Raw genomic sequence first — 56,187 nt, forward strand, 5'->3', positions numbered from 1 at the left:
ACAGCATCGTCGACTGGCGTTGGCCCGCCCAGGATTTGGACCGCTTCGTGCGTGCACTCTCCGATCCCTACCCCAACGCCGTCTCGTACTGGCGCGGGCAGCGGATCCGCATCCTCAAGGCCTCGGTGTCACGCTGCCGCTACGGCGGCACGCCCGGTCGGGTGTTCATCGCCGAGGGCGGCGGAATGGTCATCGTGGCGGGCCCGCACGCGCACCGCGGTGACGCGCCGGGGCTCGTCGTGGAGGTCGTCCGCCTCGACGACGACACCGAACTACCCGCGCTGGAGTTCTTCGGCCGCGGCGGTGGTTACCTGACCGATCAGCCCTAGCCCGTCGCGGTGGTGCCGACCGTGCGGCGGCGAGCCGATGCGAAAGCGGGCTCCTTGGCGATCGATTCGACGATCTCGCCGCATCGCACGGCGATGTTGGAGATCAGGGACGAGCTCAGGCCGTGCGTGTGCTCGGTGCCGCCCTGTAGGTAGATCGCGCCAGGCACGTCGCGCGCCGTCCGCAGTCGGTAGTCACGTGCCACCTCGGGACCGTCGGCGGAGAACACGTTCGGGTCGCACAGGTCACCCAGGATGTCCGGCAACGACATCGGCGCGAACCCGGTCGCATAGACCACCGCGTCACAGTCGAGCGTCTCGACCGCCTTGGTCGGGTGATGCTCGACGACCACCCGCACCCCGCCGTCGTCCTCGGTCGCAGACTGAATGCCGGACGCTCCGTGGAAGTACAGTCGTCGATTGCCGGCCACCCGCTCGGCGTACTCCCGCGCATAGAGCGCCTCGATCAGTGGCAGGTCGACGCACGAATAGTTGGTCGCGCGATGGTAGTCGAGCAGGCGCTGACGCACGGTTGGCTCCGCGGTGTAGAAGTCGTCGACCGCGGCGGGATCGAAGACACGGTTCGCGTAGGGACTGTCGTCGGCAGGGCTGTACCCGTACTTCGCGAAGACACCGTGGACCTCGGCATCCGGAAAGGTGGTGTGCAGGTAGTCGGTGACCTCGGCGGCGCTCTGTCCCGCCCCCACCACGACGAAGCGACGATGGTCGACCGACGGCAGCTTCTGCAGCCTGTCGAGCACCTCGTGGTTGTGGAACTGCCGACGCGTCTCGGTGACCCCGCCGGGCAATTGGGGCCGAAGTCCACCGGCCAGCACCACCGCGCGGGCGCGCAACGTCCCACCCGTCGCACCGTCGACGTCGACCGCCAGGCAGTCGCCCTCGTCGCGGACGGCGACTGCCCGCGTGCCGTAGTGCACCGTCGCCGACACCCTGCCGGCCGCCCACTCCAGGTAGTCGTGGAACTCCAGTCGCGTGGGAAAGAACGTCTGGTGGTTGATGAACTCGTTGAGCCGACCGCGTTCGGTCAGGTAGCTGAGGAACGTGTAGCGGCTGCGCACGTTGCGCTGACTCGCCAGATCCTTCAGGAAGGAGATCTGCATCGTCGTGCCGGGTATCAGCATGCCGGTATGCCAGCCGAATTCCGCCTTCGACTCGACGAACTCGGCGGTGATCGCCTGGTCGCCTGCATGCGACTCGTTGTATTCCTCGATGGCGATCGCCAGGCCCAAATTCGACGGGCCGAAGCCGACGCCGACCACGCCGAGGACGTCGTCGTCGGTGCGTGGGGAATGATCACCGTTCACCGTCAGCGTCATCAGCGGCTCGCCAACTGGTCGGCCGAGCCGGGTACCGGCTGAGCCGGGTCGACGCCGAGCGCAACGATCTCGTTGCGATCGTCGACGTGGACGACGCGCGGTGCGTGAGACGTCAGTTCGCGCTCGTCGAGTTGCCGGAAGGACATGATGATGACGAGGTCACCAGGGTTGATCAAATGAGCTGCAGCGCCGTTGATTCCGACGACACCGGAACCGGCCCGGCCCGTGATCGCATAGGTCGTGATCCGCGCCCCGTTGGTGACGTCGACGACGTCGACTTGTTCGCCCTCCAGGATGTCCGCGGCTCGCATGAGGTCCTCGTCAAGAGTGATCGACCCCACGTAGTGCAGGTCCGCCTGGGTGACGGTGGCGCGATGCACCTTGCCCCCCAGCATGGTTCGCAGCATTGCCAGCCCTCCAGCATCGTCGGCTTCCGTGGCGACCGACGCATCGACAGTCGGCCGATAGAGAGGTTACCCTAACCTTAGTAAGTTCACAGGGTCAGGTCGGCTCCGAAGCGATCAACGACGGGTCGGGTCTCGGCGCCTGGCGCGCATCCGGGCCGACGCCCGCGGGACGACGAGCGGCGTGCCCGTCTCGGGGTCATCGATCACCTGGCACCTCAGTCCGTAGACCTCCTCGACCAGTGCGGCGGTGACGACGTCAGCCGGATTACCCTGCGCCACCACCGAACCCGCCTTCATCGCGACGATCTGGTCGGCGAAACGGCAGGCGTGGTTGAGATCGTGCAACACCGCCACGATGGTTCGGCCCTGCTCGGCATTCAGGTCGGCGAAGAGGTCGAGCAAATCGATCTGATGGGCGATGTCGAGGAACGTGGTCGGTTCGTCGAGCAGGATCAGCGGAGTCTGCTGGGCCAAGACCATCGCTATCCACACCCGTTGGCGCTGACCACCGGAGAGCTGGTCGACGGGGCGTCCGGCGATCGCGGTGACTCCCGTCGCGGCCATCGCGTCGGCGACGGCCCGCTGGTCGTCGCGACTGAACTGCCGCAGCATCGTCTGGTGGGGGAACCGTCCCCGGGTGACCAGATCGGCCACCGTGATGCCCTCCGGGGCGATCGACGACTGCGGAAGCAGCCCCAGCTTCCTGGCGACGTCCTTCGTCCGCAACCGGGTGATGTCCGAGCCGTCGAGAATTACCTGTCCCGCAGAAGGATTCATCAAGCGGGCCAACCCGCGCAGCAGCGTCGACTTCCCGCACGCGTTCGGGCCGACGATGGCGGTGACGGCCCCGGCCGCGACGTCGACGGTCAGACCGTCGACGATCGCGGACCCGCCGTAGCCAAGGGTCAGCTCGCGCGCTCCAAGCCGTACGTGATTCGTCATGCCCCGCACCTCCTATCGACGACGAGCCTGGACGACGAGCAGATAGACGAGATACAGCCCACCGAGGGTGACGGTCACCGCGCCCACCGGCAGTTCGGCGGGCGCGACGATCCTCAAGGCGATCAGATCGCTGCCCAGCAGCAGGAACGCACCCATCGCAGCCGCCGACACCAGGCCCACACCCGGCGCGCCGGTGAGCCGCCGCGCCAGCTGCGGGGCGGCCAGCGCCACGAACGAGATGGGACCCGCCGCGGCCGCAGCGACCGCGATCAGCAGCACCCCAATGCCGAAGTACACCAGTCGCACTCGACCCGGACGGACGCCGAGCGCTCCCGCCGCGTCGTCACCCATCTGTAGGATCGGCAGCTGCGGACCGACGACCGCAAGCATCGCGAGGGCGACCGTCAAACCCACGAGGACGGGAAGGACTTGCGCCCACTCCATTCCGTTGAGCGAACCCTGCTGCCAGATCGACGCGGTGATCGCTTGATGCAGCTTGATCTTCAGGATGATCCACTGGCAGAACGAACTCAACACGGCGGCCACCGCGATCCCGACGATGATCAGGCGGAAGCCGGCCAGCCCGTTCTGGTAGGACAGCAGATAGACCACCACGGCAGTCAGCAGGCCACCGACCACCGCACTCGCCGAGATCGTGTAGTAGCCGCCACCGAGCACCGCGATCGCGATGAGCGCACCGGCGTACGCACCGAAGTCGAATCCGATGACGTCCGGACTCCCGAGCGGATTGCGCGTCAACGCCTGAAAGATGGCCCCCGAGACGCCGAGGCCCGCACCGATCAACAGCGCCAACAGGATTCGTGGCATTCGCCACTCGAGCACCAGCACGCTGGCGAAGGAGGTGTTCCTGCCGATCAAGACGTCGACCACCTGACCGGCCGGGACGGGATACTGCCCGACGCCGAGCGCCAGCACCGCCATCACCGTCGAGGCCGCGCCGAGGATCGCCAGCACCGCGACGCTGCGCCACGCGACGCGCAGTGCGACGCCCGGTTCCCGGCGGACGATGAGCTGCCGGCGCCCGAAGTCGACCGAACTCACAGGGCCGCCGCATCTCGACGCCGGACCAGCCAGATCAGGACCGGTGCGCCGACGAATGCCGTCACGATGCCGGCGGGCAATTCGCCGGGTCGGACCACTACGCGGCCGACGACGTCGGCGACGAGCAGCAGCGCGGGTGCGAGGAGCACCGAGTAGGCGCAGATCCACCGCCAGTCCGGACCGGTGAACCACCGCACCGCATGCGGAACCATCAATCCCACGAAACCGATCGGACCCGCGCCCGCGGTGGCGGCGCCGGCGAGCACCGTGACGGCCAGCAGACCGATCACCCGGGTGCGAACCACGTTGCCGCCCATGGCGACGGCCAACTCGTCACCGAGGGCGACGGCATTCAACCCACGACTGACGTACAGACACATCGCCGTTCCCAGAAGAACGAACGGGGTGATCACGCCGACCACGGCGAGCGTATGGCCGTCGAGGGCACCGGCGTCCCAGTACCGCATCGAGTCGAAGGCACGGGGATTGCGCAGCCGGATGCCATAGGAGATGCCCTCCATCACCGCGCCCGCCGCGACGCCGGCGAGCAGCATCCGCACCGGGGTGGCGACGGCGCGTCCCGTCATGCCGATCAAGTACACCAGGGCCATCGCGACGAAGGCTCCGACGAACGCGAACCACACGTAGGACCAGACCGACCGGAGTCCGAGGAAGGCGATCGCCGCCACGACGAAGAGCCCCGCTCCGGAATTGATACCCAGGATCTGCGCGTCGGCCAACGGGTTTCGCGTGACACCCTGGATCAACGCGCCGCTCGTGCCGAGCGCGACGCCCACGACGATGCCCAACAGGGTGCGCGGGATGCGCAAATCGTGCACGATCCACTCGCTGCCGGTGTCGGTGTAGTCGACGAGGGCGTGCCACACCGTGGCGAGGCCGACGTTCTCGGTGCCGATGGCCAGGCTCAGCAGACAGGCGATCCCCAAGACGAGCGCGGCGCCGCTCAGCCCGAGCGCGTGGCCCCGGCGCGGCGCGGCGCGGGTGGACGGGTCGAGCGCGGCGACGGACAACGGTTACAGCCCGACTCTCTCGAGGGCAAGGTCGAACTCCTCGGAGGCGATCTTGTCGCCCTTGCCCTCGGCCAGCGCCTTCTCGTAGACAGCCACCATCTCGTCGCTCACGGCCTCGAACCTTCGGTCCCAGCTCTCGGAGTCGAACCGCCAGTAGCCGACGACGTCGTACTGGTCGGCGGTCCAGCCATGGTCGGCGCGAAGATATTTGCGTACCTCGCGGGTGGCCCCGGCCTCCCCCGCGAACCAGCAGTAGCCGCGGCCGTCGAGATGGGTGTACGTGCGCACCAGATGAGGCAGACGGCTTGCGGCGTAACCGTTTCCGCTACCGATCGTGGTCGTCAGCGAGATGCCCGGTGGCATCTTCAGGTACTCGAGATCGGAGTCGTCGGCGACCTCGACGATCGCCGAGGCGTGGGTGCCGTCCGGCAGTTCCTCGAGGATTCGGGCCAGGGCGGGCAAGCCCGACAGGTCCGCGATCAGCAGCTGCCAGGCGGCATCGGGTTCGGGCCGGTACCAGCTGCGGGCGTGGTCGAGCACCACGCGGTCACCGACCGTCGCGCGGCGCGCCCACTCGGTGGCGACGCCCCGTTCGTGCAGCACCACGTCGCACGTCACCTGAGCCTTGCCCGGTCCACGGCGTCGGATGGTGTAGTTGCGGCCTTCGGGTGAGTCGTGAAAGTAGAGGCCGACGGCCTCGTCGCCGACCCCGGGCAGGCTCAAGTCGGCCAGGAGGGGGACGTCCAGGACCACGCGCCTCATCCGGGGCCCGACGTCGTCCACCATCGCGACGAAGCCCTCCACCACCGCTTGCATGTAGTGCAGGCTAACCTAATCATGTCCGCGGTCGCGAGCGCCGTACCCGGTTTCCGGACCATGACCGCCGGGTAAGCCCGCCCCATGGTCAAAGCATTTGGATACCGCGCCAATGGTGGAGTCGACGTCCAGGAATTCCTCGATCTCGACATGCCGACTCTTGGACCCGCCGAACTGCTGGTCGAGGTCCGGTCGGCTGGCGTCAACCCCGTCGACTGGAAGATCAGGTCGGGCATGCTGGGCGCCGCGAGTGAGGGCGACTTGCCCGCCGTGCTGGGCAGTGAGGTCTCCGGTGTGGTGCGCGGCGTCGGCAAGGATGTCGAGGGCTTTGCCGAGAACGACGAGGTGTTCGGTTCCGTCGCCACCGGTTCCGGCGCCTTCACCGAGTACACGCTGGTGACCGCGGCCGCCGCTGCTCGCAAACCACCGCAGGTGTCGTTCAACGATGCCGCTACTCTGCCCGTCGCTGCGGCGACCGCCTACGACGGGGTGACGCAGTTGGGACTGCAGGAGGGTCAGACGCTGCTGATCAACGGGGTCGGCGGCGGCGTCGGAGTGGCGGCCGCGCAGATCGCCAGGGATTTCGGCCTGAACGTCATTGGCACTGGCAGTGAGGACAAGCGCGCGCTGGTCGAGACGCTCGGTGCCACGCTGGTGGCCTCGGGAGACGGTGTGGCGGAACGGATCCGGCAGATCATGCCCGACGGGGTCGACGCGATACTCGACCTCGCCGGCGGGGAGGCCCTACGCGCAGTGGCCGATCTGGTCTCCGACAAGACGAAACTGATCAGCGCCGGCGACTTCTCGGTCGGTGAGCTCGGTGGTCATCCCATCGAGCGGGACCGCACCAGCCGAGTCTTGGAGATCGTCGCCCAGCTCGTCGCCGACGGCAAGCTCGACCCGCACGTGGAGGACGTCCGGCCGCTCGACGAGGCCGCCGACGCCGTCGCCGCCGTGGAGATCGGGCATGCTCGAGGCAAGGTCGTCATCGAGGTCAGCTGACGAGCTCGACCCGGACCCATCCACACCAGGAGTCTTCATCACCGAGCGCACCGTTCTGATCAGCGGGGCCGGCATCGCAGGACCGGTACTCGCCTACTGGCTCAAGCGATTCGGCTTCACGCCGACCATGGTCGAACGGTCTCCGGAGCTGCGCGACAGCGGACAGAACGTCGACGTCCGCGGCATCGGTCGCGAGGTGCTGCGCCGGATGGGCCTCGAGGACCGGGTGCGAGCCTCGGGTACCGGCGAGGTCGGTCTGCGCTTCGTCGACGACCGCGGCCGGTCGCTGGGCGAATTTCCCGTCGGCGACTCCGCAAGCGGTGACGGTCCGACGGCCGAGCTGGAGATTCTCCGCAGTCAGCTGTCGCGACTGCTCGTCGAGGAGGCCGGCGAGGTCGAATTCCTCTTCGGCGAGCGCATCGTGTCGGTCGAGCAGGACGAGGGCGGGGTGGACGTCACCTTCGCCGCGGCCGGCACCCGCCGCTTCGATCTCCTGATCGTGGCCGAGGGCATCCGGTCGACGACCCGCAACGCCGTCTTCGGCGCCGAACCGGACTACCGCGATCTCGGCTTCTACACCGCTTACTGCACCATCCCGAAGAGCGCCGACGACGATCGGTGGTGGCAGTGGTACACCACCACCGGCGGCCGCTCGGTTCAGCTGCGGCCCGACAACGTCGGCTCCACCCGCGCCTCCCTCAACTTCCGCAGTCCCCCAACGGGTCTGGACTACCAGAGCCGCGAGGACCAAGTCCAGGCCCTACGTGAGGTGTTCGCCGACGTCGGCTACGCGGCGCCGCGGATCCTCGACGCCCTGGCCGAGGATCCGTCGAGCCTGTATCTCGACAGGATCGCCCAGGTTCGGCTGCCGTCGTGGTCGACGGGTCGCGTCGCGGTCGTGGGCGACGCCGCCTACTGCGCAACCCCGGTCAGCGGCATGGGCACCAGCCTGGCCATCGCCGGTGCCTACCTGTTGGCAGGAGCCCTCGGCGCCACCACCGAACACGCCGAGGCCTTCGCGGCCTACGAACGCCATATGCGACCGTTCGTCGACGAGGCGCAGAAGCTCCCGCCGGGAGTGCCGGGGATCGCCAACCCGATGAGCCGACTGGGCGTCCGCGTCTTTCGTACGGCCGTGCGGGTGGTTGCCAGTGCGCCCGCTCGCGCCCTGACGTCGCGGCTGACGGCGTCATCGACGGACCGCGCGCCCACGTTGCCGGACTTCTAGCCGTCCCGACCGATTGAGTTCCCCTGCTTCACACAGTTTTTCGTCCGTTCATATCGGGGTGCATCCCGGGTGATCGCCAGCCGGGCAGGGTGATGAAGTCTTTGGCGACACTGATTCTCGGATCCCGATGTGGCGAGGCGCGGAGCTGAAAAGCAGATTGAAGGCGAGTTCTCGATTCATTGCTAGCCCGTCACGGTAGGGTCGAGCGCAGACCCGATCTCACGATCACTGAGCCGCTCGCCCGCCCTCGCATCTGCACAGATTTAGTAGGGCTGCGGCGACATCAAAACTGCCACTGATGGCCTCAGGCAAGCTCGATCTCTTCGGCAGCACCCTGACGGCGTTCGTGCAGACCATGCAGTGGTAGTCCAGTGCTTGGCAGTTGGCCCGCATCGGGGCAACGTCGCATTCGGCACGGCGGTGCTGCTGTAGCGTCCGGTGGGCCTCTGAGTGAATTGCCTGCGCCGAGCGAAACCTCCTGTGTCACTTCTGATTCAGGTGTCGCAGCGTAGCATTTCTTGTCAGTGGGTCGTACTAGTGTTCGAGTATGAGTTCGGCTCGGGTCATCGCGGCGGTTACCTCGCTGGTGGCCGCCGTCGCCGACCTCGCCGAGCTGGACTGCGACCAGTTCACCCACCGCGAATTGGTCGAACTGCTCGGTGAACTCGAGACCGCGGCCTGGCAGCTGCCGGTGGTGGGGCATCGGGTGATCGCCCGGCTGCAACGCGAAGCGTCCCCGACGGAACTGGGCGCGAAGTCGTTGGGCAGCGTGCTGACCCAACGGTTGCGGATCTCCGGCAAGGAAGCCCGACGCCGGCTCACCGAGGCCGAAGACCTCGGACCCCGCACCACGCTCAACGGTGAGGCGTTGGCCCCGAAGCTGGCACCTACTGCCGACGCCCAAGCCCGCGGAGCCCTCGGCCCCGAGCACGTGACGATCATCCGGTCCTTCCTCGACAAGCTTCCGGGCTGGGTGGATCCGGAGGTCAAGGAACTGTCCGAGAAGACGTTGGCGCACATCGGGTCCGGCACCGGCCCCGAGGAGTTGCGCCGCGCTGCGGACAAGCTCGCCGTCGCCATCGACCAGGACGGCCCCGAGCCCGACGACTCCGACCGCGACCGGAAACGATTCCTGCGATTGGGGCCGCAGCAGGCCGACGGGATGAGCCGGCTCACCGGGCTCCTGGGCCCCGAAGCCCGGGCCGTGATCGAACCGATCCTCGCCAAACTGGCCGCACCCGGAATGTGCAACCCCGCCGATCACGAACCCCGCACCTCCGGCACCCCGTCCCAAGAACAAATCGACGGCGATGACCGCAGCGTCGGGCAACGCCACCACGACGCACTCATCGCCATCGGACGCACTGTCCTGTCATCGGGGGAACTCGGGCAGCACAACGGCTTACCCGTCACCGTCATCGTGTCCACCACCCTGCAAGACCTCGAAGCCGGAGCCGGGTCCGGGGTCACCGGCGGCGGGTCACTGCTGCCCATGGCCGACCTGATCCGCATGGCCGCCCACGCCCACCACTACCTGGCGGTGTTCGACAAACACACCACCGAAGCGCTGTACCTCGGCCGCACCAAACGGTTGGCCTCGGCAGCCCAACGAATCGTGCTGCACGCCAGAGATCGCGGCTGCACCAAACCCGGCTGCACCGTCCCCGGATACGGCACCCAGGTCCACCACATGACCGGCTGGGCCCACAACGGACAGACCGACATCGACGAGGTCACCTTCGCCTGCGGCGGAGACAACCGCCTCGCCGAGAACGGCTGGACCGTCGCACTCGTCGACGGCGTGGTGCAGTGGATCCCACCCCCGCAACTCGACGTCGGCCAAACCCGAATCAACTACCTCCACCACCCCGAGCGACTCCTCGCCGAACCGGGGGACGAGAGCGCGGCGTAACCGCCTGGTGCCCAGCCAATCTCGACTGGCCCTACAGCGAGAAGTGGTCCTCGATGATGCCCAGCCACACCTGGGCCGAGTCGATCGCGACCTTCTCGCTGATGAACGCGTGCTGGGTTCCGGTGTAGACGTCGCGGAACGCGCGCTCGAGCCGACTGCCCTCGCGGATCGAACTGGTGCCCGCCGCTAGGTGGGCCCACTGCGCGCACTCCCGGGCGACATCGGTCGCGTAGACGGCCGCGATCCGCATGTCGACCCGTAGCGTCGGGGTCAGGTCGTCCCCCGCGGCCACCGCCGCCTCGGCGGTACCGAAGGCGTCGAGCACCAGGAGACGTGCAGCGCGCCACGCGGCGACGTGATGCGCGAGGTCCTTCTGAAAGGTGGGTCGGCTTGCGAGCGAGGCCATATCGCTCATCCGGTACTTCGCGGCCGCCAGCTCGGTGACGTCGTCGAGCATGCTCTTGGCGACGCCGAGCGCCCAAGCGGCGTGGCCGGCCGCGGTCACCGGCATCATTCCCATCCGCCCAGCCGGGGACGTCCCGCGCAGCGGCGAGGTGGTGAACAGCCGGAACGTCCGGCGCTCGGGCACGAAGACGTCGGTCACTTCGTAGTCGTAGGAACCGGTTCCCTTCAGCCCCTGCACGTTCCACCCGTCGGTGAAGGTCACCTCGGCGCGCGGCAGCACGGCGATCATCAGTTCCGGGATGCCCTCACTGATCCAGCGCATTTCGCCGGCCTCGATCGGGAGGAAGCCGGCGGCGACGTACTGCGAGTGCCCGGTGCCGGACCCGAAGCTCCACGACCCGCTCAGCCGGTATCCGCCGTCGACCACGATGCCCTGACCGTTGGGCGCGAACTGCCCGCCCATCGTGACGCGATTGCCGTTGGCGGTGAACACCTCCGCGAAGCCGTCCTCGGGAAGGTAGGACGCGGCGGCGAACGACGACGGCAGGTTCGCAATCCCGGTCCACCCAAACGAGCCGTCCTGCCAAGCCATTTCGATCCACGTCTCGATCATCTCGGCGAACGATGGTTCGACGCCCCCGGCCACCACCGGGTTGAACGCCGTCATCAACCCACTGGTCCACATCGCGTCGACGACGGGCTCCGACATCGTGCGCAGGCGTTCGGACTCGGCGGCCTCGCTGCGGACCAGCTCACGCAGCCCGCGGGCCGCCAGCACGAGATCGTCGTCCACCTGCATCTGCATGGTCATGTCCGCACGCTACCGCCGCCAGCCGGACGAGTAGACAGTTTTGGACGACTGTTCACCGCCTAGGTGAGTGCGGCCACCATGCCTCGGTGCAGAACGCGGTCGCCGACGACTCCGTCGTGATCGGCCTTGTGCAGCACGCAGCGGTTGTCCCACATGACGACGTCACCGGGCGACCAGGAATGCCGGTAGACGTTCTCCTCACGCGTGGAGTGCTCGAACAGATAGGCCACGGTCTCCGCCGCGTCTGCCGGCGACATTCCGCTGACCTCGGCGCAGCGCTCGGGCGTCGACATGTACAGGGCCGTCCTGCCCGACACCGGATGCACCTGGAAGATCGGGTGCGACGCCGCGGATTCCTGTTGCCCGTCCGGTGTCACCCCCGTGACGACGTGCTTGATGGTGCGCCCCTCGAGGAGCGTGCGAACGCGTGCCGGCAGCGTCGAGTACGCGGCGTACTGGTTGGTGAACAGCGTCTGGCCGCCGCGCTCGGGAACCGATACCGCACGCAACGCGGTGTACGCCGGCGGGTGTGGGATGTAACTGGTGTCGGTGTGAAAAGTCGACCTGGGTGGGCGGGTCCGACCGACGTTGGTGACGACGTTGAGCTCGGGTCGGCCGGGCACGGGGGTCTCCCCGACGGTGAACACCGTCTCCCCAAACCTGCGCACGAAATGCAGGAACCCCTCGTCGTCGACGTTCTGGCGGGGCATGACCACCACGCCGTGATCGGCCAGCGCCTCCCGCAGATCCTCGATCTGGCGGTCGTCCAGGTCGTCGATCTTGGCGTCGGTGACCCTGACGCCGATCGGCGTCAGCGCAGTGAAGACAGGCACGGGGCCCCCTCCTCGTCGAGTTCGGACAGGGTGGTCGCGAACAACTCCGCGACGCCGACGCCCGCGGCGGCCGCCATCACGGCGATCACACTGGTCGGTGCGAACGAGCAATAGGGTCCGGCCTCGAGGAACCACGGGTTCCCGTCCGGGTCGATGCGGAAGTCGAACAGGCTGTAGTGGCGGCATCCCATCGCGACGTGACAGGCGCGGGCCGCCGCCCACACCCGTTCAGTGATCGGATCGTCCTGCGGCACGATCCAGGCGCGGGTCGGATCCTTTGCGACGAGGTACAGATCGCCGCCAGCGGAGCGGTCGAGCTTGTCGTCGCCGAGACGCACCGGCTTGGCCGCGCTCACCGCATACTCCTCCAGCGGCAGACACACCAGCTCGCCGCCCCGAACCACGATGCCGCACCGCACTTCTCGACCAAGCTCGACATAGGACTCGACCAGCGCGGCGCGGCCGTGCGAGCACGCGAGCTCCACCGCCGCATCCAACTGTGCCATCTCGCGGACCAGCGTCACCCCGGCCGAGTTGTCGGCGTCGACCGGCTTGACCACGACCGGCAGCGCCAGCGACGGCGACATCCCGGCGGTGACGACCTCACCGGCCGGAACCGCGACGCCGGCGGCCGCGACGATCGCCCGCGCCTTCGCCTTGTCGGCGGCGATCGCCATCACCTCGGGTGAGTTGCCGAGGTAGGGGATCTTCAGCACGTCGAACAGCGCGCGATAGGCGGTCATGCCGGGGAGACAAAACATTTGGGGAATCACCACGTCGACCGGCGCGGAGTGCAAGTGCCCAATGGCCTCGGCCAGCGTCATCGGGGCGGCCGAGGCCAACGACTCGGCGGCCAGGTCGTCGGTGAAGCGCCAGGACCCGTCCGGCGACACGTAGGCGACTCGCTGGTCATACCGGTCGTCCTCGGCAAGCGCGTCGAGGCACGCCCCGGCGTACAGGCGGGACAGGTCGGCGTGAAACTCGTCGACCGGGGAGCCGACGAGCTGCAGAACCGTACGCCTCATTCAGTCACCCCCGGGTTCGACGAGCTTGCCGATGTTGAAGTCGATGCGGCTCCAGCCGCGCCGGGCCCATAGGTTGGCCAGCAGCAGGGACGGGATCTGCAGATGGTGAACCAGTAGGTACGGCAACGGATCCCACCACGCGAAGATGGCATCCTTGCCACCCAAGATGGTCGCGAGCCGGGCCGCCCGATTGGGCTGGGTGAGCAGCCGCCACACCTCGTGGTAGATCCAGTACGTGGGCCGGGCTCCGGGCAGCGGCGTGATCACGGGGTGACCCTCGTCGAGATACGCGGCGGCGACCTCGGGATGGTCGTAGAACATCGTGATGGCCGAATGGGTGCGCGGGTTGCACTCGATCGCGTAGGCGTGCCCGTCGGCGGCTTCGATGAAGTCGAAGGAGGCTTGGCCGGTGATGTCGAGCGCCGAGGTGAACCTCTCCACCCACGAACGGATCTCGGGCTTGTCGACGTCGGCATAGTTGATCTGGAACGCCGAGGACTCGCAGCAGCCGTACACCTGCAGACGACCGTTTCGGACGGTGCCGTGAGTGCAGTACTCCTGACCCTCGACGAATTCCTGCAGGATCCACGGGTCGTCGAGGGAGATGGGCAGTGAGCGCGCGAAGGCCGCGTTGCGATCGGGGGTCTGCGCCGAGAGTGGGGTGAGATCCATCCGGCCGACCGGGTTGTACGCGATTCGCTTCAGGATGTAGGTGCGGCCGGGCGGAAAGTCGAAATCCACCACCTGTTGCGGGTCGGTGATGCGATGGAAGTCGGGTACTCGCAGGCCCAACGACCCTGCGGTGAGCGAGAATTCGGTCTTGTCGTCGAGCATCCGAACGGTCGCCGCGTCGACGTGCACGACGTCGCAGAAGTCGCGAATCAACTCGCCGGCCTTGGCGTCGGGCAGGCTGCCCGCCGGGCTCGACACGGGGACGAACACGTCGACGCGTTCGAGCACGGCAACGTCTCGAAGCGCCTCCGCGTAACCCTCGGCCGTCGGCTCGGGCACGCAGTGGAACGCGTCGACGGCTCGGGAGAATCGATGCCCGGTGAAGCGGTACTTCGCTGACTCTACGAGCACCACGCGATGTCCGGCCGAGTGGAACGACCTCGCCAGCTGAAGCGCCTTGGTCATCTTGCCGCCGCTGATCAACACCGTCTTGCGCACGCCGTCGGTGCTTTGCGCCAAGGGATTTCGCCGACCGACCAGGAGTGCGACGGCGGTGAGGGCAAGGTCGACCGGAAGGGTGAGCAGCAACGCACCGAAGGTGACCGCGGTTCGACCGGCGTTGGCAGCCCTCAGGCCCGGGGGCGCGGCCCCGGTGGGAGTAGCGGCGTCGAGCAACTCCGTCACGGAACCCGCCGGATGAGGGTCAGTCCGTCCCGCAGCGGTATCAACACCTGCTCGACCCGCGAATCGTAGGTCAAGGCGGCATTGAAGCTCGCGATCGCCGCCCCGTTTGCGGTCAGTTCGGTGTCGCCGTACGGCTGGCCCTGCATCAGGGTGTTGTCGACGGCGATGACGGCGCGCGGTGCGAGCAGGTCTCCGGCGAGGAGGAACTCGACGTAGTCCAGGTAACCCGCCTTGTCCGCGTCGACGAAGACGAAGTCGAACGGCTCCACCTCGCTCGAGGCCGCCAACCGGCGTAGCGACTCGATGGCGGGCCCCACCTCGACCGAGATCTTCCGTCCGGCCGGTGAGCCGTCGAAGCACTCTTCGGCGAATCTGGCGACGTCCGGGTCGATCTCGCAGGCGACCACTACGCCGTCCTCCGGTAGCGCCTCGGCCATCGCCAGTGCCGAGTACCCGGTGAACATGCCGATCTCCAGCACGCGCCGCGCGTCGGCGAGATGCACCAGGAACTTGAGCACCTGGCCCTCGACGTGACCCGAGAGCATCTCCTGCTCCAGTCTGCCGCCGCCCGCTTCCGGTGCGCCCCAGTCGGTTCCGCGAGTCCTGCGGGCCAGGTCGGTCAGTGCCGGCGACTCCGGGCTGCTGCACTGGTCGAGGTAGGGGTCCAGTCCAGCGGCCAGATCACGGGCACGCTGAAGGCGTTGCAGCACCGCCGCGTCCACCGCACCGCCTCCCGCGAGCTGACGACACACCTCGCTCAGCTCCTGAGCCAAGATGGTCGACGGCGTGACCGGCCGCGCCAACGGCGCGCGGGCGTCGTCGAGCACGGCAGCGTCGTTCACGACTCGTCGCGCGGGTCGGCCAGGGTGAACACGTCGACTCCCTCACCACCCCGCGGGTAGTCGAGGCAGATCTTCTTGTGCAGCGTCAGCGTGTCGGCCAGTTCCGCGACGGTGAGGTCGTTGAGGAAGCTGCACTTGCCGATCGGAGTCGGAATCGCCGCCCGCAGCAGGCCGTCGCGAGTCTTCAGGATCGACGCCGTCGCTTGCTCCAGCAGTTCCGGTGTCAAGTACTTGCTGTCGAGCGACAACCCCAGGGCGCTCATCACGCCGAGCACCCGGTCGCGATCCTCGACCGACAAGTGGCCACGCTGTTCGGCCAGGGTGGTCGACAGTGCCATGTCGACGTTGATGGCATGGCCATGGAAGAACGGCACCGGCGGAGTGAGTTCCAGTGTCGGACTCCAGGTGTGGCCGAACGCGATGACGCGGTCGAGATCGATTTCGTGGAGGTTGGGGGCCTCGAGTTCGAGCATCGTGGCGATCGCCTGGTGGGTCAGCCGGTCGGCGGCTTCGCGCAATTCGGCGGTGCCGTCGAGATACCCGAAGCGGGTGGCGAGAAGTTCCGGCCCGTACTGCTCGAGCAGACCGAAGATCTCGGCGTTGCCGACCACGGCGATCTTGATCAGTTCGGCCATGCCGTTGCGGACCTGATCCTCGGGCAGCGTCTTGAGGAACGAGAAGTCCAGCAGGACCTTCTGCGACGCGTGGTAGGCGCCGAGACGATTCTTGTGCTTGCCGTAGTTGACCGCGACCTTGATCGACACACTGGCGTCGATCAGGCCGATCAGCGTCGTCGGAATCCGGATGTACGGAGTGTTCCGCCGGTAGCTGGCACAGGCGAAGCCGGCAACGTCGGTCGTCAGTCCGCCACCGACCACCAATACGGGTTCGGTTCGGACCAGCCCGAATTCATCGAAGCGACCGACGATGGTCTCGAAGGTCTCCAGCGACTTGGCCGTCTCCCGAATCTGGACGGGCACGACGGTCAGGGCGATGTCGTAGTGGTCGAAGTACGTCTGGATCGCGTCACCGTAGATCTCGTGGACCGACTCGTCGACGACCATCAATGCGCGGCCGTACTGACGATAGCTGTCTGCCAACTCGGAATTGTCGATGGCGAATACACCGTCGACGTAGACCAGGTCGTACTCGATCTTCTCGTAGCCCTTGACGTGAAAGGTCCTGTCGCTCACGGTCACCGTGGCTTGCATGTTGCTCATCGCGTTACTCCGTGTCGGGGGGTGGTGGGTGGGCTCAGGACCGCGAATCGGGGGCGGTCAGGCCGAGGATCTTGGTGGCGTCGAGGGACTCGACGGTCTCGGTGGCCGAGCTGAAGTCCCCGCCCGAGGTGTTCTCGTTGGGGAAGGCGATGCAGCTGATGCCCGCGGCAGTGGCCGCACTGACCCCGCCGACGTTGTCCTCGATTGCCACCGCGTCACCGGCATCGGCGCCGAGGGTCTTGAGGGCGTATTCGTACACCTCGGCGTCCGGCTTGGGGCTCGACACCGAGTCGCGGTTGACGATCAGGTCGAACATCTCGGCGCTGATGTGGGGCTTGAGCGCCGAGAGCAGCGCGTCGATGTTGCCCTGCGAGGTGGTGGTGACGAAGCCGAGTCCGTGGCCGCTGCGCTTGGCCTCCTCGACGACGTCGACCACACCGGGCCGGGGCGAGATCGACGACGAGGAGAGCAGGTCCTGGAAGATCTCCGACTTCTTGGCGTGGACGGCGGCGGCGTCCACGTCGGCTCCGCGCGAGGCGGCGTACTGCTCGATGCGCTGTGCACCTCCGTTGGAGCCCAGCATCGACCGGTAGTCCTCACGCGACCACTCCCAGTCGAGGTTGAACGCCTCGAAGGCGTCGTTGAAGGCCTGACGCTGCAACTCGGAGGTGTCGGCGAGGGTGCTGATGGAGCCGAAGAGGATCGTTGACATGGGTTCCCTTACCTGTCGAAGTGGGTCGACACGGCGCCGTCACGTGGCTCCGGCCGTCGAAATCACAGATTCCCAGTACACTACTGATCTAAACGTTCAATAGTGGAAGACCAAGCCAATACTGGATTGGGAGTGCATCAGTTAACTTCTCGTTCAGGTCCGTCGATTTCGGCGGCCAAAGACACAGAGAAAGTGACGGACTCCGATGGCACCCGGCGAGGGCACCAAAGCAGGCGACACGGGCGAGGACGCCCGGGTGTCGCGCACGCGTGCCGACGTCGCGCGAGCCGCGCTCGAGGTCCTGACCACCGACGGGTCTGATGCGGTGACCCATGCGCGGGTGGCCGAGGTCGCCGGGTACTCCAAGACCACGCTCTACACCCATTGGCCCGCGCGGGTGGACCTCATCGCGATGGCGATCGAGAGCCTCGGCGACATGCCCCACCACGAGCGCACCGGCGTCCTACGCGACGACCTGATCGGCGAGCTCCACGTCTTTCGGGCGGGCGTGCTGGAGATGCGACTGGACCGCGTGCTGTCCGGCATGGCGGAGTGGGCGTCGGAGGAGCAGATGGCGCGCATCCGGCAGCGGGTCAACACCGACGGTCAGCACCAGATGTACGAGATCCTCGGCGAGCTGTTCTCGGGCCCCGCGCTGGACGCCGCGGTCTCGATGCTGACCGGCGTCGTCGCCTGCCCGGCCATCATGTTCGGCAGCGTGCCCGACGACGCGGTCATCGAGGCGGCGGTCGACGTCGTGCTGAACGGTCACTCTCGCACGCAGACCTGACCTCGCCCGGCTATTCGGGCGGTTCGGGAGGAGTCGGATCCGACGGCGGCGCCTTGCCGAGCCACTCCTTGAGACGGACGAGTTGACTCAGGATGAGGCCCGCTCCCAGGAGCAGTGCGATCGAGATGACGATGACGACGGTCAACGGGCCCTCCTAGACTTCACCCCAGCCTAGGCATCGAGAGCCTCGACGACGGCGGAAACGCCCGCGTCAGAACTCTGGCCGGTCCCTCGACACCCGCAGCGGTTCCGCGCCGTGGATGGCCGCGCGGATGGAGCTCTCGATCGAGCTGTCGGACACGAACAGCATCTCGTCGCCGGCCTCGAGCACCTCCTCAGGCGTCGGCACGATCACGCGCCCGGCGCGGACCAGCGTCACCATCGCGGTGTTGGCGGGCAAGTTCAATTCTCCGACGCGCTGCCCGACGAGCGGATTGTCTTCGGGCAGAGTTAGTTTCGCCAGATCTGCCCGGCCCTCCCGAAGTCCCATCAACCGCACCAGGTGCCCGACGTCGATGGCGCCCTCCACGCCGGCCACCATTGCGCCCGGTGTCGAGACGGCCACGTCGATCCCCCAGGCCTGGGTGAACAACCACTCGTTGCGAATTTCGTTGATGCGAGCCACGACGCGCGGTACGCCGAACTCGGACTTGGCCAGCAACCCGACCACCAGATTGGCCTTGTCGTCACCCGTCGCCGCGATGAGGACGTCGCAGGTCTCGGCACCGGCCTCCTCCAGCGTCGACACCTCGCACGCGTCGGCGAACAACCAGTCGGCGTCGGGCACCACGTGCGGCTCGAACTTGCGACGTTCGCGTTCGATGAGCAGGACCTTGTGCCCGTTGTCGAGCAATTCTTGCGCGACCGAACGGCCGACGTTGCCCGCGCCGGCGATCCCAATGCGTGTCTTTCGGTCCGCCACCCGTCCATCTTCGTGCATCGCGGGCCTCGGCGTCGTCAGCACGGACGACGACCGGCCGTCCTGCTGAAATACTGGCCGTCCACCCCACGTCCGAACGGAACGTCTTGAGCCTGCACGAGCTGTACCTGGCCTTGTTGATCGGCGGCTTCGTGCTGCTCGCCAGCATCGTCGGAACCAGGGTCGCCACGCGGGTCGGCTTCCCCAGCCTGCTGCTGTTCCTGTTGGTCGGTGTGGCGATCGGCGAGGACGGCTTGGGCCTGCAGTTCGACGACGTCGAGCTGGCCCGCAACGTCGGCACCGCAGCCCTGGCCGTCATCCTGGTCGAGGGCGGCCTGACGACGCGCTTCGCCGACATCCGCAAGGTCATCGCGCCCGCGGGTGCGCTGGCCACCCTCGGCGTGGTCATCAGCATGGTGGTCACCGCCGCCGGAGCGCACCTTCTGCTCCGAACCGATTGGCAGCTCTCGCTCCTGCTCGGCGCCATCGTGTCCTCGACAGACGCCGCCGCGGTGTTCTCCGTGCTGCGAGTACTGCCGCTGCCTCGCCGCGTCGCCGGCCTGCTCGAGGCCGAGTCCGGCTTCAACGACGCGCCCGCCGTGATCTTCGTGCTGATGTTCAGCGCCGTGCCCTTCGTGTTCGAACCGGAGAGCGCCGTCGCCGACCTGGTGTACGAGTTGCTGGCCGGCTCGGCGATCGGGTTGGGCTTCGGCTACCTCGGGGCGCTGCTGCTGCGCCGCGTCGCCCTGCCGGCGTCCGGGCTGTACCCCATCGGGACGTTCGGGATCGGCATCGTGGCCTTCGCGGCGGCGGGCACAGTGCACGCCTCCGGCTTCATCGCCGCGTACCTCGCCGCGGTGGTGCTGGCCAACTCCGGGTTGCCGCACCGTTCGGCCACCCGGTCCTTCGCCGAGGGCCTCGGCTGGCTGGCGCAGATCGGCCTCTTCGTCCTCCTCGGGCTGCTGGTCGACCCCAGCGAACTCGCCGCCGACCTCGTGCCGGCGATCGTCGTCGGCCTGGTACTGCTGCTCGTCGCGCGGCCGCTGTCGGTGGTGGGCTCGCTGGCCGGCTTCAACGTCCCGTTTCGCGAGAAGGTGTTCCTGTCCTGGGCGGGTCTGCGCGGTGCGGTGCCGATCGTCCTGGCCACGTTTCCGATCGTGGCCGGGGTGCCCGACAGTGACCGGCTGCTGAACATCGTGTTCGTCCTGGTGCTGGTCTTCACCCTGGTGCAGGGGCCCAGCCTGCGGCCACTGGCACACGCGCTGCGGCTGATCCCACGCGACTCCCCGCGCGAGATCTACGTCGAGTCCGCGCCGCTGGACGTGCTCGAGGCCGAACTGCTGACGCTGACGGTGCGGCCGACCTCCCGGCTGCACGACGTCACCGTGCTCGAGTTGCGGCTGCCCGATCCCAGCGTCATCACCCTGATCATCAGGAACGGCCACACCTTCGTCCCGCTGCCCGACACCCGCATCGAAGCCGGTGACGAACTGCTGATCGTCACCACGACCAAGACGCGTGCCTCAGCCGAGCGCCGGCTCCGCGCGGTCAGTCGCCGGGGCAAGCTCGCCTACTGGTTCGACGAGTACGGCGAGCCGGACTGACGGCGCGCCGACTCTGCGACCAGTGCGCCAAAGTGCCAAAGTGCGAGAAGCCACCACGATGACCGCAGAGTGGCGCCGCGCGAATCGAACCGGCCGATGCGGCGTTGCACCGGACATGATCACCAGACGTCAATTCTCCATGCTGGCCGGCCTGACGACGGCCGGGACCGCCGTGGCGGCATGCGCGAGTCCGCCGACCCCAACACCGGCCGGACACAAGACCTTTCGGAGCTTCAGCCAGATCGACGCCGGCCTGCTGAACGTCGGATACGCCGAGGACGGCCCCGCCGACGGCCCGCCCGTGATCCTGCTGCACGGTTGGCCCTACGACGTGCACAGCTACGTCGACGTCGCGCCGCTGCTGGCCGCCCGCGGCTTCCGCGTCATCGTCCCGTTCCTCCGAGGCTTCGGCAGCACCAGGTTCCGTTCGGACGCGACGTTCCGCAACGGCCAACAGGCCGCCGTCGCCGAGGACGTGATCGCGCTGATGGATGCGCTCGCCATCCCCAAAGCCGTTGTCGCGGGCTTCGACTGGGGTGCGCGATCGGCCAACGTGGTCGCAGCTCTGTGGCCGCAGCGGTGCCGCGCGCTGGTGTCGGTGAGCGGGTACCTCGTCGTCGACCTGGTGGCCAACCGCGCGCCCCTGCCGCCGCGGGCCGAGTACGGCTGGTGGTACCAGTACTACTTCGCCACGGCCCGAGGTGAGGCGGGCTATCGCCAGAACACCCACGACTTCAACAAGCTGATCTGGACCAACGCCTCCCCGACGTGGGCCTTCGACGACGCCACCTATGACCGCAGCGCCGAGTCCTTCACCAATCCCGACCACGTGGACGTCGTCATCCACAACTACCGGTGGCGCCAGGGTCTGGCTCCCGGGGAGCCTCGATACGACGACCTGGAGCGCCGCCTCGCCGTCAAGCCGGCGATCACCGTGCCGGCGATCACGATCTCCAGCGACTTCGACGGGCCCGCGAAGGACGGGGCCGCCTATCGGCATCTGTTCACCGGCAGGTACGAGCACCGCGTCCTCGACGGCATCGGGCACGACGTGCCGCAGGAGGCGCCCCGCCAGTTCGCCGACGCCGTGATCGCGGTGGCCGGCTGGAGTTAGGCCGCGTGGTGGTCCGCGTCGGCCCGAAGAGCGGCGCGCAGCTGCCGGCGGGCTCGATGCAATCGGGACATGACCGTGCCCAACGGAATTCGCTGCAGATCGGCGATCTCCTGGTAGGGCAGCTGACCTACGTAGGCGTGGTAGACGACGGTCTGCAACGCCTCGGGCAGAGCGTGGAGCGCGCGCACCAACTGCCCGTTGGGAAGCAGTCGTAGGGCTCGTGCCTCCGCGGAGGGCGCGGTGTGATGGCGTCCGCTCTCCGCCATCAGCTGGGCGTCGGTGATCTCGTCGGTGAGCGTCTCCCTGGGTCGGCGCTGTGAACGGCGGTGCCCGCTGATCCAGGTGTTCACCATGATGCGGAACATCCAGGCCCGAAGATTCGAACCGGGCTGAAAGGAGTCGAACCCCGCCCACGCCCGAATGTAGGTCTCCTGCACCAGATCCTCCGCGTCGTGGGCGTTGGCGGTGTACCGGCGGGCGGCACGGCTGAGCTCGTCGCGCAGCCCGAGCGCGTCGCGCTCGAAACGACTGGCCCGCGACGGATCGGGTTCGGTGTCGGTGGTCATGCCGTCATCAGACCGTCGCCGCGGCATCAAGTCCAACGATCGTTTTCGATGGCAGTCATCGTCGTTCGCGATGACCAAGGTGAATGCGGTCGTGGGTTCCTGCGTTGGACCGCGTAGGCAACGATTCGAGAGGAGCACCCATGTCGATACTGTCCTGGCGGCCCGTGGCCGACGTACTGGCCCGCGCGTTCGCGGCAGGCGTCGACCCGGCCCCCAAGCCGGGCGTCCGCTTCCCCGAGATCGAGGGGCGCACAACGGTCGTCGCGATCCCCACTCGATACGGAGACGTCGCCGCGACGGTCTATCGCCCACCACGGTCGACGGCGCGTCCGGCGGTGTACGTGAACGTGCACGGCGGCGGCTTCGTCGTCGGCCACCGCGAGCAGGACGACCCGTGGTGCCGGTACCTCGCCGCCCACGCCGACGTCGTGGTCGTCAACACCGACTACGCGCTCGCACCCCGGCGACGGTTCCCCGCACCGGCCGAGCAGATCTACGACGTCCTGCAGTGGGCCTCGTCGGCCGACCGCGACTGGGACGGTGCCCGGTTGTGCGTCGGCGGTCAGAGCGCGGGCGGAAACCTCGCCGCCGCCGCGGCGCGCCTCGCGCTGGAACGGGGCGGGCCGGCCATCGCCCTGCAGGTGCTGCACTACGCGCCGCTGGACCTCGTCACCCCGGGTAGAGCGAAGCGCACGCCGCTGGGTTCGCGCGCCGTACTGCGGCCCTGGATGAGCGAGGTCTTCGACACCGCCTACGTCCCCGACGTCGAGCGCCGGCGGGATCGGTTGGCGTCGCCGGCCTGGGGCACCAACGGGGCCGACTTGCACGGCATCGCGCCGGCGCTGGTGGTCACCGCCGAGTACGACCGGCTTCGCGACGAAGGCGCCTCGTACGCAGCCGATCTCGACGCGGTTGGATCGCTCGCGGAGCACCACGACGTGGCCGGGGTCGACCATGGCTACAACATCATGAGCGACGCCACCGACGTCACCGCGCGGATGTACGACTTGATCGCCGGTCACGTCAGACGCCGAACGTCGATGTCGGGCACCGATCGAGAAGCGTGAGTCGCATCTACGTCGGTGATAACTTCGTCGGGATGGAACTGCGGCAGCTCGAGTACTTCGTCGCGGTGGCCGACGAGCTGAGCTTCACCCGGGCCGCAGCCCGGGTGCACGTCGTGCAGTCCGCGTTGTCGACCTCGATCAAGAAGCTCGAAGACGAGCTGGCGGTCGAGCTGTTCGACCGGTCCCGCCAGCAGATCCGCCTGACCCCGGCCGGCGAGCGACTTCGCGAGCACGCCCGGCACCTGATCCGTTCCGCGCGCCTGGCCAAGGATTCTCTCAGCGACCTTCGCGGCCACCTGACGGGGACGGTCGACTTCGGGTCGCTGGTCACCTTCGGCAGATTGGACGTCGCGCGGGTGCTCGGCCAGTTCCACGAGGCACACCCCTTCGTCCGAATCAGTTTGCGGCTCAGCCAATCCGGCTCGTCTGCCTATCTGTCGTCGATCGCCGACGGGACTCTCGACCTGGCGCTGGTGTCGGCACCCCATCGCGGCCAACCCGGGGTGGACATGCACGTGATCGCCGAGGAGCCCATGGTGTTCGTCTGCCGCGCCGATCATCGGCTCGCCGGTGCGGGGCGAGTCCCAATCGCCGATCTCGACACCGAGGACCTCGTCGGCTTCCCGGTGGGGTTCGGCATCCGACGGATGATCGACGCCGCGTTCGCCGCCGCGGGCACCTCGAGTCGAACGCCCTACGAGGTGCCTGCCGACTTCACCGTCGCCGCAGCGCTCGTCCGCAACGGTCTCGGCACGACGTTCATGCCGGCCAGCGAGGCCACGCGCTTCACCGACCTCACTTCCGTCGAGCTGACCGTGCCCATGATCTGGCAGATCCATTTGGCCACCCCGCAGCCGCAGCACACCAGCCCGGCGGCGGCCATGCTGGCGACTATGTTGCGCGAGGCAGGCTCGCGTCTCGAGTGAGCGCTACTTGCCCGGCAGCGTCGCCGCCAGGCGCGGGCAGAAGTCGTGATCCTGCAACTCTTCTCCCGCGGCCTCGTTGCCCGTCGCGACGTCGGCCCGATCGGTGAGAACCACGAAACCCGGCCGCCCGGTCGCGTCTTCGGAGCCCACCACCACCAGGGTGCGGGAGGCCATGTCCTCGCGCGCACCGGCCACGCCGTCGGCGAGCAGCCGGAACGGATCGGCCTGAAGATCCCGGCCGACGACCGACATCGCGTCGTACCGGTGACCCGCCAGCTCTACGGGGAACGGCGCCCACGACGGACCCACCGCGCTGCCGTACCGGGTCAGCGCGTCGTGCACGTCGGGGCGTACGCAGTCGACGTGGATGTGCAGCTGATCCTGCGACCGCGCGTAGGCGGAGTTGATCGCCAGACTCATCCACTGCCGCGGGATCTCGGCACCAGCGCGTTGGTCGACGAAGGACTTGGCCCGCCAGGCCGCGGCGAAGTAGTTCGGCGCCGTGGGGGCCAGGATGGCGGGATCGTCTATGCCAGAGGACCGTTCGGTGGGGATCAGCAGGAACTGCGTATCGCCGACGAGGTCCTTGAGCACCGCGGAGCCCGCCCCGAGGTCGACCTGGGCGCACGGTGCGGGGTCGTCGTGCGCGACCTGGTTCGGCACGCACTGTCCACCCACGATGTTCCAGAGCGCGCTGGGGTCTGCGTGCGCCGTTCCCGAGGTCGCCAACGCGACGACGAGTGACACCACCACCATCAGACCGGATCGCACGCCTGCGATCCTGTCAGACGACCGTCGCGGTGTCTGATTGGCCTGGGCCGACGGGGGGTACTTCCTGGCCCATGACCACGGCCAAGGACTTGCACGGAGATCCGCACGTCGAGCGGTACCTCGAGACCAACGGTGAAGACGGCTACCACTGGCGCAACGGCACCAAGATCTTGATCCTGTTCACCAAGGGCCGCAAGTCCGGCGAGGAGCGCACCCACGCGCTCATCTTCGAGGACTGGAACGACGCGCACTTGGTCGTCGCATCCAAGGGTGGCACCGACGCACCGCCGGCCTGGTTCCTCAACCTGCAGGCCGATCCGTCCGCCGAGATCCAGATCAAGGGAGATCGCTTCCCGGTGCGTGCGCGCGTGGCCACCGACGAGGAGAAGCCCGAGATGTGGGCGAAGATGACCGCCGCCTGGCCGGATTACGACGACTACCAGAGCAAGACCGACCGGGTGATCCCGGTGGTGGTGCTCGAGCGGGCCTGACTCAGGTCACGGCCTCACGGCGCGAGAGGTTCTCCTCGACCTCCTGCTGCCACACGCCATAGGCGTGGGTGGTGTCGACCTCGAGTTCGAAGCGGTCGACCATGTCGTCGGTGACGTCGGCGGCGTCGACGTAGAACTGCTCGTACCACCGCCGGTGCTGGTACACCGCGCCGTCCTCCTCCGTCAGCAGGGGGTTGTCGATGCGCGTCTTGTGCTTCCACACCTCGACGTCGTCGAGGAAGCCCTCACCGAAGTTCTTGCTCAACGTCGCGGCAAGCCGGGCGGCCTTGTCCTCGGGCAGGCCGTCGATCTTCTGCACGGCCACGCCGTACTGCAGGACGAAGGAGTTCTGCGTCACCGGGTAGTGGCAGTTGATCAGCGCCACCTCGAGGGTGAAGTTCGGGGCGACGTCGTTGTGCAGCCAGTTGATCATGTAGGCGGGTCCGAAGTAGGTGGCCTCTGACCTGAGATTCGTTCCCTCCCAAAGACTGTCGTAGTTGTCCGTGGTGTCCGGGCGCGCCTTGGACTCCATGAACTGGCTGGCGGTCTGACCCTCGATCACGTTCTTGAAGTAGGTCGGATAGGCGCGGTGAATGTAGAAGAAGTGGGCCATGTCGACGTTGTTGTCGACGATCTCCCGGCAGTGCGAGCCCTCGATGAAGATCGTGTTCCACTCCCATGGTGACCACCTTCCCTCGTCGTAGCCCTCGATGGTCGGCGGCGTCAGATCGGCGGGCGGTGTCGAGCCCTCCGGGTCGTGCCACACCAGGAGTTGGCCGTTAACCTCCTGGCACAGCCACTTTCGGGTGCGCGCGAGCCGTGGCGTGCGGCGGGCGTAGGGCACCTCGACGCATCGCCCGGTCGAGCCCTGCCAGCGCCAGTCGTGAAAGGGACACGCCACCGTGTCGCCCTTGACGGTTCCCGTCGACAGATCGCCGCCCATGTGTCGGCAGTAGCCGTCGAGCGCGTGGATCTGGCCGTCGCCGTCGGCGAAGACGACCAGACGGGTGCCGAACGCGTCGACTCCGTGCGGGGCACCGTCGCGGAACGACTCCGCCAGGCCGAGGCAGTGCCATCCCCGGGCGAACCGCGTCATGGGCCTGCCCGCGTCGATCTCGCGAATGTGCTCAGCAGCGGTCATGGTGAATCCCTTCGAGGGCCGGCCGACACCGCCGAGTTAAGCACATCCGCTTAATTGGTGTCGAGGAACGCCTAGGATCAGCACGTGGATCGAGGAACCCGGTCGAAGGACGCGCTGCTCGACGCCGCCGAGCGGCTCATCGCCGAGCACGGCTTCGAGGTGCCGCTGCGTGACATCGCCAAGGCCGCCGGCCAGCGCAACAACTCGGCGGTCAACTACCACTTCCGCAGCAGGCAGGATCTCGTCGACGCCGTGGTGGCCCGCCGTTTGCTGCCCATGGAGCGGGAGCGGGAACGCATGCTCGGTGAGCTCGACGCCGACGCCGGCGCGCACGCACTGATGCGGGTGCTCGTCCTGCCACTGCTGGACCTCCAGAGCACCCACTACGCCCGCTTCCTGCAAGCGGTCGGCCCCCGGTTACGCACGGAGCCAATGGATTCCGCCGAGACCGCCTGGCCGCGCGTGCTCGACGCGCTGTCGCACGCGGTGCCCGGTGACGACCGCAGGACTCGTCACCGCCGCGTCGCCGCGGTCGCCACGGCGATGTTCGCCCTGGCCGCGGAGCACGAGCGGGCGGCGCAGGAGGGCGGCACCGATCCCGGCGACTCCGAGGAGATCGTGCACATGCTGGTGGCCATGCTGACGGCCACCGTCCCCAGGCTGGTGTGACGTTAGGCTGCGACGATGACTCAGGAGCCGTTGGTCCCGGATGACTTCGAGGTGCCACGCGTGCTTCAGTCCGCCCGGTTCCGCCTCGAACCGCTTGGCCCGCAACACAACGCCGTCGACCTGTCGGCCTGGACGAGCAGCATCGAGCACATTCAGGCCACCCCGGGGTTCCAGGGTTGGGGCTGGCCACCGGACGGCGGGCTCTCGGCCGAGGCCAACCTGGTCGACCTCGTCCGCCACGCCGACGAATTCGAACGGCGGGTGGCGTTCGCCTACACCGTGCTGCGACCCGACGACGACGACGTGATCGGTTGCCTGTATCTCGATCCCGGCCCTCGGGCGGGCAGCGTGGCCGTGCGGTCATGGGTTCGCGTCGACGAGGCCGACCTCGATCCCGTGCTCAGAGGCGTAGTGCGCCAATGGTTGACCGACGTTTGGCCGTTCGACGACGTGGTCTACGCCGGCTGACGGACTAGACGGCGGGATTCAGGATCACCTTCACGCACTCCGGACTGCGGGCCGCCACCGCGGCGTAGGCCTCGGCTGCATCCGTCAACGGGAAGCGGTGGGTGAAGATGCCGTCGGTCCGCAGCGACCCACTGGTCACCAGCGGGAGCAGGTCGACCCACGTCTGCTGGATGGGGGCGGTGGTCATGCGCAACGTGAGGTTTCGAACGAGAGCCATCAGGATGGGCAGCGGGTAGGGGTCGAGGTCGTGCACGCCGAGGACCGACACCGCGCCGTCGGCGCGCACGCACGCCAGCGCGTCGTCCAGGGTGGCGTTCAGCGCGACGGTGTCGACGACGCTGTCGGCGCCGCGGCCGCCGGTGTGCTCGAGCACCGCCGCGACGGTCGGACCCTCCAGTGCCGTGGCTCCGGAGTCCACCGCCAGCGCCCGGCGGCCCGCGACGGGGTCGGCGGCCAGAACGGTACCGGCGCCCTGGGCGAACGCCGCACGCACCGCGCAGAGTCCGACGGCGCCGAGGCCGATGACGACGACCGTGCCACCCGGCGGGATGTCGGCCTTCTTCGCCCCGATCCAGCCGGTCGACAGATTGTCGGTCAGCAACAGTGCGGCCTCGTCGTCGACGCCGTCGGGAATCGGCATGAGCTGAAAGTTGGCGTTGGGCACCGCAACTGCGGTGGCCTGGCCCCCACCGAGCACGCCGGAACCGAAGATCTGCATGCCCAGCACGCACGTGACCGGGTTGCCGGTGGCACACCCGGCACACTTTCCGCAGCCGGTGACCGAGGCCGCGAGCACGCGGTCGCCGACGCGCACGTTCGACACCTCCGGCCCGACGTCGGTGACGGTGCCGATGAACTCGTGCCCGACAGCCACCCCGTCGCCGACGGGCAGATCGCCGTCGTAGAAGTGCAGATCGGATCCGCAGATCGCCGTCGACTCGACCGCGACCACCGCACCGTCGGCTCCCGGGGGGACCGGGTCGGGGGCGTCGCGGACCTCGACGGACCCGGGACCGGTGATGACGACGTTGCGCATCGGGCAGACGCTACCGCCGGGCTGGCATCCTGCGGCTGGTAACGGCAGACCCTCCCACCCGGCGTCGCACCGTCGTAACGTCGATGCCATGAAGCACATCGAGCTCGCAGACTTGGACGTCGGACGCATCGGCCTGGGTGCCATGGGCATGTCGGCCGCCTACACCGGGGCCGGCACCGACGACGCGGAGTCCATCCGCACCATCGAGCGGGCCCTCGACCTCGGCGTCACCCTCGTCGACACCGCCGAGATCTACGGCCCCTACGTCAACGAGGAACTGGTGGGACGGGCCATCAAGGGTCGGCGCGACGAGGTCGTGCTCGCCACCAAGTTCGGCATGGTCTCGCACGCGGGCTCGGGCCCCGGCCACCTCGACAGCAGCCCCGCGAACATCCGCACTGCCGTGGAGGGCTCGTTGCGACGGCTCGACACCGACCGCATCGATCTGTACTACCAGCATCGCGTCGACCCGTCCACGCCCATCGAGGACACCGTCGGCGCACTCGCAGAGCTGGTGTTCGAGGGCAAGATTCGCCACATCGGGCTGTCCGAGGCCGGCGTCGACAACATCCGTCGCGCGCACGCCGTCCACCCGATCACCGCACTGCAGTCGGAGTACTCGCTGTGGACCCGTGACGCCGAACCCGACGTCCTGCCACTGCTGCGCGAACTGGGGATCGGGTTCGTCGCCTACTCGCCGCTGGGGCGCGGCTTCCTCACCGGACAGATCACCTCGACTGCCGACTTCGACGACCACGACAGCCGCAAGACCAACCCCCGCTTCCAGGGCGAGAACTTCGAACGAAACCTGCGGGCAGTGAGTGAGGTGGAGGCGATCGCCACCGTGGTGGGCGCCACCCCGGCTCAGGTCGCCCTGGCCTGGCTGCTGGCCCAGGGCGACGACATCGCCCCGATCCCGGGCACCAAGCGAGTGTCCCGGCTCGAGGAGAACGTCGCGGCCGACGGCGTCGACCTGACCCCCGAGCAGGTGCGCAAGCTGACCCAGGTGTCACCCGCGGCGGGCGAGCACCACGACGAGGCGCAGATGAAGTGGATCGACCGCTGAGTCACCGCTCCGTAGGCTGGGCAGGGTGAGCGCAGCACAGTCGACTACGGTCCTCCACGACAGCCGGTTCGCTCGCGACGTGCCGGAGATGGCGCTGGCCTGGCAGGCCGCGGTGGCTCCCGAACCCAAGCTGCTGGCCCTCAACGAACCGCTCGCCGCCGAATTGGGGTTTGACGCGGCCTGGCTGCAAAGCGCCGCCGGGCTGCGACTCCTGGTCGGCGCCGAGGTTCCCGACGGCGTGACTCCGGTGGCGCAGGCCTACTCCGGGCACCAATTCGGCGGGTACACACCACGTTTGGGCGACGGCCGCGCGCTGTTGCTCGGCGAGGTCGGCACCGCCGACGACCCCCGTCGTGACTTGCACCTCAAGGGTTCCGGACGCACCCCGTTCGCCCGCGGCGGTGACGGGCTGGCCGCAGTCGGGCCAATGCTCAGGGAGTACGTCGTCAGCGAGTCGATGCACGCACTCGGCATACCGACCACGCGGGCTCTGGCCGTCGTGGCGACCGGTGCGCCGGTGTGGCGTGAGACGGAGTTGCCCGGGGCCGTCCTGGCCCGGGTCGCGAGCAGCCATCTGCGCGTCGGCAGTTTCCAGTACGCGGCCGCGACCGGGGACGTCGACCTTGTCCGTCGGCTCGTCGACCACGCCATCGCACGGCACTACCCCACCGCCGCCCAGGCCGAGCTGCCAGCGCTGGCTCTGTTCGACGCGGTGGTCGCCGCACAGGCCGCACTGGTGGCGCGGTGGATGCTCGTCGGCTTCATCCACGGCGTGATGAACACCGACAACATGACGATCTCCGGGGAGACGATCGACTACGGGCCGTGCGCCTTCCTCGACGCCTACGACCCGGCAACGGTGTACAGCTCCATCGACCACGCGGGCCGCTACGCCTATGCCAACCAGCCCGTCGTCGCGCAGTGGAACCTGGCTCGCTTCGCCGAGACCCTTCTGCCGTTGATCTCCGAGGATCAAGCGCGCGCCGTGGAGAAGGCGACGGCGTCGCTCCGTGGGTTCACCACCGCCTACGACGCGGCGTGGGCGTCGGGCATGCGGGCCAAGCTCGGTCTGCCCGCTCACGTCGGCGACGCGGAGGTGACCACCGTGTCCCAGGATCTGCTGGCGCAACTGGCCCAGAGTCGCGTCGACTACACCTCGTTCTTTCGCCACCTCGGAACTGCCGCGCGGGGTGACGCAGAGCCCGCCCGAGGCCTGTTCCTGGATCTCACGGCCGTCGACTCGTGGTTGTCCACCTGGCGCGCCCTCGGTCCCGACGCCGACGCCATGGACCGGGTCAACCCGGTGTACATCCCGCGAAACCACCTCGTCGAGGAGACGCTGACCGCGGCCACCTCCGGTGACCTCGACCCTCTGAACCGGCTTCTCGCGGCGACCACGGCACCGTTCGACGAACGTCCGAACCTCGAGCGGTACGCCGAACCCGCACCCGACGACTTCGGGCCCTACCAAACGTTCTGCGGCACCTGACGGTTCGACGTTGCGAAGATCACGCTGATTTGGCGGGTTTGCATCCACGAAGATTAGGCAAACTAGCAAGCATGATCATGCGCGCACTCACCCCGGTCCTCGGTGCGGTGGCGGCGATGACGTGGGCCTTGGTGAGCGGCGCCGCTCCCGGTGCGTCCGCCGAACCGCTGCCTGACATCTCCACCCCCGGATGCCCCGACGTGGACCTCGTCTTCGCGCGCGGCACCGGCGAACCCGCTGGCCTCGGGTTCGTGGGCGACGCGTTCGCCGACTCGCTGCGGAACGAGTTGGGCGGCAGGTCACTCGACGTGTATGCGGTGCAGTATCCCGCGACCATTGACTTCCCGAGGGCCGTGGACGGCATCAACGACGCCGCCGCCCACATCCAAGCCACCGTGGCGAACTGCCCCAAGACCAAGATCGTGCTCGGCGGGTTCTCGCAGGGCGCCGCCGTGGCGGGGTTCGTCACCGCCGACGTGGTGCCGCCGGGCGCCGCAGACTCCGGCGTCACCGGCCCACTGCCGCCCGCCGTGGCCGACCACGTCGCGGCGGTGGCCCTGTTCGGCAAGCCGTCGCCGCGCTTCATGAACTTCGTCAACCAGCCCGACATCGTCATCGGCCCCAAGTACGTCGGCAAGACCCTCGACTCGTGCGTCCCGGGGGATCCGATCTGCTCCGACGGCGGCGACTTCGGACTTCACAACCAGTACGTCGCGGACGGCAGGGTCGACCAGGCCGCCGACTACGTCGTCGGCAAGCTCGGCTATCCCGTGCCTGCTGCGCCGCCGCCCCCGCCGGCCGACGCGCCGTTGCCACCGGAGCCTGCACCCATACCCCCACCGCCGCCCGCGGCCTGAACCGTCAGCGCCGGACCAGCACGAGAGCCGACATCAGCTGCCAACCGATGATGGTGTAGACGCTGGCCCGTTCCCACACCGCGCCGGGCAGAAGCACAGTCGAGGTGGTCACCGCACCGACGGCGAGCACCAGGAAGGCGAGCAAGCCCAGCGTGGCGAGCCCGACGGATGTCCTTCCATACCAGGGTGTCTCGCTCACGCGACCATGACCGGCGAGGATGGCTGCATTGCCGCCGACGATGGCCACCGTCGCGGCCGTCACGTGGACCCACGCGATCCCGGCACCGCCGCTGGGCACCAGCGCGACGACGACGTTGCCGACGGCGTTGGCCGCGGCGCACGCCACGAATTTCCACGCGCCGCGAGCGCGACCGGCGCGCGTCAAGGTCAGTGCTGCCGCGAGGAACAGGGTGCCCTGCGCCGCGAAGGCCGTGTTCATCACGGCGCTCAGCGGCGAATCGGGCCTTCCGAGGTCGCTGATGAAGTTCACCGCGTAGCGGTATCCGGGACGGGCGGCGGCAGCGATCGCCTCGAATCCCAGGTACACGAGTCCCGCGACCAGCCAGCAGGCCGCCGCGACTCTCGCCGTCACGGTGAAACCCCAAGGGCGACGGTCAGTTCCAGGATGACCCTGGGGTCGTCGAGCCGGTCTCCGTAGAGCTCGCGGAGTTGCGTCATGCGGTAGCGCACCGTTTGCGCGTGGACGAACAGGTCGGCGGCCACCGCGTCGCGCTGACCCCGGTGCAGCAGCCAGGAGCGAAGCGTCTCGGCCAGCTTCTCCGCGGTGTTGGGCCGCAAGTCCGCCAGCGGCGCCAGCGTCTTTCGCCGAAGGTCGGCGACGGCTTCGGCATCGGCGGTCAACACCAACTCGACGAGGTGTTCCTCGGTGTCGACGACATCGCCGTCGACTGCCAGCTGCCGGGCCCGCAGCGCCCGACGGTAAGACGACTCGACTCGTGCCCACGGCCGCGCCGGACCCACCAGCGCCCGTCGGCCCTGCAACGCCGATCGCAGCTGCCCGCGGTGCCGCCCGTCGAGGTCGGGCACCAGCAGCACTGCAAGGGATTCCGCGGCGTCGACTCCCGGCAGGTCCTCACTCAACTGCAACGTCGACTGGCCGAACCGGGCGGCCAGCCCCCGGGTCTGCGCCTCGGCCACGAGGATCGCGGTCAACGTCTCCGGCGGTTGCCAGTCCGCCTTCGCGGCGCTGGCCTTCACCGTCTCGAGTGCCTCGCCGGCCAGAAGGTGTTTGGTGAGTCGGTCGAGGTACCGCTGGCGGACCCGCCCCGTGGTCGCCAATTCGTCGGTGTGTCCGGCGACGCTGGAGGCCGAGAGCTCGTCGATGAACGCGAACACCAGCTCGGCGAAGCGGGCGACGGTCACGGCGTCCAGCCCGGCAGCCACGCCCGTGGAGGACAATTCCCGCCACGCCACCCGCGCGCCGACGCGATAGGCCGACAGCAGGGCGTCCATCGTCCGGCCTTGCCTGGCCTCGCCGCGCCCCAGCTCGTAGGCGCCGTCGAGCGCGGGTGTCAGCGTCGTCCGCGGATCGGAGTCGACCGATCGCACGGCCAGCCGAAGGAAGGCGCCGAGCGCCAGCTGCACGGCGTTCTCGATGGTCTGGCCCATGCGGCCGCTGAAGGCACGCGCATAGCTGGGCACCTCGACCGTCACGGCGGTCACGGTGTTCTCGGCCATCCGGGGCAGCACGGCCCGCAGCGCCTCGGCGACGTCCTCGGACAGGTCGAGACCGGTGAAGCGGACGGCAGATTCGGACAACACTATTCCTTGCGAACAAATTCGTAGCGGCTATTCACACCTGACATCCAAGACTTTATACCTATACGTCAGTCAGAGTGGAAACATGACGACGACAGCACCTCGACCGACCACCGTCGGCGCGCTGCGGGCCAGGGTCATCAAGTTCGCCGAACGTGTGACCACGCCCCTGGTGCCGGCCGACTACCTCGACGTCATCGACCCCTTGCGCTCCAGCGCCGACCTCCGCGGCCGCATCGTCGCGATCAATCCCGAGACCCGCGACGCCGTCTCCGTGGTGATCAAGCCTGGCCGCGGGTGGCGCGGCCACACCCCCGGTCAGTACGTCCGCATCGGCGTCGACGTCGACGGCATCCGCCAGTGGCGGGCCTACTCGCTGACCTGCACCGCAGGTGAGGACACCATCGCGGTCACCGTCAAGGCCATCCCGGGCGGGAAGGTGAGCAATCATCTCGTCCGCCGGGCCACCGTCGGCACTATCGTCCAACTCGACCAGGCTGCAGGCGAATTCACCCTCGGTGACCGCCCGCTGTCGAAGATCCTGTTCCTCACCGCGGGCAGCGGCGTCACCCCGGTGATGGGGATGCTGCGCAACCTCGACACTGCGGACCCCAACCGTCCGGACGTGGTCGTCGTGCACTCCGCACCCACCGCCGCCGACGTCATCTTCGGCGGCGAACTGCGCATGATGGCCCGTGAGGGGCGAATCCGCCTGGTGGAGAAGCACACCGACACCGACGGCATGCTCGACGTCGCCGAGCTCGACTCGCTGGTCGACGACCTCGCCGACCGGCAGACGTGGGCATGCGGCCCGGCCGGGATGCTCGACGCCCTCGAGACGCGCTTCACGGCCGACGGCATGGCCGACCGGCTGCACACCGAACGCTTTCGGCCCACCGTCATCACCGCGGGCGAGGGCGGCGAGGTCACCTTCTCCACCTCGGGCACGGTCGTCGAGGCCACCGGGGCCCAGACACTGCTCGACGCCGGCGAAGCCGCCGGGGTCCTGATGCCCTCGGGCTGCCGGATGGGCGTCTGCTTCGGCTGCGTGGTCCCGCTGCGCCAAGGCGCCGTCCGCGACCTCCGCACCGGCGACCTCACCACCGCCTCCCCCGGCGACAACGTCCAGATCCAGACCTGCGTCTCCGCCGCCGCGGGTCCGTGCGACATCGAACTCTGACGAGGAGATCCCACATGACCATCACGCAGACCGTCACCACCAACCCCGCCGCCCACCTCATCGCCGAGGACGTCGAGAACCTCGGCCGCGAACTCGACGCCATCCGTGAGCAGGTCGTCGCCAGCCGCGGCGAACGCGACGCCGCCTACATCCGCAAGGTCATCGACGGCCAGCGCAAGCTCGAACTCGGCAGCCGCGCCGTGCTGCTGTTCTCGCTGTTCCCGCCCGCGTGGTTCGTCGGAACCGTCGGTCTGTCGATCTCCAAGATCGTCGAGAACATGGAGATCGGCCACAACGTCATGCACGGTCAGTGGGACTGGATGCGCGACAACAAGATTCACTCCACCACCTGGGAGTGGGACAACGCCTCCCCCGCCGAGATGTGGAAGCACAGCCACAACGAGGTGCACCACACCTACACCAATGTCCGCGGCAAGGACCACGACCTCGGCTACGGCATCATGCGCGTCGACGAGAACCAGAAGTGGGTGCCGTTCTACCTCGCGCAGCCCCTGTGGAACTTCATCAACGCCTGCGTCTTCGAGTACGGCATCGCCGCCTACGACCTGCAGATCGGCAAGTACCTCAAGGGCCGGACCGACAAGGCGGAGTTCCAGGCCCGCGGCAAGCGGGTGCTCGCCAAGATCCGCAAGCAAGCCACCCGCGACTACGTTCTGCACCCCCTGCTGTCCGGCCCGTCCGCGGTGAGCACGCTGACCGCGAACCTGACGGCGAACCTGGTCCGCAACCTGTGGACGCACTCGGTCATCATGTGCGGTCATTTCCCCGAGGGCGTGCAGACCTTCGAGAAGAACTCGATCGACGGTGAGACCCGCGGCGAGTGGTATCTGCGCCAGATGCTGGGTTCGGCCAACATCTCGGGAAGTCGGTTGATGCACTTCATGAGTGGCAACCTGTCCTTCCAGATCGAGCACCATCTGTTCCCCGATCTGCCCAGTAACCGGTATGCCGAGATCGCCCCGAAGATCCAGGAACTCTTCGAGCGCTATGGCCTGACGTACACCACCGGCTCGCTGCCCCGCCAGGTCGGCTCGGCCTGGAAGCAGATCGTCAAGCTGTCGCTGCCCAACGACTTCAAGCTCACCGACGTGCTGCGTCGCCGGCGGCCCGCCCCCGCCGTCCGGCCCGAGCCCGACCTCCGCGCCGCCTAGGAGCGAAATCAAGAAAAAGATTGTGAGCACTCGCAATCTTAGCTAGTGTCGCCCCATGCCCTTTGACGTGATCGTGCGAAACGGCCTGTGGTTCGACGGCACGGGCGCGGCCCCGCGCGTGAAGGACCTCGGCATCCGCGGCGGCGTCGTCGCCGCGGTGTCCGACGATCCACTCGACGCCAGCGGCTGTCCCGACGTGGTCGAGGCGGACGGCAAGTGGGTTCTGCCCGGGTTCATCGACGTGCACACCCATTACGACGCCGAGGTGCTCTTGGACCCGGGTCTGCGGGAATCCGTCCGGCACGGCGTGACCACCGTGCTGCTGGGCAACTGCTCACTGTCGGCCGTCTACGCCAGCAACGAGGACGCGGCCGATCTGTTCAGCCGCGTCGAGGCGGTCCCGCGCGAATACGTGCTGGGCGCGCTGACCGACAAGAAGACGTGGACGACCGCGGCGGAGTACGTGCAAGCGCTCGAGGCCCTGCCGCTGGGCCCAAACGTGAGCTCGCTGATCGGACACTCGGACCTACGTACCTCGGTGCTCGGCCTCGGCCGTGCCACCGACGACGCGACGCGGCCGACGGCGGCCGAGTTGCACGCCATGACGACCAAACTCGGCGAGGCACTCGACGCCGGTCTGCTCGGCATGTCCGGCATGGACTCGGCGATCGACAAGCTCGACGGTGACCGCTACCGATCCCGCGGGCTGCCCTCGACGTTCGCGACTTGGCGTGAGCGCCGCGCGCTCATCGACGTACTTCGCAAGCGGCGCAGGATGTTACAGAGCGCCCCGGACGTGGCGCGGCCGTGGACTGCGCTGCTGTTCTTCCTGTCCAGCAGCCGAATGCTCGGCCGCCGCGACGGCGTGCGGATGAGCCTGCTGGTCTCCGCCGACTCGAAGGCCGCACCCGGCGCAGTTGGCGTCTTCGGCCGCGGCACCCGGCTGCTGAATCGGCTCCTCGACGCCAGCGTGCGGTTCCAGCATCTGCCCGTACCGTTCGAGCTGTACTCCGACGGTATCGACCTGCCGGTGTTCGAGGAGTTCGGCGCCGGCACCGCGGCGCTGCACCTGCGCGACCAACTCGAACGCAACGAGCTACTGGCCGACCTCGAGTACCGCCGTGAGTTTCGTCGAGAGTTCGACCGCAAGAAACTCGGTCCGACGCTGTGGCACCGCGACTTTCACGATGCCGTCATCGTGGAGTGCCCCGACGAGACGTTGATCGGCAAGAGCTTCGGGCGGATCGCCGACGAGCGCGGGCTGCATCCCCTGGACGCCTTCCTCGACGTGCTCGTCGACAACGGAGAGCGCAACGTCCGCTGGACGACGACGGTCGCCAACCACCGCCAGCGCCAACTCGACAAGCTCGCCACCGAGCCGACGGTGCACATGGGCTTCTCGGACGCCGGCGCGCACCTGCGCAACATGGCGTTCTACAACTACGCGCTCCGGTTGCTCAAGCGTGCGCTCGTCGCCGACCGGGCGGGCCGTCCCTTCATGACCATCGAACACGCCGTGCATCGGCTGACCGGCGAGGTCGCCGACTGGTTCGGCCTGGACGCCGGCCGCCTCCGCGAGGGCGACGCCGCCAACTTCGTCGTCGTCGACCCGGCCGGCCTCGACGACTCCGTCGACGGGTATCACGAAGCGCCCGTGGCGTTCTACGGCGGCCTGCGCCGCATGGTCAACCGCAACGACACCGCCGTCCTGGCCACCGCCGTCAACGGTCACGTGGTCTACCGCAGCGGCGAGTTCTGCGAGGGCTACGGCCAGACCGCCGCGACCGGTCGCTTCCTGCGGGCCGCGAACGCGGCCCGCCCCGCCGTCGCCGCCGTGTCCGCCTGACGTGGCAAGGACCCAACAGGAGCGCCGCGAGGAGACCGTCGCGCGCTTGCTCGACGCGAGCATCGCCACGATCGTCGACGTCGGCTACGCCCGAGCCTCGGCGGCGGTGATCACCAAGCGCGCCGGGCTGTCCGGCGGAGCACTGTTCCGCCACTTCGACACCATGGGCGACTTCATGGCGGCGACCGCCCGCGAGGTGATGCGTCGCCAACTCGACGCGTTCGCCAAGCTCGTCGCCGAAATCCCGGTGAGCCGACCCGCGCTCGAGGGCGTGCTCCACGCGATGCGCGAGGTCACCGGAAACGACACCAACGTGGTGATGTACGAACTCCTGATCGCGGCGCGCACCGACGAAAGACTCAGCGGCACACTGCAGGAAGTGCTCGAGGAATACAGCTCCCGGATCTTCGACACCGCGCGCACACTGCCCACCGCCGACCAGTACCCGGAGGATGCGCTGGCCGCGGTGGTGGCGCTGCTGACGAACTCCTTCGACGGCGCGGCGATCGTGCGGCACGTCCTGCCCCAACCGGACATCGAGGCGGGCCGCATTCCGCTGCTGCTGTCACTGTTCACCCCCGAACCGACGAGGACCGATGACTGACCGTATTCACGAGTTCGCCAACGACGGCCTGACCTTCACGGTCGACGACGAGGGGCCGCTCGACGGCGCGGTCGTCGTGCTCCTGCACGGATTCCCCCAGACCTCCACGTCGTGGCGAGCGGTCTGCGAACGACTTCATGCCAGGGGCTACCGCACGCTGACGTTCGACCAGCGCGGGTACGCGCCGACCGCGCGACCGCGCGGGCGCCGGGCCTACCGGATGAGCCGACTCGTCTCCGACGTCGCGGCCCTGATCGGCGCGACGGGCGGACCGGTTCACCTGGTCGGCCACGACTGGGGTGCCGGCGTCGCCTGGTCGACGGCGGCCGCACGGCCCGACCTGGTGCGCACGCTGACGGCGGTCTCGGTGCCTCACCCCAGGGCCTTCCTCGGTTCGATGCTCATCAGCAGTCAGATCCTGCGGTCGTACTACATCGGGCTGTTCCAGCTGCCCTGGCTGCCCGAATTCGCCTGTCGCCGTCCAGCTCTGCTGGCCCGGATGCTCGGCGGCACCGGGATGACACCGGAGCAGATCGCCACGGTGCGCACCGAGATCGTCGACGGCGGGGCACTGACGACGAGCCTGAACTGGTATCGCGCGATGCCTCTGGCAGGTCCCCGATACCTCCGGACCGTCAGCATGCCCACGACCTATGTGTGGACCACCGGTGACACCGCACTCGGCAGACGAGGCGCCACGATGTGCGCGCGCCACGTCTCGGGCCCCTACCGCCTCGAGGTCGCCGACGGCTCCCACTGGATGCCGGAGGAACAGCCGGACCTATTGACAGACCTGATCGTCGACCGCGTCTCGGGATGACCGGACTCGTGTAACCGTCGTGTTACGTCCATGTTGCCGATACAGTGTCCTCATGGACGACAGGTCGGTGTTCTCAGAGGTCGCGGCGTTGCGGGCCGACACGGCGCGGGCCGTTCTCTCGCCCACCGCACTGGAGGTCCACGTCCGGGTGGTCGACCACCTCGCCCGCACCACGCGGGCCAACTTCGTGAGCGACGAGAGCCTCGACACGCTGGCGCACGGCCGGGTGAGCACGATGGCGGCGATCGAACTGTCGCTGGCCGGGTGGTGGCGCCGACTCGACGGCGGTTACGTGATCGCCGACCAAGAGCTCATCGACGCGCTGTCCCGACCGACGCGGCGACGAGTCGGCGCGACGTGCCGGCGCCTGTGGCGATTCCTCAACAGCGAGTCGGTCATACCGCTGTAGCTCAGCCGGCCCCCAGGCGGAGTCAGGCGTAGGCCGCACCCGACGGCAGATTCGCGGGTTGCCCGATTCCCTTGCCCACCAGCTCGATCCAGGCACGAAGCCCGTCGACGACGCCGCGGCCCGCAGCCGTCGTCGCGCCCTGCCGTTTCTCCAAGAGTTCGACGACACGTAGGCATCGCGCCACCTCGGCGGCCCTCTCGGTGTCGGGGACCGCCCACAGCCGGTCTTCCGGCCAGCGGCTGTAGAAGGCCGCCGACTCGTTCAGCAGGATCACCAATTCGGGGGTGGACCGACGAAGCAGACGTCGCGCCGTCCGGACGGCACCGCCGGCGGCCATCAGGGCCAAGACCGCGGCGACGGTGAACACCCAGCCGCCAACCCCGACCTGACTCATCGGCACCGATGACTGCATGACCGGAGTTTACTGCCAGACGACCACGTCATGGCCCCCTTTCCTCGATCGAGTGCGGTGGCCGATTCGGTCGCGGTCCGACGACAGGGTAGAAAGCAACCATGGCTGACGCGGATGTGATGAAGATGTTCACCCTCGAGGGCAAGGTTGCCATCGTCACCGGCGCCTCGTCGGGTCTCGGCGTCGCCTTCGCCCAAGCGTGCGCGCAGGCCGGAGCCGACGTCGTGCTGGCGGCCCGGCGCGTCGACAAGCTCGGTGCGACAGCCGATCTGGTGTCCGCTGCGGGCAGGCGGTCGCTCACCGTGCAGACCGACGTCGTCGACCCGGATCAGTGTCAGAACATGGTCGACCGCGCGATGGAGGAATTCGGCCGCATCGACGTGCTGGTCAACAACGCCGGGATCGGCACCGCGGTACCGGCCACCCGCGAGACGCCCGAGGAGTTCCGCGCCGTCGTCGACGTCAATCTGCACGGCTCCTACTGGGCGGCTCAGGCATGCGCCAGGGTCTTGCAACCGGGCAGTTCGATCGTCAACATCTCCAGCATCCTGGGGTTGACCACCGCCGGACTCCCCCAGGCCGCCTACAGCGCGAGCAAGGCGGCCATCGTCGGACTGACTCGAGACTTGGCTCAGCAGTGGGGATCTCGTAAGGGCATCCGGGTCAACGCGATCGCGCCGGGTTTCTTCAAGTCGGAGATGACCGACCAGTACAAGCCGGACTACCTCGAGTCGCTGAGCACGAGATTCATCCTTCCGCGGATGGGCGATCCCGCCGAGTTGGCCGCGACGCTGGTGTGGCTGGCCTCACCGGCGGCCGGCTACGTCACCGGGCAGACGATTGCCGTCGACGGTGGGGTCACCATCACCTAGACCGACTTCTCGAGCTGATCGCACACGCAGTCCACGTTGGCCTGCATGTCGCGCTCCCACTCCTGCAGTCGCCGGGCGACGATCCTGGCCTCGAGGTCGGGCTTGGCGTCGATGGCGAAGGAGAGCCCCGACCGGCCCGGTCCCATCCGAGCCCATTGGCGGACCAGAACGCCGTCACTGGTCGGTTCGACCTCGAATCCCCACGTCGCCGTCGGACCCTCCGGTCCCATCGCCTGCCAGACCCATCGCCTGCCCTCGTCCACCTCGACCACCTCGCATTCGGTCTGCCAGGAGCCCAGCGCGGCGTTCTCGTTCGTGCCGCGGAAGCGCGCGCCCAGCGCGACCCGTGTGACGTCGCCCAGCCACTCGACGGCCCGCAGTTCCGACGAGCAGCGCGCGGGCAGCCCGATGTCGGTGATCGCCTCCCACGCCGCCGACCGGTCGCACCGGATGCGCCGGGTCACCTCCACCGTGGGCTGGTCGCGGTAGCGCATGTCACGAAGCCTGCCATAGTGCAGGGGACGCATCGCCGTGTTCCGGTGGCAGGAGGTGGCAGTGAAGATCGGAGCCATGGTCGAACCGCGCGAGCCCGGCGCGGCCGAGTTCGCGATCGCCGCCGAACGCATCGGGGTCGCGTCCCTGTGGGTGCCCGAGGTGTGGGGCTACGACGCCCTCACCGGGCTCGCGTTCCTGGCCGCCAAGACCACCCGCATTGGCTTGGGAACCTTTGTCGTACAACTCGGTTCGCGTAGTCCCGCCCTGCTCGCGACGTCGGCGCTGAGCCTGCAGGAGCTCTCCGGCGGCAGGTTCGTCCTCGGCGTCGGCACGTCCGGGCCCAGGGTGATGGAGGGGTGGCACGGCGTGCGGTTCCGCAAACCCGTTCAGGCCACCCGCGAGACCATCGAGATCATCCGCACCGTGAGCCGCGGCGAGCGCCTCGAGCACGCCGGCGAGATCTATCCGCTGCCCCTGCCGGGACAGCGCGGGCGGCGCGCTGAGACCGCTGGTGCGGCCCGATCACGTGCCGATCTACGTGGCTTCGATGGGACCGAGGAATCTCCGGCTCACCGGCGAGGTGGCCGACGGTTGGCTGGGCAACGCCTTCATCCCCGAGACGGCCGAGGTGTTCCTGGGTCCGCTGCGCGAGGGCGCCGAGAGCGCGGGTCGCTCGCTGGCCGACCTCGACCTCGTCGCGCCCGTCGCGGTCGAGTTCACCGCCACCCGGGCCGACGGTGAGGCCGCCGCTCGCAGACATGCCGAAGGGTACGCCTTCACGATCGGCGCGATGGGGTCCTCCACTACCGACGGCACCGGCGGGGTCAACTTCTACAACGACGCGTTCGGCCGCCTCGGGTACGCCGCCGAGGTCGGGACCGTCGCCCGACTCTGGCAGGGCGGCCAGCGAGACGAGGCGCGTGCCGCGGTGCCACTCGACCTCGGACGGCTCACCAACCTGCTGGGCACCGACGACGAGATCGCCGAGCGGATGCAGCGTCATCACCAGGTCGGCGTCACCACTCTGCTGGCGAAACTGGACGGCGACCACGGGGCACGGCTGACGACGCTGGAACGGCTCGTCGCCATCGCGGCCGAGATTACCCCCCTAGGGGTGTAGTGAAGCAGCCCTAGGGAGGGTGAACTGGTGTCAGCGTCGGGCACTCGCCCGACCTCCCGGTAACGGGCACCCCGCGGGGCGCCAATCGGAAAGGCTCACACCATGCTCGGACTCATCGTCAGCATCATCGTCGTCGGACTCATCGCGGGAGCGGTTGCCCGACTTCTCATCCCAGGCAAGCAGAGCATGTCGGTCGTCATGACCATCGCGCTCGGCATCGTCGGGTCGTTCGTCGGCGGCTTCCTCGGCTACCTGCTCTTCGGCAAGGACGCCGAGCACGGCTTCCTGCAGCCCTCGGGCATCATCGGATCCATCATCGGCGCGGTCATCGTGATCCTGATCTGGAGCCGGGTCGGCCGACGCAGCAGCACCACCCGCACCCGCTAGCCGACCGTGACGGCAATCGGCCCCGGTGACGAGTCACCGGGGCCGATCGTCGTCGCACTCGAGCTAGGCCGCTACCATCTTGTCGTTCTGCATCTCGCGTAGCGCGGTCCGCAGGCCACGCCGGCGGCCCGTCGCCGGGTCGATCCCGAACGTGTCGCGCATCCCGCCGCGGATGCGGAACTTCAACTCCGAGTTGGTCTCCGGGGCGTCGTCCGGGGTGCCCTTCAGGAACCTGTTGGGCAGAGCCAACTTCAGGATGGTCCAGAACGACTGACCGTACTGTCGCAGCAGCGGACCCGTGGTGTAGGGCAGGTCGTACTTGTCGCACAGAGCCTGCACGCGCTCGCTGATCTCGGCGTACCGGTTGCTCGGCAGATCCGGGAACATGTGGTGCTCGATCTGGTAGCAGAGGTTGCCACTCATGAACGCCATCACCGGACCGGCATGGAAGTTCGCCGACCCGAGCATCTGGCGCAGGTACCACTCGGCCTGCGTCTCGTTCTCGAACTCCTCCTGCGTGAACTTCTCTGCGCCGTCCGGGAAGTGGCCGCAGAAGATGACCATGTAGGACCAGTAGTTGCGGATCAGGTTGGCCACCGCATTGGCGCCGAGCGTGTGCTTCCACGCCGGTCCGGTCAGCGCCGGGAACACGATGTAGTCCTTGCCGACCTGCTTGCCGACCTTCTTGCCGATGATCTTGAGGTCCTTGCGCACCTCGGCCATCGACTTCTCACCCTTGCGCCACTTGGTGGTCTCCACCCCGTGCAGGGCCACACCCCACTCGAAGAGCGTGCCGAGGAGGATGTTGTAGATCGGGTTGCCGATCATCCACTTCTCCCAGCGCTGGTCGCGCGTGAGACGCATGATGCCGTAGCCGATGTCGTCGTCCAAGCCGACGATGTTGGTGTACTTGTGATGGATGAAGTTGTGCGACTTCTTCCAGTGCTGGGTGGGCGAAGTGGTGTCCCACTCCCATTCGGTGGAGTGAATCTCCGGGTCGTTCATCCAATCCCACTGGCCGTGGGTGATGTTGTGGCCCAACTCCATGTTCTCGATGATCTTCGCCGTGGCGAGCGCCGCGGTGCCCGCGGTCCAGGCGAGCTTGTCCCGGCTGGCGAAGAGCGCGATGCGACCGAAGGCGGCCAAGCCACGCTGCAGCTGGATGGTCTTGCGGATGTACTGGGCGTCGCGCGCGCCGCGCGATTCCTCGATGTCGGCCCGGATCGCGTCGAGCTCGCGACCCAGCTCCTCGACGTCCTCGGGGGTGAGGTGGGCGTATTCCTTGATGTCACTGATGGCCATGCCGACTCCTTAGATGTTGAGGGTGCAGTCGCCGGATGCGGCGGAGATGCAGGTTTGAATTCGATCGCCTTCGCCGTGCTCGTTGCCCGACCGAATGTCGCGGACGTGCCCGGATTCCAGTGGCAGCACGCATGTTTGGCAGATGCCCATTCGGCAGCCGAAGGGCATTTGGATGCCCAGCTTCTCGCCAGCCTCCAGCAGCGACGTCGCGCCGTCCACGTCGATCGTCTTGTCGGAGATCGCGAATCTGACCGTGCCGCCCTCGCCGCCCTTGTCGGTACGGGCGATGACGAAACGCTCCATGTGGAGCTGGTCCTCCGGCACGCCGGCGTCGGCCCAGATCTTCTCCAGGGCGTCGAGCATGCCCGGCGGCCCGCACGCCCACGTCGGTCTGTCCTTCCAGTCCGGCACCAACCGGTCGAGTTCGGACTCGAAGTCGAGGTGGCCCATGTCCTCGGTCAGCTGCAACAGCAGCTCGTAGGTCGTCTCGCCGCGGTCGAGTTCGCGAAGCTCGTCGTGGAAGATCACGTCGTCGGTCGTCGGCGCCGAGTGGATGTGCACCACGTCGGAGGTCTGCCCCCTCGACGTCATCGACCGCAGCATCGCCATGACGGGGGTGATGCCGCTGCCCGCCGTCACGAGGAGCATCTTGGCCGGCGGCGGTTCGGGCAGCGAGAAGTCACCCTGGGGTGACGCCAAGCGAACGATCGTTCCGGGTTCCACACCGTTCACCAAGTGAGTTGACAGGAAACCCTCGGGCGTCGCCTTCACGGTGATGGAGATGTGCTTCTTGTCCCGGATCGGGATCGAGGTCAGCGAGTAGGACCGCCAGTGCCACTTGCCGTCGATGCTGAGTCCGATGCCGACGTACTGACCGGGTTGGTAGTCCCCGGTGAAGCCCCAGCCCGGGCGGATGGTCACCGTTGCGGTGTCTTCGGTCTCCTTGTGCACGTCAACGACTTCGCCGCGCAGTTCACGCGCCGACCACAGCGGGTTGAGCAGCGTGAGGTAGTCGTCGGGCAACAGCGGTGTCGTCGCCCGCGCCGCGAGCCCGCGCAGAAGGTTCTTCGGCGACCCGGTGTCGGCTTCGACGTTGCGGGCGGGCTTTTCAGTCCAGCGGACCAGGTCGCGCAAGTTCATGGCCATCGTGCACCTCGAGATCCGTCGATGGGGTCACAGCGCTCAGTTGGTGAACACCTGTACACCCAATACCCACCAGTAACCAAAGTCAACCCGACTTTGGCGAACTGGGGGGCTATTTGCCGGAATCGGCGTTCGACGGCGGAATCGCGACGTCGGAAACGATCTCGACCTCGGACACGCCCGTGTCGTGCTTGGTCGACTTCATGAAGTCGTCGATGATCTCGGCGACCTCGAACGGCGCCTCGACGTGCGCGAAGTGGCCGACACCGGGCAGCACCTCCAGGCGGCCCCCGGGCCGGGCCGCCATCGCCGCATGACCGTGCTCGACGGGGATGATCTGGTCGTCCTCGCCCCAGATGGCCAGGGTCGGCAACTCGGCGCGGACGTGCAGCCTGTTGAGCGCACTGACCGCTTGGCCGCGGTAGTCGACCACCGACCGCAGGGTGCGCAGGAACGCGTCCCGTGTCGGGCGATCCGAGAACGACGAGTAGGCCCGCCAGATCTCGCTGGCCCGCGGATTACGCATGCCCGAGGCGGTGAACCACGCACCAATCTTGTTGCCCACCTTGAGAACTGGCGGCGGGGCAATGATGGGCAGCACGAACTCCGCGCCCGGTGCCGACAACAGCCGAAGGATCAGGCCGACGTCGGCGCCGAGACCGCCGCTGCTGATCAGGATCAGACGTTCGCAGTAGTCCGGGTGCTGGTAGAGGAATTGCATCGCCACGCCGCCACCGAGGGAGTGGCCGACGATCGTCGCCTGCGCGATGCCAAGTTCGTCGAGCAGATCGCGCAGGGACACCGCGAACGCACCGAGCGAATAGTCACCGCGAGGCTTGACCGACTGGCCGTGACCCAGCAGGTCGGGTGCCACCACGCGGTAGTTCTTGGCCAGCCGCGGAATGAGATCACGCCAGGCATCCGAGCTGCCCGCCATGCCGTGGATCAGGAGCAGGACCTCGCCACTGCCCTCGTCTCGGTAGGCCACGCGGTCGCCGTGCAGGTTGAGGAATTTGACGTCGTTCATGGTCGATCTCTCCAGATCCGGTTCGATCATCCGGCAAGCATGATTACCCGACGGTAACTTCGAGCATGGGTGATGAAACCGGAACCGTCAACGCGCGGGTCAGCGGGCTCGCTTGGCCAGCCGCTCCGGATCCAAGATCAACACGCTCTTGCCCTCGACTCGAATCCAGCCTCGCTGGCTGAAGTCCGCGAGCGCCTTGTTGACGGTCTCACGCGAAGCCCCGACCAGCTGCGCGATCTCCTCCTGGGTCAGGTCGTGGGTGACGCGCAGCGCGTTGCCCTCCTGCGCCCCGAAGCGCTGCACCAACTGCAGGAGCTGCTTGGCGACGCGCCCGGGAACGTCGGTGAAGATCAGGTCACCGAGGTTGTTGTTGGTGCGGCGCAGGCGGCGAGCCAGCACCCGCAGCAACTGCTCGGCGATCTCGGGGCGTCCGGCGATCCAGGAGCGCAACGCCTCTCGATCCATCGACACTGCTCGCACCTGGGTGATGGTGGTGACGCTGGAGGTTCGCGGCCCCGGGTCGAAGATCGCCAACTCGCCGAACATGTCCGACGGACCCATGATCGTGAGCAGGTTCTCGCGACCGTCCGGTGCGCTGCGGACGATCTTCACCTTGCCCGAGATGATGATGTAGAGCCGGTCACCCGGCTCACCTTCGACGAAGATCGTGTGTCCCCGAGGGAAGTCCACGGGCAGAAGCTGACTGGCGAGGGCGGCGACCGCACCGGGCTCGACACCCTGGACGATGCCGGAACGGGCGAGGATGTCCTCGACGTTTCCGGGGTCGACCGTCGACTTCATGCCGACCTCGGGCGACGAGTGTCGAATGTCTCCATTTGCGCGCACATGCCTGTGAGCGTGGCCGGGACGACCGGGTTTGTAAAGCCTCGACGGCCGTTTCGCTCAGGTTCTACGAGCGGGCGGCGCCCGAGGTCAGACGTCGGTGGTGACGTAGCGGGTCTTGACCGGCGGTGCGGCCAGCAGCGGCGGCAGGTCGACGATCTTGCCGTCACCGGCGCGGAAGGCACGGTAGGCCTCGTCGTCGGCGACGGTCTCCCACACCTCGTAGATGATCCAGTGCGCCTCGTCGTCCTCGTCGACGAGCACGTCGATGACCTGGGCGCCCTTGAATCCGCGGGTCTTGACGAGCTCGCGGGTGAACACCTCGCGGGCCTCGGCGACCGATTCGGGCTTGAACCTCAGCTCGAGCATGACGGTGACGGACATGGGCTGCCTCCTGACGGGTGACGATGCCCGACAACCTTGTCAGACGAGCAGAGCGAGGGTGACGTCGCCACCCGTGGGATCCGCGTCGGCCACCAGCGACCACGGCGCCCGGAAGATCCGCCCCGGCGCGGCAGGCCATGGCGTGCGCTTCACCCCGATCGTGCGACCGCCTTGGACCGCACTCACCCGCGGTGCGCCGTGGTACTCGTCGACCCAGAACGTCAGGTCGCCACGAGGCGCCGCGCCGGCGTCCGCGGTGACGAGTTGCGGTGTGACCCAACGCAACGGCGCCAGGGCACGGACCCGGATGCCCGGCGTCGGGGTCCGCCGCGTCGCGAGCCACTCCCGAACCGGAAGCGCGACGTGACGACCGTCGAGGGCGGCCACGTCGGCGGTGTCGACGGGGTGTACCAGGTTGCCCACCGCGAACACTCCGGGTGCACTGGTCCGCAGACCGGCGTCGACGACGGGCCCGCGGGTCGCCGCGTCCATCGCCAGACCGGCGGTGCGGGCCAGTTCGTGGTCGGGGATCCAGTCACCGGACATCACGACGGTGTCACACTCGATCCTCGAACGCCGACCGGTGTCGAGGTTCTCCACCACGACCCCTTCGACCCGGGCCTTGCCGTCGACGCCGACCACCCGGGTCCGGGTCAGCACGGGACCCCGCAGCAGCGCACGACCGGCGATTCGGAACGCCGCATAGGACTCCGCATGGTTGTGGTGACTCACCATTGCCACGGTGGCACAACCGGATTCGCGCAACGTCAGCACGGCCGACCAGCTGACCAACTCGGCGCCCACGACCACGGCGCGCCGGCCCGCGACACCGTGGTGCACGTGGACGAGGTTCTGCAGTTGTCCGGTGGTGTACACGCCGTCGGGCCGGTCGCCGGGAATCAGTCGGGCCGGACGCGGCCGTTCCCTCGCACCGGTCGCCAAGACGACGGCGTCGGCCTCCACGATGCGGCGACCGCGCGGCGAGGTGACCTCCAGCACGCGTTCGCCGTGCCAACCGGTGACCATGGCCTCGGTCTCCACGCGGGCACCCGCGTCGAGCGCGGCGTCGGTCAACGTGCGGGCGTAGGTCGGACCAGACACGAAGCGCCTCAGATCACGCAGGCCGTAACCGAGATGATCACTATGCCTGGGGATTCCACCGGCCTGAGCTTCGCGCTCGAGGACGAGCACCTCCCCGCCGACCACGGGTGCCAGGGCGGCCGCGGCGGTCAGACCCGACGGCCCACCGCCGATCACGGCGACCGACACTCTCACGTCGCGGCCTCGAGCAGCGCCTGGGTGTGGGCACCGCAGTAGAAGCCCTGGCACCGGCCGTTGAGCACCCGGGTGCGGCGGCGCAACCCGTCGAGGTCACGCGGCGGGATGGTCGAGGCGAACGCGTCGCGGATCTCACCCGCGGTGACCCGCTCGCAGAAGCACACGATGCGGCCGTACTCCTCGTCGGCGGCGATCCGGTCGGCGTCCTGATAGGGCCGGGTGGTCGCCTCGCCGATGTTGGGCATCCGGGGGGCCGGCGGCAGTTCGTCGCGCGGGGCGAGGTCGAGACCGGTGTCGGCCAGGAGCTCCAGAACGTGTTCTGCCACCGCCATTCCCGCAGTCAGACCCGTCGACCGGATGCCCCCGACGAGGACGTACCGCTGGTCGTGGTCGACGTCGATCAGGTAGTCGTCGTGGTCGACCGCGGCCCGAAGTCCCGCGTAGGCGGCGGTGACTTCCTCGTCGAACAGCGTCGGCATCAGTGCGCGGCCCTTTCTCAGCAGGAACTCGAAACCTTCCTCCGACGTGCCGGTCGCGGTGCGGTCGGTCAGATTCTCCGACGTCGGCCCGACCATGACGTTGCCGTAGATGGTGGGGCTGACCAGGACGCCCTTGCCGCGCGAGGAGGGCACGGCCAACACGATGCACGGCACCATCGGACGGGTGAGCTTGTCGAAGACCAGGAGTTCACCTCGCCGAGGGGTGACGGTGAAGCGGTGGTGACCGAACTTCTCGTCGAGGTGGTCGGCGCCGAGACCGGCCGCGTTGACCACCCACCGCGCGTCGACGTCGCCACCCGTGGTGACGACGGTGGTGTGGCCGTCGTGCCGGACGACGTCGGTGACCATCGCCTCTCGGCGCAGGTCGACGCCGCGCCGCACGGCGTCGGTCGCCAACGCGAGGTTGGTGGTCCAGCTGCAGATGATCGACTCGCCCGGCACGGTCAGGCCGGCGAGCGCGCCGGGGCCCAGGTAGGGCACCCGTCGGTAGACCTCGTCGGCCGTGACGATCTCGCAGGCGTCATAGCCGTTGCGCTCGGCCTTGTCCTTCAGCCGGGGCAGAGTGTCGCGCTCCTCCTCGGTCCAGGCGACGAGCAGGGCGCCGGTGCGCTCGACGGGAATGCCGACCTCGTCGGCGTACCGGCCGAGCAGTTCGTAACCGCGGGCGACGAGGCGGGACTCCAACGTTCCCGGCGTGGCGTCGAAACCGGTGTGCAGCAGGGCGGTGTTGGCCTTGCTGGTGCCGTCGCCGACGTCGCTTCGGCCCTCGAGGAGGGTCACCGTCGACCCGGTCCCGGCCAGGGCCCGGGCGATCGCACTGCCGACGATGCCGGCTCCGATCACGACGACGTCACGAATACCGTTGGTAGCGTTCACGTTCGATCCTCACTGAGGCTGCGGGCCGCGGCGTGCCGCCACCTGCCCAAGTACTCGGCGGCGCGGTCGTCGGACCACACCGGTTCATAGGTGCGCTCCGGCGTCCAGGTGCCGACGACCTCGCCGGGGTGCAGCGTCGGGTCGAGGGCCAGCCGGGCACATGCCGCGGCACCCAGCGGGGTGGCGTGTGCCGACGGGTACACCTCGACGGGGATTCGGGCGAGATCGGCCTGCGCCTGCATCAGCGCCGCGGAGCGGGTCAGCCCGCCGTCGACGCGCAGCCGTGTCAACGGTTGCCCGAGGTCGTGGCCGACCAGGTCCGCCAGGCAGGCGACCTGAGCGGCGATGCCCTCGACCAGCGCGCGCACCACCTGTCCCCCGCCGGTGCCGAGCGTCATGCCCGTGATGGAGGCGGTGGCGGTGGCGTCCCACCATGGCGCGGCCAATCCGGCGAGCGCCGGCACGCACAGCACGCCGGCGGAGTCCTCGGCGGCGACGGCGTCGAGTTGGTCGGCGGCCGGCAGCAGGCCCAGGTCGACGGCCCACCGCACGGCCGAGGCCGCGGTGTAGACCTGTCCGTCCACGCAATAGGACGTGCGGCCGCGCAACGTCCAGGCGACCGAAGTGGTGAGACCGGTGCTCGACCGTGCCGGGGTGGCGCCAAGCTGGGCCAACAGGAACGCGCCGGTACCGAAGGTGCACTTCGCGGCGCCGGGCGTCAGACAGCTCTCGGCCAGCAATGCGGCCTGCTGGTCGACGACGAGTCCGGCGACGGTCATCGGTGAGTCACTGAAACACGTTGTCTCGCCCACGATTCGGTCACAGTCGACGATCTCCGGCAGCGACTCGTCGGCGAGTCCGAAGAGGTCGAGCAGCGGTGGGCTCCACGTCACCGAGTCGAGGTCGAGCAGTAGCGACCGGCTGGCGGTCGAGACGTCGGTGACGAAGGCTCCGCAGAGCCGGTGCACCAGCCAGGTGTCGGTGGTGGTGACGACCCCCTCGCGGGTCATCTCGGCCCGGAGCCACGCCATCTTCGGCGCGGTGAAGTACGGGTCCAGCACCAGCCCGGTACGGCGGGCCACCTCGGCCGCCGACGCGGCCAGGCCGGCACATACCGTCTCGGCACGGCGGTCCTGCCAGACGATCGCCGGACTCAGCGGCTTGCCGGTGGCCCGGTCCCAAGCCAGCACGGTCTCGCCCTGATTGGCCAGCGCGACGGCGGCCACGGGGACCCCGGCCCGCCGTAGCGCACTCCGGCCGGCGTCGAGCACCGACGCCCACAGCGCCTCGGGGTCCTGCTCGACGCCGCCGCCGGGTAGGTATCGGGGGCGCAGCGCGACCTCGGCGATGGACACGACTCGACCCACGTCGTCGACGACGATCGCCTTGGTGCCCGACGTGCCCTGGTCGATGGCCAGCACGTGGGTCATGGCGCAGGGGTGTCCGTCACGACCATCACGATGGCACAGTCCCGGTGTGGTGCTCCACCTCGGCGACGGCCATCTCGCGTAGCTCCACCTTGCGCACCTTCCCGGTGACCGTCATCGGAAACTCGTCGACGATGCGGACGTAGCGCGGAATCTTCTGCCGGGCAAGCCGATCCGCGGCGAATGCGCGGACGTCGTCAGCCGTCAAATCAGAGGCGCCGTCGCGCAACACGATCCATGCCATCAGCTCCTCCCCGTACGTCTCGTCGGGCACGCCGACCACCTGAGCGTCCTGCACGTCGGGGTGGGTGTGGAGGAACTCCTCGACCTCGCGCGGGTAGACGTTCTCCCCGCCGCGGATGACCATGTCCTTGCTGCGCCCGGTGATCTGCACGTACCCGTCGTCGTCCATCGTGGCGAGGTCCCCGGTGTGCATCCACCCGTCCGCGTCGATCACCTCGGCGGTCTTCTCGGGCAGGTCCCAGTAGCCGAGCATGACGCCGTAGCCGCGGGTGCACAGTTCGCCGACCACGCCCCGCTCGACCGGGGCACCCGAATCCGTGCCCACGATCTTGATCTCGAGATGCGGGCCCACCCGGCCGACGGTGCCGACGCGCAATTCGATGGGATCGTCGGTCCTGGTTTGGGTCGACACCGGTGACGTCTCGGTCATGCCGTAGCAGATGGACACCTCGTCCATGTGCATGCGCGACACCACCTGCCGCATGACCTGTTCCGGGCACGGCGAGCCGGCCATGATGCCGGTGCGCAACGAAGACAGGTCGAAGGCGTCGAAGCCCTCGAGGGCCAACTCCGCGATGAACATCGTCGGCACTCCGTAGAGGCTGGTGCACGACTCCGCCTCGACGGCGGCCAGCGTCGCCGCGGGATCGAAGCTCGGCGCCGGGATCACCATGGCCGAACCGTGTGTGACACAGGCGAGTACACCCATCACCATGCCGAAGCAGTGATAGAACGGTACCGGGATGCACACCCGGTCGACCTCGGTGTAGGCGAGCAGCTCGCCGACGAAGTACCCGTTGTTGAGGATGTTGGCGTGCGACAGCGTCGCGCCCTTCGGCCGGCCCGTCGTGCCCGACGTGTACTGCACGTTGACGGCGTCGTCGGCACCGAGGGTCGCGGCGACGGCGTCGACGCCATGGTCGTCGTCGGTGAAGAGTTCTGAGAATTCCTCGGTGCCGAAGAGCACGACGCGCTCCAGGCTGGGGCATGACGGTGCCACCTCGGCGAGGATGCGCGCGTAGTCGGAGTCCTTGAACGCCGGCGCGGCGAACACCCAGCGCATGCCGGCCTGGTTGACGACGAACTCGAGTTCGTGGGCGCGGTAAGCCGGGTTCACGGTGACCAGGACGACGCCGATCTCGGCGGTCGCGAACTGCACCAGGGTCCACTCCCAGCGGTTCGGCGACCACACGCCGACCCGATCACCCGAACGCAGGCCTGCCGCCAGCAGACCGGCCGCCAGGCGCCGAACATCCTCGCGCAGTTCGAAATACGTCCATCGGCGGGCTGCGGACACGTCCACTACCGCGTCGGCGTCGGGCCATCTGCTCGCCGCCCGGCCCAACGCCTGGCCGATGGTCTCGGTCAGCAGTGGGGGCGTGGTCTCACCGCGGGCGTAGGACGCCGTCATCGGTGCTCCTCCCGCCCCAGGCGATGGTCAGCTGGACCCGCGACTTCACGCCCAGCTTGCGGAACACCGCGCGCAGGTGGGTGTTCACCGTGTTGGTCGACACGCCCAGCGCTTCGGCCGCGGCGCGGTTGGTGTACCCCGTACCGATCAGTTCGACCACGCGCAGCTCGGTGGGAGTCAACGACGCCCACCCGGAATGGGGGCGCGGTTCCGGCGGGCTCACCCGGATGCCCTTGATTCTCTGGCCGCGAAGCAGATTCGCGATCACCCGGCCACCCGCAGTCGCCCCGACCCGCTGATAGATCTCGGCGGCCTCGGCCAGAGCGTCGACCGCCTCGGCCGACTTCCCGGCGCGTAACGAGGCCGACCCGAGATCCTTGAGTGCGTCCGCCAACAGCATGGGTCGCGGCGACGCGCGCAGCGCGTCCACCGCAGCTGCAAGCACCTCCGGGTCCTCGGCGAGCAGCCCACGTACGTGGAGTGCGACACCGTCCAGGCTGGGTACCCCGGGGTTGCGCCGAGCCGCCGCGTCAGCCAGACGTGATGCTGCCAGCGCGATGTCCCGGTCCCCGGCGGCGAGACCGATGTCGGCCAGGATCCTCATCCACGGCGGGGTCCAGGGCCACGGATCGCGCGCGTCGGAGGCCCTGTCGAGCAGCGGACCCAGGATCGCCCGCGCTCCGGCCAGATCGCCGGCGCTGGCCTTCATCCAGCCCCGCATCAGTCCGGCCCGAGGTGAGCGCTCGCCGTCGGAGGACTGGCACTCACCCTCGACGGGCTCCAAGAGCTCTGTAGCTCTGATGATTTCACCGCGATAGCTGGCGACGGCCGAGAGCACCATGCGCGCGTTGAGGCGGTAGCCGTGATTGTCGGTCTCGTCGGCCAACCGCAGCAGGGTGCGTGCGCCCGCCTCGGCGGCGTCGAATCTGGCCAGGTTGTGGTCCTGCCACATCTGGGCATAGAGCATCGAGGGCAGCAGCTCGTCGACGTCGTCGTGCGCCTCGCGGATCTTGGCCAGCAGCGCCTCGGCGTCGTCGTAGGCGTCGAGGTGTTGAAGGGTGCGGATCTCCTCGACCTCGTAGGCAGTGTCGGAGAGCCGTCGGAGGTCGGCGAAGCGGTCCAGCGCCAACCGGTGCCGGCCTTCGTTGCGGGCGGCCTCGATGAGCGCGATGACGGCCAGCCGCTGGGAGTAGTCGTCGCCGACGCGGCGCCCCTCCGCCAGGGCGGCTTGAGCCATGGACTCGGTCGACGGCGCCGATCTCGTGCGCGAGGCGGCCAACGCCCGCGCCGACGACAGCTGCGCCCGCAGTACCGCCGAGACACCGGGCAGTGCCATCGCCGCACCGGCGCGCCGTTCCATCGGTACGCAGTCACCCAGACACCACAGGGCACGACACGCCTGCAACTCGATTCGTCCCACGACCTCCGGTTCGGTCGCCGCCTGCAGGAGTCGGTCCGCGAGAGCGAGTGCTCGCCCCTCTCGCTGGGCGTTGACGAGCGTCTCGACGGTACGGGTGCCGGTGACCAGCCAGAGCGGATGCCGTGGCGACGTCAGACCGAAGGCCTGCTGCGCGAGTTCGGCGGCCTGCTCGGGCATCGACACCAGACATTCGCCGGCTGCCGCCTCCAGCGCGAGGATGGCCTCCTCGTCGTCCTGGACGGCGCTGGCGCGGTAGTGGGTGGCGGCGGCGAGGGCGGGGCGGCCCTCGCCGAGCAGATAACGGGCGCAGGCCCGGTGCACGTCTCGGCGCTGGGCGGGCGCGATGTCGGCGTACACCGCCTCGCCGACCAGATCGTGCGGAAGCAGCACCTCCCCGTCCACCGTGCCGAGCAACCCGTGGTCGACGCCGTCGCGAACGAGCAGGCTCATCTGCGCGTCGGAGAGATCGCCCAGCAGCCGTCCCGCATCGGACGCGGGCAGCGGACGTCCCCACACGGCAACGAGGCGTACCAGGGCGGCGGTCTGATCGGACAATTCGGCCATCCGCTCGCGCACGCCGGCCGACAGCTCGGAGGCCAGATCACCGACCCCCTGTCCACGCTCGCGCCGCCTGGCCAGCCCCTCTAGCACCTGAACCGCCCAGAACGGGTTTCCGCCGACCCGGTGCAGGAGTTCCTTGACGTGGTCGGACGGTTCGACGCCGAGGCGATCCGACGCCAGGCTCTCGATGTCGCCAGGACCTAACGGACCCAACGAGATTCGCGTGATGGCCGTGACGTCGTCGGTACCGGCGATGACCTCTTGAACGGGGCCGGTGGGCGCCCACCGGCTGGTCAGCACCCACACCACCGGCGATCCCGCCAGCCGCGACGGCAGCACGCGCAGCGCGAACCGAGTCAGTCGGTCCGACCACTGCACGTCGTCGACGGCGATCACCACCGGCGCCGTCAGCGCCATCTCCTCGAGCAGCGAGCT

Annotated in this window: 57 protein-coding genes and 1 pseudogene (2 of these 58 running past the window's edge); 25 read left to right on the forward strand and 33 right to left on the reverse strand. The window is 68.4% G+C overall.

Annotated features, from left to right (window positions below):
• Positions 1–329, forward strand: partial view of a methionyl-tRNA formyltransferase gene (locus ABZ195_RS23415; RefSeq protein ID WP_355221987.1) — the end only. The gene continues 616 nt to the left of window position 1, outside the view; the window shows 329 of its 945 coding nt (coding positions 617–945); its start codon lies beyond the left edge, outside the window; its stop codon occupies positions 327–329.
• On the opposite strand, the gene ABZ195_RS23420 is transcribed toward ABZ195_RS23415, so the two are convergent.
• The 6 genes from ABZ195_RS23420 to ABZ195_RS23445 form a co-directional block, all read right to left on the reverse strand.
• On the reverse strand, positions 326–1,663 hold the full coding sequence (locus ABZ195_RS23420) for a SidA/IucD/PvdA family monooxygenase (RefSeq protein WP_355221989.1): 1,338 nt from the start codon (positions 1,661–1,663) through the stop codon (positions 326–328). The genes ABZ195_RS23415 and ABZ195_RS23420 overlap by 4 nt on opposite strands.
• Positions 1,663–2,070, reverse strand: coding sequence for an aspartate 1-decarboxylase (gene panD / locus ABZ195_RS23425; protein WP_355221991.1), 408 nt, complete (start codon positions 2,068–2,070; stop codon positions 1,663–1,665). Before panD ends, ABZ195_RS23420 begins: the two co-directional genes overlap by 1 nt.
• A 114-nt stretch (positions 2,071–2,184) precedes the next feature.
• Positions 2,185–3,012 (reverse strand): ABC transporter ATP-binding protein, encoded by an 828-nt coding sequence (locus ABZ195_RS23430; RefSeq protein ID WP_355221993.1) that lies wholly within the window; start codon positions 3,010–3,012, stop codon positions 2,185–2,187.
• A 12-nt stretch (positions 3,013–3,024) separates the two neighbouring features.
• Positions 3,025–4,074, reverse strand: a complete 1,050-nt coding sequence (locus ABZ195_RS23435; protein ID WP_355221994.1) for an iron chelate uptake ABC transporter family permease subunit — start codon at positions 4,072–4,074, stop codon at positions 3,025–3,027.
• Positions 4,071–5,105, reverse strand: a complete 1,035-nt coding sequence (locus tag ABZ195_RS23440) for an iron chelate uptake ABC transporter family permease subunit (protein ID WP_355221996.1) — start codon at positions 5,103–5,105, stop codon at positions 4,071–4,073. The genes ABZ195_RS23435 and ABZ195_RS23440 overlap by 4 nt, the downstream gene beginning before the upstream one ends.
• 3 nt (positions 5,106–5,108) lie before the next feature.
• Positions 5,109–5,921: a siderophore-interacting protein gene (locus ABZ195_RS23445; protein ID WP_355221998.1), complete on the reverse strand. Its 813-nt coding sequence runs from the start codon at positions 5,919–5,921 to the stop codon at positions 5,109–5,111.
• An 84-nt stretch (positions 5,922–6,005) separates the two neighbouring features.
• Here ABZ195_RS23445 and ABZ195_RS23450 point away from each other — a divergent pair, with 84 nt between their 5' ends.
• The 3 genes from ABZ195_RS23450 to ABZ195_RS23460 all read left to right on the forward strand — a co-directional run bounded on the left by ABZ195_RS23450 (position 6,006) and on the right by ABZ195_RS23460 (position 10,063).
• Positions 6,006–6,923, forward strand: coding sequence for an NADP-dependent oxidoreductase (locus tag ABZ195_RS23450; RefSeq protein ID WP_355222000.1), 918 nt, complete (start codon positions 6,006–6,008; stop codon positions 6,921–6,923).
• On the forward strand, positions 6,889–8,151 hold the full coding sequence (locus tag ABZ195_RS23455; RefSeq protein WP_355222002.1) for an FAD-dependent monooxygenase: 1,263 nt from the start codon (positions 6,889–6,891) through the stop codon (positions 8,149–8,151). Before ABZ195_RS23450 ends, ABZ195_RS23455 begins: the two co-directional genes overlap by 35 nt.
• A gap of 547 nt (positions 8,152–8,698) precedes the next feature.
• Entirely contained in the window at positions 8,699–10,063 is a 1,365-nt protein-coding gene (locus tag ABZ195_RS23460; protein WP_355222004.1) for an HNH endonuclease signature motif containing protein, read from the forward strand.
• Between the two features lie 31 nt (positions 10,064–10,094).
• Here ABZ195_RS23460 and ABZ195_RS23465 read toward each other — a convergent pair whose 3' ends face one another.
• The 7 genes from ABZ195_RS23465 to ABZ195_RS23495 are packed head-to-tail and all read right to left on the reverse strand — an operon-like array spanning position 10,095 to position 17,267.
• On the reverse strand, positions 10,095–11,279 hold the full coding sequence (locus ABZ195_RS23465; protein ID WP_355222006.1) for an acyl-CoA dehydrogenase family protein: 1,185 nt from the start codon (positions 11,277–11,279) through the stop codon (positions 10,095–10,097).
• 59 nt (positions 11,280–11,338) lie between these two features.
• Entirely contained in the window at positions 11,339–12,112 is a 774-nt protein-coding gene (locus ABZ195_RS23470) for a TauD/TfdA family dioxygenase (RefSeq protein WP_355222008.1), read from the reverse strand.
• Positions 12,091–13,137 (reverse strand): D-alanine--D-alanine ligase, encoded by a 1,047-nt coding sequence (locus ABZ195_RS23475; protein ID WP_355222010.1) that lies wholly within the window; start codon positions 13,135–13,137, stop codon positions 12,091–12,093. Before ABZ195_RS23475 ends, ABZ195_RS23470 begins: the two co-directional genes overlap by 22 nt.
• The gene (locus ABZ195_RS23480; protein WP_355222012.1) at positions 13,138–14,493 is read right to left on the reverse strand and encodes an ATP-grasp enzyme; all 1,356 of its coding nucleotides are present in this window, start codon (positions 14,491–14,493) and stop codon (positions 13,138–13,140) included.
• Entirely contained in the window at positions 14,490–15,335 is an 846-nt protein-coding gene (locus tag ABZ195_RS23485) for a class I SAM-dependent methyltransferase (protein ID WP_355222014.1), read from the reverse strand. The genes ABZ195_RS23480 and ABZ195_RS23485 overlap by 4 nt, the downstream gene beginning before the upstream one ends.
• Positions 15,332–16,555 carry a sedoheptulose 7-phosphate cyclase gene (locus ABZ195_RS23490; protein ID WP_355222016.1) on the reverse strand — a complete coding sequence of 408 codons (1,224 nt, stop codon included), beginning with the start codon at positions 16,553–16,555 and terminating at the stop codon, positions 15,332–15,334. The genes ABZ195_RS23485 and ABZ195_RS23490 overlap by 4 nt, the downstream gene beginning before the upstream one ends.
• A gap of 34 nt (positions 16,556–16,589) precedes the next feature.
• A complete protein-coding gene (locus ABZ195_RS23495) occupies positions 16,590–17,267 on the reverse strand; it encodes an HAD-IA family hydrolase (protein ID WP_355222018.1) in 678 nt (225 codons plus the stop codon).
• Positions 17,268–17,472: 205 nt separating this feature from the next.
• Here ABZ195_RS23495 and ABZ195_RS23500 point away from each other — a divergent pair, with 205 nt between their 5' ends.
• A complete protein-coding gene (locus ABZ195_RS23500; RefSeq protein WP_355222020.1) occupies positions 17,473–18,057 on the forward strand; it encodes a TetR/AcrR family transcriptional regulator in 585 nt (194 codons plus the stop codon).
• Positions 18,058–18,067: 10 nt separating this feature from the next.
• Here ABZ195_RS23500 and ABZ195_RS23505 read toward each other — a convergent pair whose 3' ends face one another.
• The gene (locus tag ABZ195_RS23505; protein WP_355222021.1) at positions 18,068–18,202 is read right to left on the reverse strand and encodes a hypothetical protein; all 135 of its coding nucleotides are present in this window, start codon (positions 18,200–18,202) and stop codon (positions 18,068–18,070) included.
• A 66-nt stretch (positions 18,203–18,268) separates the two neighbouring features.
• On the reverse strand, positions 18,269–18,979 hold the full coding sequence (locus ABZ195_RS23510; protein WP_355222023.1) for a TrkA family potassium uptake protein: 711 nt from the start codon (positions 18,977–18,979) through the stop codon (positions 18,269–18,271).
• 104 nt (positions 18,980–19,083) lie between these two features.
• Here ABZ195_RS23510 and ABZ195_RS23515 point away from each other — a divergent pair, with 104 nt between their 5' ends.
• Positions 19,084–20,580 carry a potassium/proton antiporter gene (locus ABZ195_RS23515; protein ID WP_355222025.1) on the forward strand — a complete coding sequence of 499 codons (1,497 nt, stop codon included), beginning with the start codon at positions 19,084–19,086 and terminating at the stop codon, positions 20,578–20,580.
• A 115-nt stretch (positions 20,581–20,695) separates the two neighbouring features.
• Positions 20,696–21,694, forward strand: coding sequence for an alpha/beta hydrolase (locus ABZ195_RS23520; protein WP_355222027.1), 999 nt, complete (start codon positions 20,696–20,698; stop codon positions 21,692–21,694).
• Here the strand turns inward: ABZ195_RS23520 and ABZ195_RS23525 are convergent.
• Entirely contained in the window at positions 21,691–22,260 is a 570-nt protein-coding gene (locus ABZ195_RS23525; protein WP_355222029.1) for a sigma-70 family RNA polymerase sigma factor, read from the reverse strand. The two genes, ABZ195_RS23520 and ABZ195_RS23525, sit on opposite strands and share 4 nt — an antisense overlap.
• 140 nt (positions 22,261–22,400) lie before the next feature.
• On the opposite strand from ABZ195_RS23525, the gene ABZ195_RS23530 reads away from it, so the two are divergent.
• Entirely contained in the window at positions 22,401–23,327 is a 927-nt protein-coding gene (locus tag ABZ195_RS23530; protein WP_355222031.1) for an alpha/beta hydrolase, read from the forward strand.
• Between the two features lie 32 nt (positions 23,328–23,359).
• Positions 23,360–24,253: a LysR family transcriptional regulator gene (locus tag ABZ195_RS23535; protein ID WP_355222111.1), complete on the forward strand. Its 894-nt coding sequence runs from the start codon at positions 23,360–23,362 to the stop codon at positions 24,251–24,253.
• A 3-nt stretch (positions 24,254–24,256) separates the two neighbouring features.
• Here ABZ195_RS23535 and ABZ195_RS23540 read toward each other — a convergent pair whose 3' ends face one another.
• Positions 24,257–25,024, reverse strand: a complete 768-nt coding sequence (locus ABZ195_RS23540; protein ID WP_355222033.1) for a CDP-diacylglycerol diphosphatase — start codon at positions 25,022–25,024, stop codon at positions 24,257–24,259.
• Between the two features lie 71 nt (positions 25,025–25,095).
• On the opposite strand from ABZ195_RS23540, the gene ABZ195_RS23545 reads away from it, so the two are divergent.
• Positions 25,096–25,515, forward strand: coding sequence for a nitroreductase family deazaflavin-dependent oxidoreductase (locus ABZ195_RS23545; protein WP_355222035.1), 420 nt, complete (start codon positions 25,096–25,098; stop codon positions 25,513–25,515).
• Between the two features lies 1 nt (position 25,516).
• On the opposite strand, the gene ABZ195_RS23550 is transcribed toward ABZ195_RS23545, so the two are convergent.
• Positions 25,517–26,656 (reverse strand): Rieske 2Fe-2S domain-containing protein, encoded by a 1,140-nt coding sequence (locus ABZ195_RS23550; RefSeq protein ID WP_355222036.1) that lies wholly within the window; start codon positions 26,654–26,656, stop codon positions 25,517–25,519.
• A gap of 84 nt (positions 26,657–26,740) precedes the next feature.
• Here ABZ195_RS23550 and ABZ195_RS23555 point away from each other — a divergent pair, with 84 nt between their 5' ends.
• Together ABZ195_RS23555 and ABZ195_RS23560 are read left to right on the forward strand one after the other, a co-directional pair.
• A complete protein-coding gene (locus ABZ195_RS23555) occupies positions 26,741–27,325 on the forward strand; it encodes a helix-turn-helix domain-containing protein (protein WP_355222038.1) in 585 nt (194 codons plus the stop codon).
• A gap of 15 nt (positions 27,326–27,340) precedes the next feature.
• On the forward strand, positions 27,341–27,793 hold the full coding sequence (locus ABZ195_RS23560) for a hypothetical protein (protein ID WP_355222040.1): 453 nt from the start codon (positions 27,341–27,343) through the stop codon (positions 27,791–27,793).
• A gap of 4 nt (positions 27,794–27,797) precedes the next feature.
• Here ABZ195_RS23560 and ABZ195_RS23565 read toward each other — a convergent pair whose 3' ends face one another.
• Positions 27,798–28,829 carry an alcohol dehydrogenase catalytic domain-containing protein gene (locus tag ABZ195_RS23565; protein WP_355222041.1) on the reverse strand — a complete coding sequence of 344 codons (1,032 nt, stop codon included), beginning with the start codon at positions 28,827–28,829 and terminating at the stop codon, positions 27,798–27,800.
• Positions 28,830–28,917: 88 nt separating this feature from the next.
• Here ABZ195_RS23565 and ABZ195_RS23570 point away from each other — a divergent pair, with 88 nt between their 5' ends.
• The 3 genes from ABZ195_RS23570 (at position 28,918) to ABZ195_RS23580 (ending at position 32,241) form a co-directional block, all read left to right on the forward strand.
• The gene (locus ABZ195_RS23570) at positions 28,918–29,895 is read left to right on the forward strand and encodes an aldo/keto reductase (RefSeq protein ID WP_355222043.1); all 978 of its coding nucleotides are present in this window, start codon (positions 28,918–28,920) and stop codon (positions 29,893–29,895) included.
• Between the two features lie 25 nt (positions 29,896–29,920).
• A complete protein-coding gene (locus tag ABZ195_RS23575) occupies positions 29,921–31,384 on the forward strand; it encodes a protein adenylyltransferase SelO (protein ID WP_355222045.1) in 1,464 nt (487 codons plus the stop codon).
• A 71-nt stretch (positions 31,385–31,455) separates the two neighbouring features.
• Positions 31,456–32,241, forward strand: a complete 786-nt coding sequence (locus ABZ195_RS23580) for a cutinase family protein (protein WP_355222046.1) — start codon at positions 31,456–31,458, stop codon at positions 32,239–32,241.
• Positions 32,242–32,245: 4 nt separating this feature from the next.
• On the opposite strand, the gene ABZ195_RS23585 is transcribed toward ABZ195_RS23580, so the two are convergent.
• Positions 32,246–32,833 (reverse strand): DUF998 domain-containing protein, encoded by a 588-nt coding sequence (locus tag ABZ195_RS23585; protein WP_355222048.1) that lies wholly within the window; start codon positions 32,831–32,833, stop codon positions 32,246–32,248.
• On the reverse strand, positions 32,830–34,020 hold the full coding sequence (locus ABZ195_RS23590; protein WP_355222050.1) for a helix-turn-helix domain-containing protein: 1,191 nt from the start codon (positions 34,018–34,020) through the stop codon (positions 32,830–32,832). Before ABZ195_RS23590 ends, ABZ195_RS23585 begins: the two co-directional genes overlap by 4 nt.
• Before the next feature lie 85 nt (positions 34,021–34,105).
• Here ABZ195_RS23590 and ABZ195_RS23595 point away from each other — a divergent pair, with 85 nt between their 5' ends.
• Genes ABZ195_RS23595 through ABZ195_RS23620 form a run of 6 tightly spaced genes read left to right on the forward strand, consistent with a single transcriptional unit; the run spans position 34,106 to position 40,051 of the window.
• A complete protein-coding gene (locus tag ABZ195_RS23595; RefSeq protein WP_355222052.1) occupies positions 34,106–35,200 on the forward strand; it encodes a ferredoxin reductase in 1,095 nt (364 codons plus the stop codon).
• 14 nt (positions 35,201–35,214) lie between these two features.
• Positions 35,215–36,372 (forward strand): acyl-CoA desaturase, encoded by a 1,158-nt coding sequence (locus ABZ195_RS23600; protein ID WP_355222054.1) that lies wholly within the window; start codon positions 35,215–35,217, stop codon positions 36,370–36,372.
• Positions 36,373–36,427: 55 nt separating this feature from the next.
• The gene (locus ABZ195_RS23605) at positions 36,428–38,218 is read left to right on the forward strand and encodes an amidohydrolase family protein (RefSeq protein ID WP_355222056.1); all 1,791 of its coding nucleotides are present in this window, start codon (positions 36,428–36,430) and stop codon (positions 38,216–38,218) included.
• A 1-nt stretch (position 38,219) separates the two neighbouring features.
• Positions 38,220–38,822 (forward strand): TetR/AcrR family transcriptional regulator, encoded by a 603-nt coding sequence (locus ABZ195_RS23610; RefSeq protein ID WP_355222058.1) that lies wholly within the window; start codon positions 38,220–38,222, stop codon positions 38,820–38,822.
• Entirely contained in the window at positions 38,815–39,642 is an 828-nt protein-coding gene (locus ABZ195_RS23615) for an alpha/beta fold hydrolase (RefSeq protein ID WP_355222060.1), read from the forward strand. The genes ABZ195_RS23610 and ABZ195_RS23615 overlap by 8 nt, the downstream gene beginning before the upstream one ends.
• Positions 39,643–39,694: 52 nt before the next feature.
• Positions 39,695–40,051, forward strand: a complete 357-nt coding sequence (locus ABZ195_RS23620) for a hypothetical protein (RefSeq protein ID WP_355222062.1) — start codon at positions 39,695–39,697, stop codon at positions 40,049–40,051.
• Positions 40,052–40,073: 22 nt separating this feature from the next.
• Here the strand turns inward: ABZ195_RS23620 and ABZ195_RS23625 are convergent, their stop codons facing one another.
• A complete protein-coding gene (locus ABZ195_RS23625; RefSeq protein ID WP_355222064.1) occupies positions 40,074–40,463 on the reverse strand; it encodes a hypothetical protein in 390 nt (129 codons plus the stop codon).
• A gap of 101 nt (positions 40,464–40,564) precedes the next feature.
• On the opposite strand from ABZ195_RS23625, the gene ABZ195_RS23630 reads away from it, so the two are divergent.
• Complete coding sequence (locus ABZ195_RS23630; protein ID WP_355222065.1) at positions 40,565–41,335, forward strand: 3-oxoacyl-ACP reductase family protein; 771 nt, start codon at positions 40,565–40,567, stop codon at positions 41,333–41,335.
• Here ABZ195_RS23630 and ABZ195_RS23635 read toward each other — a convergent pair.
• The gene (locus ABZ195_RS23635) at positions 41,332–41,829 is read right to left on the reverse strand and encodes an SRPBCC family protein (protein WP_355222067.1); all 498 of its coding nucleotides are present in this window, start codon (positions 41,827–41,829) and stop codon (positions 41,332–41,334) included. The two genes, ABZ195_RS23630 and ABZ195_RS23635, sit on opposite strands and share 4 nt — an antisense overlap.
• Positions 41,830–41,905: 76 nt before the next feature.
• On the opposite strand from ABZ195_RS23635, the pseudogene ABZ195_RS23640 reads away from it, so the two are divergent.
• The 3 genes and pseudogenes from ABZ195_RS23640 to ABZ195_RS23650 all read left to right on the forward strand — a co-directional run.
• A pseudogene (locus ABZ195_RS23640) lies at positions 41,906–42,244 on the forward strand (LLM class flavin-dependent oxidoreductase); the annotation flags it as partial.
• A gap of 133 nt (positions 42,245–42,377) precedes the next feature.
• The gene (locus ABZ195_RS23645) at positions 42,378–42,950 is read left to right on the forward strand and encodes an LLM class flavin-dependent oxidoreductase (protein ID WP_355222069.1); all 573 of its coding nucleotides are present in this window, start codon (positions 42,378–42,380) and stop codon (positions 42,948–42,950) included.
• A 102-nt stretch (positions 42,951–43,052) separates the two neighbouring features.
• Complete coding sequence (locus ABZ195_RS23650) at positions 43,053–43,337, forward strand: GlsB/YeaQ/YmgE family stress response membrane protein (RefSeq protein ID WP_355222071.1); 285 nt, start codon at positions 43,053–43,055, stop codon at positions 43,335–43,337.
• 63 nt (positions 43,338–43,400) lie between these two features.
• On the opposite strand, the gene ABZ195_RS23655 is transcribed toward ABZ195_RS23650, so the two are convergent.
• The 10 genes from ABZ195_RS23655 to ABZ195_RS23700 all read right to left on the reverse strand — a co-directional run.
• Positions 43,401–44,639: an acyl-CoA desaturase gene (locus ABZ195_RS23655; RefSeq protein WP_355222073.1), complete on the reverse strand. Its 1,239-nt coding sequence runs from the start codon at positions 44,637–44,639 to the stop codon at positions 43,401–43,403.
• A 9-nt stretch (positions 44,640–44,648) separates the two neighbouring features.
• Positions 44,649–45,785, reverse strand: a complete 1,137-nt coding sequence (locus tag ABZ195_RS23660; RefSeq protein ID WP_355222075.1) for a ferredoxin reductase — start codon at positions 45,783–45,785, stop codon at positions 44,649–44,651.
• Between the two features lie 109 nt (positions 45,786–45,894).
• On the reverse strand, positions 45,895–46,809 hold the full coding sequence (locus tag ABZ195_RS23665; RefSeq protein WP_355222113.1) for an alpha/beta fold hydrolase: 915 nt from the start codon (positions 46,807–46,809) through the stop codon (positions 45,895–45,897).
• A gap of 99 nt (positions 46,810–46,908) precedes the next feature.
• The gene (locus ABZ195_RS23670; RefSeq protein ID WP_355222076.1) at positions 46,909–47,610 is read right to left on the reverse strand and encodes a Crp/Fnr family transcriptional regulator; all 702 of its coding nucleotides are present in this window, start codon (positions 47,608–47,610) and stop codon (positions 46,909–46,911) included.
• 132 nt (positions 47,611–47,742) lie between these two features.
• Positions 47,743–48,036: an antibiotic biosynthesis monooxygenase family protein gene (locus tag ABZ195_RS23675; RefSeq protein WP_355222078.1), complete on the reverse strand. Its 294-nt coding sequence runs from the start codon at positions 48,034–48,036 to the stop codon at positions 47,743–47,745.
• Between the two features lie 39 nt (positions 48,037–48,075).
• A complete protein-coding gene (locus ABZ195_RS23680; RefSeq protein WP_355222080.1) occupies positions 48,076–49,311 on the reverse strand; it encodes an FAD-dependent oxidoreductase in 1,236 nt (411 codons plus the stop codon).
• Positions 49,308–50,690 carry an NAD(P)/FAD-dependent oxidoreductase gene (locus ABZ195_RS23685; protein WP_355222082.1) on the reverse strand — a complete coding sequence of 461 codons (1,383 nt, stop codon included), beginning with the start codon at positions 50,688–50,690 and terminating at the stop codon, positions 49,308–49,310. The genes ABZ195_RS23680 and ABZ195_RS23685 overlap by 4 nt, the downstream gene beginning before the upstream one ends.
• A complete protein-coding gene (locus tag ABZ195_RS23690; protein ID WP_355222084.1) occupies positions 50,687–52,120 on the reverse strand; it encodes an FGGY family carbohydrate kinase in 1,434 nt (477 codons plus the stop codon). Before ABZ195_RS23690 ends, ABZ195_RS23685 begins: the two co-directional genes overlap by 4 nt.
• Before the next feature lie 25 nt (positions 52,121–52,145).
• Complete coding sequence (locus tag ABZ195_RS23695; protein ID WP_355222086.1) at positions 52,146–53,771, reverse strand: AMP-binding protein; 1,626 nt, start codon at positions 53,769–53,771, stop codon at positions 52,146–52,148.
• Positions 53,746–56,187: the 3' portion of an AAA family ATPase gene (locus ABZ195_RS23700; protein ID WP_355222088.1), read on the reverse strand. Its footprint extends 333 nt past the window's final position; 2,442 of the gene's 2,775 nt are visible here — the last part of the coding sequence; its start codon lies beyond the right edge, outside the window — the gene reads right to left on this strand; the stop codon is at positions 53,746–53,748. Before ABZ195_RS23700 ends, ABZ195_RS23695 begins: the two co-directional genes overlap by 26 nt.

Source organism: Mycobacterium sp. NPDC006124 (assembly GCF_040614235.1).
Classification (GTDB): Bacteria; Actinomycetota; Actinomycetes; order Mycobacteriales; family Mycobacteriaceae; genus Mycobacterium.

Excerpts from the sequence above, each read along its gene's own strand:
- ABZ195_RS23650 (WP_355222071.1), top strand. The coding sequence starts at position 43,053 with ATGCTCGGACTCATCGTCAGCATCATCGTCGTCGGACTCATCGCGGGA.
- ABZ195_RS23520 (WP_355222027.1), top strand. The coding sequence starts at position 20,696 with ATGATCACCAGACGTCAATTCTCCATGCTGGCCGGCCTGACGACGGCC.
- ABZ195_RS23550 (WP_355222036.1), bottom strand. The coding sequence starts at position 26,656 with ATGACCGCTGCTGAGCACATTCGCGAGATCGACGCGGGCAGGCCCATG.
- ABZ195_RS23525 (WP_355222029.1), bottom strand. The coding sequence starts at position 22,260 with ATGACCACCGACACCGAACCCGATCCGTCGCGGGCCAGTCGTTTCGAG.
- ABZ195_RS23635 (WP_355222067.1), bottom strand. The coding sequence starts at position 41,829 with ATGCGCTACCGCGACCAGCCCACGGTGGAGGTGACCCGGCGCATCCGG.
- ABZ195_RS23495 (WP_355222018.1), bottom strand. The coding sequence starts at position 17,267 with ATGTCAACGATCCTCTTCGGCTCCATCAGCACCCTCGCCGACACCTCC.
- ABZ195_RS23500 (WP_355222020.1), top strand. The coding sequence starts at position 17,473 with ATGGCACCCGGCGAGGGCACCAAAGCAGGCGACACGGGCGAGGACGCC.
- ABZ195_RS23690 (WP_355222084.1), bottom strand. The coding sequence starts at position 52,120 with ATGACCCACGTGCTGGCCATCGACCAGGGCACGTCGGGCACCAAGGCG.
- ABZ195_RS23565 (WP_355222041.1), bottom strand. The coding sequence starts at position 28,829 with ATGCGCAACGTCGTCATCACCGGTCCCGGGTCCGTCGAGGTCCGCGAC.
- ABZ195_RS23455 (WP_355222002.1), top strand. The coding sequence starts at position 6,889 with ATGCTCGAGGCAAGGTCGTCATCGAGGTCAGCTGACGAGCTCGACCCG.
- ABZ195_RS23465 (WP_355222006.1), bottom strand. The coding sequence starts at position 11,279 with ATGACCATGCAGATGCAGGTGGACGACGATCTCGTGCTGGCGGCCCGC.
- ABZ195_RS23630 (WP_355222065.1), top strand. The coding sequence starts at position 40,565 with ATGGCTGACGCGGATGTGATGAAGATGTTCACCCTCGAGGGCAAGGTT.
- ABZ195_RS23490 (WP_355222016.1), bottom strand. The coding sequence starts at position 16,555 with ATGAGCAACATGCAAGCCACGGTGACCGTGAGCGACAGGACCTTTCAC.
- ABZ195_RS23570 (WP_355222043.1), top strand. The coding sequence starts at position 28,918 with ATGAAGCACATCGAGCTCGCAGACTTGGACGTCGGACGCATCGGCCTG.
- ABZ195_RS23595 (WP_355222052.1), top strand. The coding sequence starts at position 34,106 with ATGACGACGACAGCACCTCGACCGACCACCGTCGGCGCGCTGCGGGCC.
- ABZ195_RS23445 (WP_355221998.1), bottom strand. The coding sequence starts at position 5,921 with ATGCAAGCGGTGGTGGAGGGCTTCGTCGCGATGGTGGACGACGTCGGG.
- ABZ195_RS23670 (WP_355222076.1), bottom strand. The coding sequence starts at position 47,610 with ATGAAGTCGACGGTCGACCCCGGAAACGTCGAGGACATCCTCGCCCGT.
- ABZ195_RS23545 (WP_355222035.1), top strand. The coding sequence starts at position 25,096 with ATGACCACGGCCAAGGACTTGCACGGAGATCCGCACGTCGAGCGGTAC.
- ABZ195_RS23695 (WP_355222086.1), bottom strand. The coding sequence starts at position 53,771 with ATGACGGCGTCCTACGCCCGCGGTGAGACCACGCCCCCACTGCTGACC.
- ABZ195_RS23450 (WP_355222000.1), top strand. The coding sequence starts at position 6,006 with ATGGTCAAAGCATTTGGATACCGCGCCAATGGTGGAGTCGACGTCCAG.
- ABZ195_RS23615 (WP_355222060.1), top strand. The coding sequence starts at position 38,815 with ATGACTGACCGTATTCACGAGTTCGCCAACGACGGCCTGACCTTCACG.
- ABZ195_RS23430 (WP_355221993.1), bottom strand. The coding sequence starts at position 3,012 with ATGACGAATCACGTACGGCTTGGAGCGCGCGAGCTGACCCTTGGCTAC.
- ABZ195_RS23460 (WP_355222004.1), top strand. The coding sequence starts at position 8,699 with ATGAGTTCGGCTCGGGTCATCGCGGCGGTTACCTCGCTGGTGGCCGCC.
- ABZ195_RS23620 (WP_355222062.1), top strand. The coding sequence starts at position 39,695 with ATGGACGACAGGTCGGTGTTCTCAGAGGTCGCGGCGTTGCGGGCCGAC.
- ABZ195_RS23560 (WP_355222040.1), top strand. The coding sequence starts at position 27,341 with ATGACTCAGGAGCCGTTGGTCCCGGATGACTTCGAGGTGCCACGCGTG.
- ABZ195_RS23420 (WP_355221989.1), bottom strand. The coding sequence starts at position 1,663 with ATGACGCTGACGGTGAACGGTGATCATTCCCCACGCACCGACGACGAC.
- ABZ195_RS23600 (WP_355222054.1), top strand. The coding sequence starts at position 35,215 with ATGACCATCACGCAGACCGTCACCACCAACCCCGCCGCCCACCTCATC.
- ABZ195_RS23655 (WP_355222073.1), bottom strand. The coding sequence starts at position 44,639 with ATGGCCATCAGTGACATCAAGGAATACGCCCACCTCACCCCCGAGGAC.
- ABZ195_RS23535 (WP_355222111.1), top strand. The coding sequence starts at position 23,360 with ATGGAACTGCGGCAGCTCGAGTACTTCGTCGCGGTGGCCGACGAGCTG.
- ABZ195_RS23530 (WP_355222031.1), top strand. The coding sequence starts at position 22,401 with ATGTCGATACTGTCCTGGCGGCCCGTGGCCGACGTACTGGCCCGCGCG.
- ABZ195_RS23645 (WP_355222069.1), top strand. The coding sequence starts at position 42,378 with ATGGGACCGAGGAATCTCCGGCTCACCGGCGAGGTGGCCGACGGTTGG.
- ABZ195_RS23475 (WP_355222010.1), bottom strand. The coding sequence starts at position 13,137 with ATGAGGCGTACGGTTCTGCAGCTCGTCGGCTCCCCGGTCGACGAGTTT.
- panD (WP_355221991.1), bottom strand. The coding sequence starts at position 2,070 with ATGCTGCGAACCATGCTGGGGGGCAAGGTGCATCGCGCCACCGTCACC.
- ABZ195_RS23675 (WP_355222078.1), bottom strand. The coding sequence starts at position 48,036 with ATGTCCGTCACCGTCATGCTCGAGCTGAGGTTCAAGCCCGAATCGGTC.
- ABZ195_RS23580 (WP_355222046.1), top strand. The coding sequence starts at position 31,456 with ATGATCATGCGCGCACTCACCCCGGTCCTCGGTGCGGTGGCGGCGATG.
- ABZ195_RS23605 (WP_355222056.1), top strand. The coding sequence starts at position 36,428 with ATGCCCTTTGACGTGATCGTGCGAAACGGCCTGTGGTTCGACGGCACG.
- ABZ195_RS23625 (WP_355222064.1), bottom strand. The coding sequence starts at position 40,463 with ATGCAGTCATCGGTGCCGATGAGTCAGGTCGGGGTTGGCGGCTGGGTG.
- ABZ195_RS23660 (WP_355222075.1), bottom strand. The coding sequence starts at position 45,785 with ATGGCCATGAACTTGCGCGACCTGGTCCGCTGGACTGAAAAGCCCGCC.
- ABZ195_RS23665 (WP_355222113.1), bottom strand. The coding sequence starts at position 46,809 with ATGAACGACGTCAAATTCCTCAACCTGCACGGCGACCGCGTGGCCTAC.